The organism is Larkinella sp. C7 (genome assembly GCF_006149005.1).
Classification (GTDB): Bacteria; Bacteroidota; Bacteroidia; order Cytophagales; family Spirosomataceae; genus Larkinella.
This window is the reverse complement of the sequence record NZ_VBSL01000010.1, coordinates 1-57,671: the sequence shown is the minus strand read 5'-3', so window position 1 is coordinate 57,671 and position 57,671 is coordinate 1. Positions and strand designations below refer to the sequence as shown.

Below are 57,671 nucleotides of genomic sequence, written 5' to 3'. Positions count from 1 at the left end.
TCAGGGTTTTGATTTCATCCGTGTAGCGTTTCTCGACGGCAACGGACTCCTGCGCGTGGAGGGAAGAACAGGACGCGAAAGCCGTAACGAAACTAAAAGCAGCTAATTTGAGAAGTTGAGTCATGAATGTGGTGGTGATGAAGTCCAACGGCGAAGATGGTCTAAAAATAGGGATTTTACCCCAGAAATGGATACTTTGCTTCCAAACTACTCGCTCCGATCAGGATACCGCTATACGTCGCTATATACGTTTTTAGGGTGTTGTCCGAAAGCGAAGAATGGCCCGTCCGTTTGCGGACAGTTATGGTACTTTAATTAAAGTAGTATGTTGATTATGAACCGGATATGATTTTTGGTACATCCTTTGGACTCAATGCTGCATCCATTTTAAACCCCTAAACGGCCATGCTCAAAAACTACTTCAAAATTGCGTTCCGAAATCTTTGGAAAAACAAGGTTTTTTCGGGCGTCAACATGGCCGGACTAGCGCTCGGTATTGCCGCTTTTGTGCTGATTCTGGAATACATCAGTTTTGAGAAAAGCGTCAACGGATTCCATGCCAACCTGCCGACGCTCTACCGGATGTTGTGGCAGAACAAAACCGGCGAGGTCTGGCCGGATATGGCTCCGGCGGTGGCAACGCTGATGAAGCAGCAATTTCCCGAAGTGAAATCGTATTGCCGGGTGGTCGACAATTCGATTTCTGGTATTGTTTCGGCCTCTGAAGGAAAAAACCGCCTGTCGCCGAAAGCCTTTCGGGAAACCGACGTCGCCTATGCCGATGCCACTTTTTTTACCCTGTTCACGTTTCCGCTCGTTCAGGGCGATGCCGCCACGGCGCTGACCCGTCCCAACACGGTAGCCCTGTCCGAATCCTACGCCCGGAAGTATTTTGGCGATGCGAAGGCTGTGGGGCAGTTGGTGACGATGAACAACCAGTTTGGAACAACGCCTTTTACGGTTTCGGCGGTTTATGCCGACATGCCCCAAAATTCGGATATGCAGTTCGGTATGGTGTTTTCGCTCCAAACGCTGGCGAACCCGGCCAACCTCAACGGCAACGACTGGGCGCGGCTTGATAGTTTCGACGGGTCGTACCTGATGACGTATCTGCAACTGCCCGAAGGAACCGATTACCGGAAACTGGAGGATAAATTCGAGCTGTTGAAAAAGAAAATCCGACCGCAGGAGGAAAACCGGATGGTGTTGCAACCGGCCGCGAGCATCCACCTGGGCGCATCGCTCAGCGATCCGTATCCGACCACGGGCAAACTGGCTTTTGTCTATTTGCTCGGTGGTATTGCCGTGCTGATTCTGGCGATTGCCTGGTTCAACTACATCAACCTCTCGACGGCGGGAGCCTTGAAACGAGCCAAAGAGGTGGGCGTTCGGAAAGTGGTCGGGGCCGGACAGCGGCAATTGATCGGTCAGTTTCTGGGCGAATCGTTCCTGCTCAATCTCCTCGGTTTTGGTCTGGCAATTCTGCTGATCAGTGGGTTGCAAACCGTATTCAATGAACTGATCAAAAAAGAATTGTCACTCAGTATTCTGACTTCCAATAGTTTCTGGCTAATCGGATTGGGTATGCTGCTTTTCGGTGCGCTGGCATCGGGCGGATATACGGCTTTTGCGTTATCCTCTTTCCAGCCGCTTCAAACCTTGAAAGGCGCGTTTGGCAACCGAGCCAAAGGCGGTTCGTTGCGGAAATCGCTGGTGGTTTTTCAATTCAGCGTGTCGGTGGTGCTCATCATTTGCACGTTTGTGCTGTACCGGCAGTTGCAGTTTATGCAAAACCAGCGCCTTGGCGTCAGTTTGGAGCAACGCGTCGTGATTCACGGCCCGGAAGTCGGGAAAGATGCGTCGTTTCAATCGCGGACGGCGGCTTTTCAACACGAACTCGAGCAATTGCCTTCTATCAAAAATTTTTCCAGTTCGGGAACCGTACCGGGGAATTTTTACAATTTCTCGACCAGCGGTATTGTCAAACAAAACCCGCAGGCAGAGGCTGACAAAATCGTGTATTCGATGGGTTTCATCGACCACCGGTATCTGGCCACGTACGGAATCGCCCTGGCGGCCGGCCGGAATTTTCTGACCACTGAATGCGAGGCTGGTTACGTGAAAAGCAGCAAACTGATGGTGAATGAGACCGGGGCCCGGCGACTGGGTTTCCCATCGGCCGCCGACGCGGTAGGAAAAATCATCAACTGGGGGCAGGCCTTCGAAATTGTTGGCGTCGTGAAAGATTACCACCACCAGTCGCTTCGGGAGGCCATCGATCCGATTATTTTCATGCCCAGCCGCTACGGTAACTGGCTCACCATTCAGCTAAGTACCGATCAGATTCAGACGAAAATGGCGGCTCTGGAGCGGCTTTACAAAGCCACCTATCCCGGCAACCCGTTCGAGTTTTTCTTTGTGGACGAGAACTACAACAAGCAATACCAGACCGAACAGCAGTATGGCAAGATTTTCGTCACGGCTTCGCTGCTGGCCATTTTCATTGCCTGCCTGGGTCTGTTCGGACTGGCAACGTTTATGACCGAGCAACGGACGAAAGAAATTGGCGTCCGGAAAGTGCTGGGTGCTTCGGTGGGCAGCATCGTGACGCTGCTGTCGAAAGACTTCATGAAGCTGGTGCTGGTCGCGTTTCTGATTGCGTCGCCGATTGCCTGGTATGCCACCCGGCAGTGGTTGCAGAATTTCGAATACAAGATTGATCTGGAATGGTGGATCTTCGGGCTGGCGGGCGGAGCCGCCGTGCTGGTGGCGCTGGCAACCATTTCGTTCCAGAGCGTCAAAGCGGCTTTGATGAATCCGGTTTCCTCACTTCGTTCGGAATGAAGGAGTGAAGCGTAAATATCGAACATCGAATACTAAATATCGAATATCGAAAGCAACCGACGGCCCTTCGTTATTCGTTATTCAATATTTAGTATTCGATATTGAAACGAAACCGCTCGGCACGCTGTGATTGCAAAACACTTAACTTTTTTTAACGCCTTGGTTTTGCGGCTTGTCCGTACCTTGAATCGCCATCAAGGACGAACAACTCATGTTACAAAATTACTTCAAAATCGCCTGGCGCAGTCTGCGTAAAAACAAGGGGTTTAGCTTGATCAACATCCTGGGTTTGGCGGTCGGCATGGCGGTTGCCATGTTGATCGGCATCTGGGTCTGGGACGAACTGACCTTCGACCGGTTTTATAAAAACGAAGCGAATCTGTACCGGATTATGCTCAACCGGACCGCCAACGGCGAAACCACTACCCAGCCCAACGGTGCTCTGCCGCTGGGAAATGTGCTACGAACCGAAATTCCGGAGTTCAAGCGGGTTGTTGAATCGCTGAATACCAATTTGCGAGCCGAAGACGGCTTGAAAGTTGGGGATAAAAAACTGATTTGCAAAGGCCAGAATGTCGGAAATTCGTTTTTACAGCTGTTCGATCTGCCGATGAGGCAGGGCAGCCCGGCGACGGCATTGCAGGAACCGAATTCCATTGTGTTGACCGAACAAACCGCCGATGCCCTGTTTGGCCAGACGGACCCGATGGGAAAAACCGTCCGGCTCAACGACGCATTTGACCTGAAAGTGACCGGTGTCCTGAAAAAACTGCCGACCAATACCGCCTGGGATTTTCATTTTCTGGTCCCGTTCAGTCACCTGGAAGCCAATGCACCCTGGATTGAAAGCAGCCGGACCAACTGGAACAACAACGTCATCGAATACCTGGTCGAGCTGCATCCGAATGCGGACCCTGCAAAGGTTGACCAAAAACTGCGCGGTATTATCAAGCGGCATAACCCGGAATCGGTTTTTGAAGCGTTTCTGCATCCGGTTGAAAAATGGCATTTGTACGGCGAGTTCGAGAATGGCAAAAATACCGGCGGGTTCATTCGCTATGTGCGGCTTTTCGGCATCGTTGGTCTGGCGGTTTTGCTGATTGCCTGCATCAATTTCATGAACCTGGCCACCGCCCGGTCCGAAAAACGGGCGAAAGAAGTGGGCGTTCGGAAGGCCGTAGGCTCGTTTCGGTCGCAGCTCATCGGCCAGTTTCTGAGCGAATCGTTGCTGATTGCCGGTCTGGCGCTCATGCTGGCGTTGGTTTTGGCGTTGCTCTTTCTACCGGTATTCAACGGAATCACCCAGAAACAGCTTTGGTTTCCGTGGACCAAACCCGGTTTCTGGCTGCTGTCGCTGGGCTTTACGGTGCTGACGGGCGTTTTGGCGGGGAGTTATCCGGCTTTTTACCTGTCGTCGTTCAAGGCCGTGCGGGTGTTGAAAGGCAGCGTTCGCGTTGGACGAAACGCGAACTGGCCGCGCAAAGTGCTGGTGGTCGCTCAGTTTACGGGCTGTATTGCGTTCATCATCAGTGCCATCCTGGTCTACCAACAAATTCAATACGCGAAAAATCGCCCGGTTGGCTACAATCCCGATCGGTTACTAACGGTTTCGCTAACCAACGATCTGAACCGGAATTACGAGGCTGTTCGGAATGCATTGCTGGGTTCCGGCGCGGTGGAAAGCGTGACGAAAGCGTCGAGTCCGGCCACCACCATCACGGGCGACACGCGGGTTGACTGGGCAGGCAAAGCCCCCGACGAAATCATGCGGCTCAACCTGATTGCTGCTACCCCGGATTATCTGAAGACGATGGGAATTAAACTAAAAACCGGTCGCGATTTTTATGCCAACGGCGCAGATTCGGTGTCGGCCATTCTGAACGAAGCCGCCGTGAAGGCCATGCGGCTGAAAAATCCGCTGAATCAGGAGTTGAGCTTTGTCTGGGACCCCGGCACGAAGCTGCGGATCGTCGGCGTGGTCGAAAATTCGATCATCGAATCGCCGTATACGCCCGTCAATCCGCTGATTTTGATCAGCGGTCGTCCGTTTGAACGTTACGTGATTTTTCGGTTGGCTCCGAATCTCAACACGACCGAAGCCCTGGCGCGGATCGAACCGATTTTTCAGAAATTCAATCCGGCTTTTCCCTTCGATTACCAGTTTGTCGACGACGCCTACAACCGCAAGTTCAGGCAGGAGGAACTGATCGGCAAACTGGCGGGCGTCTTTGCGGTTCTGGCCGTTTTCATTGCCTGCCTCGGTTTGTTCGGTCTGGCAGCTTCCCTCGCTGAGCAGCGCACCAAAGAGGTCGGGATTCGCAAGGTGCTGGGAGCTAGCGTCGTGAGCCTTTGGGGGTTGTTGTCCCGCGAGTTTGTCGGGCTGGTGATCGTCGCCTGCCTGCTGGCGTCGCCCGTTGCGGCTTATTTCCTGAACGAGTGGCTCAGTCAATTTGATTACCGCATTAGCCTCAGTATCTGGGTGTTTGTGCTGGCGGGTGGGCTGGCGATTCTGATTGCGCTGCTGACGGTTTCGTTCCAGAGCATCAAAGCGGCTTTGATGAATCCGGTAACCTCGCTGCGGTCGGAATGAAAAGGCAAGATGGAAGCGCCTGTGCAGAATGGAAGGCGTTGTGTAGGTGAAGGACGGCAGGTGTCGTTCGGGTGAAGGCCGGAAGCCTTGCCTGTTAATAGTAAAAATGAACCCTGGATAGTCGGAGCTCCGGAGGAGCGGTCTGAGCGTGTCTTTAGGCCGCTCCTCCGGAGCTATCGGTAAATGGGCGACCCGCTTTCTACTGACAGGCAAGGCCTCCGGCCTTCACCCGAACGACACCTGCCATCCTTCACCTACACACGCCATCCATTCTGCACGGGCACTCCCGTTATACTTCTTTAAATGGGCAGCTTTCTATTGAAAGGCCTCCGGCTTCACCCGAACGACGCCTTCCATTCTGCACGGGCGCTCCTGTCATATCATACTTCTTCATCCTTTGATGGAATAAAAGCCGTCTGTACCAAAACGATACCATTAAAAACCGCTCGTATTTATCTTTAATACATCCGAAACTTAACTGCTGAAGCTATGGTCGCGAGGTGTTTGATTGGGGGAATGATCGGCCTGTTTGTGATGCAAAGTGCCAATGGTCAATCGAAAGCTACGGCAGGAAATGGATTAAAGGGAGACTATTTCGATGGTACGAACTTCGAACGAAAAGTGTTCACCCGGATGGATCCGCAGATCGATTTCAACTGGGAGGGTTCCCGACCGGGGCCGGGGCTTGGGCGCTCGTATTACTCCGTACGCTGGACCGGGAAATTATACGCACCCACAACCGGCGTGTATAAATTTACGGCCACGGTAGACGATGGAATCCGACTTTGGATCGGGGGTAAGAAGGTGATCGATGTGTGGCGATTGAATGATAATCAGACGTTTAGAGGTGATGTTTATCTGAAAGCAGGTCAGTACTACGACTTGCGGGTCGATTTTTTCAATGATCCGCTGGGGGGAAGCATCAGCCTGTTTTGGATACCGCCCAATCAAACCACTCCCAGCCCCGTTACAGGGAATTATCTGTTTCGCCCCGACTTTCAGCCGCCAAAACCCGTTGCGCCGAAGGTAGTCCCCAAAGTTGCGCCGAAGATGGTGCCAAAACCGGTCGTGGTAAAACCCAACGTTCGACCCGCAGTGGCCCGTAAACCGCCGGTTGTACGAACGACTCCGAAAGATACGGTCGCCCGCGTTACGATTCCGGTTAAAACGCCGGAGCGTTTTGAGGGCTTGAAAACGGGGGATAAACTGGTGCTGAATCAGGTGTTCTTTGCGCAAAGCGAATACCGTCTCTTGCCGGAATCGTACGCAGAACTGGATAAACTGGTGCGCACAATGACGCAGAGTCCAACCCTTCAAATTGAGATTAGCGGCCACACGGATAATGTGGGTGATCCGCGCCTGAACCTGGCATTGTCTGAAAACCGGGCCAAAGTCATTACGACGTACCTGGTTCGGAATGGCGTTGCCGACGGGCGCATTGCAACCAAAGGTTACGGCGGAACCCGGCCCATCGCCGACAATACGACGGAAGAGGGCCGGGCGAAAAACCGCCGGGTCGAGTTCAGTGTGAAATAATCCCTTGTCCGCAAATGGCCGGAAAACCGTCCGTTTGCGGACATTTTATTTTATTTACTTTTTAGTAAGAAATTGATTGTGAATAATTTACCGATTTTGGTATGCCATTTGGGAGTAAGCACAAATACGTCTTCCTATTCTGCTGAAACCGATGCTGACAAGCTACCTTAAAATTGCCTGGCGGAGCCTGCTGAAAAACAAGCTCTTTTCCTTTATCAACATTTTTGGCCTGGCCCTCGGCATGTCGTGCAGCCTGATAATTGGTCTTTGGGTCAACGACGAGTTGAGCTACGACCGGTTTTTACCCCATCTCGACAACATTTTCTTCGTACGGACCAATAGCACCGAGCAGGGTATCATCTATACCAATACCGTCACACCGGGCCCGCTGGCTGAGGTTTTGAAACGCGATGTGCCGGAAGTACGCTACGCGGCCAAAGTGCAGTTTCCGGAAGAAAAACTGCTGAAAGTGGGCGAGAAATCAGTGAAGCAACGAGGGTTTTATGCAACGAAAGACTTTTTTCTGCTTTTCGATTATCCCACCGTTGTCGGGAGTCCACTGGTGGCTCACTCGAAGCTGGATCAGATTATTATTACGCGGAGGGTGGCAGAGAAGTTTTTCGGCACGACCCAGGTGCTCGGAAAACGCCTGCAATTTGATAATAAAACGTATTATACCGTTGGCGCTGTTATTGAAAATTTGCCCGGCAACTCGACTTTTCAGTTCGACTGGATCATCAATTACGACGTGCAGGAGGAGGATTGGAAGAAAAAATGGGGCAACAGCTCGTTTTTGACCTACGTCCGGCTGGACCCAAAGGCCGATCCGGCCAAAGCGGAAGCCGGAATGAAGGGAATTTACCGGCGCAACACCGACTGGAAGGAAGTACCTGTGCCAACGCTTCAGCCCATGAAGGATGTGCATTTATACGCTAAGTATGAGAACGGAAAGGCCGTTGGGGGCAAGATCGAATATGTGCGGATTTTTGCATTGGTAGCCCTGTTTATTCTGCTCATTGCCTGCGTCAATTTCATGAACCTGGCCACGGCCCGCTCGGCCATGCGGGCGAAGGAAGTGGGCGTTCGGAAGGTGGTCGGCGCGTTGCGGTCTTCGCTGATCGGGCAGTTCATGAGCGAGTCGGTACTGACGAGCCTGCTGGCGGTTTTTCTGGCCCTGAGCATCGTGAGCGTCATTCTGCCGACCTTCAATGCCGTTTTCTCCAAACACTTCACGCTGCATCTGGCAGACCCGACGCTGTGGCTGGGCATTCTGATTCTGGTGCTGATCACCGGCTTTGTGTCGGGCAGTTATCCGGCTTTGTTCCTGTCGTCGTTGCAACCCATCCGCATTCTGAAAGGAACGCTCCGGTTTGGTTCCGGGGCGGTCTTGTTTCGCCGGACGCTGGTGGTTTTTCAGTTTACGTTATCGATTTTTCTGATCATCGGCATGCTGGCGGTAGCGCATCAGATGGAATACATCCGCACGAAGAATCTGGGTCTTGATCGCGAAAATGTCCTGTATGTACCGCTGGAAGGCGATACCTACAACAAGATGGAGGCCTTTCGGCAGGAACTGATTCGCACACCGTCGATTGCTTCGGCGTCGGTAACGATGAGCTTACCCGTGAATATTGAGGCCACCTCCGGCGATTTGACCTGGCCGGGTCAAAAACCGGATCAGAATTCGAATGCAGCGACCATGTCTGTGGGCTATGATTTTATCAAGACCATGAATATTAGGCTCGTGGAGGGTCGGGATTTTTCGAGTGCCCGCAAAGCCGATTCGGCGTCGTACATCATCAACGAAGCGGCCGCTAAAATGATGGGAATGAAGAACCCGGTGGGCCAGCAGGTCGGCTTCTGGATGGGCAAAGGCCCGATCATCGGACTGATGAAAGATTTCCACCTGCAATCGTTGCACAGTCCGATTACGCCCCTGATTTTAACCTTGATTCCGGGTAATACGAGCTATCTGCTGGTACGGACGGAGAAAGGAAAAACCACCGAAGCCATCGACGAACTGGAACGGGTTACGCGGAAATTTAATCCGAGTTATCCGTTTGAGTATCATTTTCTGGATGATGCCTACGAGAAGATGTATCGCGGTGAACAGCAGGTCAATACGCTCATCAATTACTTCGGAACACTCGCCATACTGATTTCCTGTCTGGGACTGTTTGCGCTGGCGGCTTTCACGGCGGAGCAGCGGATGAAAGAAATTGGCGTTCGGAAAGTGCTGGGTGCGTCGGTATCCAGCATTGTCTCACTGGTTTCAAAAGACTTCCTGAAACTGGTTCTGGTCGCGCTGCTGCTGGCCTCTCCGCTGGCGTGGTGGGCGATTTCACAATGGCTGGACACGTTTCAGTACCGGGTCGACCTCTCGTGGTGGCTGTTTGCGGTGGCCGGGGTGCTGGCGGTTTTCATCGCCTTCCTGACCGTGAGCTACCAGTCGATCAGAGCCGCCCGCATGAATCCTGTAACCTCACTTCGTTCGGAATGAAGAGTTATGAGTGAAGAGTTAAGGGTGCGTCAGCCAACTCTTCACTCATAACTCTTCATTCCGAACGCATAATTCAAACAACAATGCTAAAAAACTACCTCACCACCGCCATCCGCGCGTTCCGGCGCAACTGGAATTATTCCGTGATTAATGTTGTGGGCCTGACGCTCAGCCTGGCGTGTTGCCTGTTATTGTTTATCGTGATTCGGTATGAACTGAGTTTCGACCGGCACCACTCCCAGGCCGACCGTACCTATCGGTTGATCAGGCACTTCACCAAACCGGATGATGGGTATAACGTGGGCATACCGCTACCGGTTCTGGCTGCGATGCGCAATGATTTTCCGGACCTGGAACACCAACTGACGTTCATCCACGACGTTCGGAACCCCGTGATTGCTGCCGAAGACGGTCGGACGAAAGGAACGATGCGCCGGTTTCAGGAAACGGGTGGAGTGGCTGCTTTTGCTGAGCCGGAATATTTCCGATTGTTCGACTACCAGTGGATCAGCGGGAATCCGGCTACTGCCCTGAACCGCCCGGGTACGGTGGTGTTGTCGGAAGAACTGGCCCACAAATACTTCGGCGATGCTGATCCGATGGGCCGAACGTTGAAAATCAATAATAAACTGGACGTATTGGTGTCGGGTGTGGTGCAAAACCCGCCGGTTACGAGCAGTATTCCGTTTAAAATGCTGATCTCGTTTGCTTCGCTGAAAGAATACGGGGCCAACACCAACTGGGACGACTGGGGTTCGTCGTACACCGGGGCGCAACTGTATCTGAGGTTGCCCGAAAACACACCGGCATCGAAAATGGAGCAGCAACTGGTTCCCTTTCTGCGCAAATACGTAAATGCCGAGGACGCAAAGGATCAGAAATACGAGCTTCAGCCGCTGACGGAGATCCACTACAACACCGAATTGAGTAACTACAGCGAACGGAGCATCAGCAAAGCCATGATCTGGGCAATGGCGCTGATCGGCCTTTTTCTGCTGGTAACCGCCTGTGTCAACTTCGTCAATCTGGCCACGGCGCAAGCCATCCGGCGGTCGAAGGAAGTGGGTGTGCGGAAAGTTTTGGGCAGTTCGCGGATGCAGTTGGTGCGGCAGTTTCTGGGCGAAACCGGTTTTCTGACTGGCCTGGCCGTTCTGCTGGCGTTGCTGATTGCCAATTTCTCGCTGGCTCCGGTTGCCGAATTGCTGAATGTGAAACTCCAGCCGACCTTGTTTGCTGATCCGGTGGTGCTGGGCTTTTTGCTGGTGCTGGCGGTCTTTACCACGGTTTTGGCGGGTTTCTATCCGGCCCTGGTTTTGTCGGGTTATCAGCCGGTTCTGGCCCTGAAAGGCAAAATTCGGGGGGCGGGCAGCGGGCAGTTGACGCTTCGCCGGACGCTGATCGTGCTCCAGTTCACAATTTCGCAAACGCTCATCATCGGTACCGTAATCGTTTACAACCAGATGGATTATTTCCGGAATGCCGATCTGGGTTTTCGGAAAGACGCCATCGTGATGATTCCGATTCCGGAGAAAAAACCGGGGAAAATGGAATCGTTGCGGGCTAAACTGACGGGTTTGCCGGGCATCAGCTCAATGAGCTTCGGGATTTCATCGCCTTCGGCCCGGGGCAACTGGTGGACCGGTTTTCGCTATGAAAACCGGGAAAAAGAAGAGGATTACGGCGTGGTGATGCGCCCTTCCGACACGTCATACGTCCGGACGTATGGGCTGAAACTGCTGGCCGGACGGATCAACCTGCCCGCCGACACGATGCGGGAAGTGCTGGTCAACGAACGGTTTATGACGAAGCTGGGCATGAAGAGTCCCAACGAGATTCTGGGAAAAACGGTTCTGCTGAACGGTCGGCGGCTGCCGATTGTGGGCGTAGTTAAAAATTTCAACACCTTTTCGCTACACCAGGAAACCGAGCCGTGTATTCTGACGACGCACCGGGATGCCTATTCGAGTCTGGGTATCAAAGTGTCTGGTAATTCGGCGCAGGTGAGCAAAACGCTGGCGGAAGTGGAAGCGGCCTGGACGGCTACTTTTCCGGATTTTCTGTTTAAATACGATTACCTGGACAAAACCATCGCCGATTTCTACGCGGCCGAGGAACGCCTGTATGCCCTGTTCCGGTTGCTGGCCGGTATCGCCATTTTTATCGGCTGTCTGGGTTTATACGGCGTTGTGGCTTTCATGGCGGAGTCGCGGACGAAGGAGGTTGGCATTCGGAAAGCGTTGGGGGCATCGACTTCGCACATTTTTGGGCTGTTCTCGTTTCAGTTCCTGAAACTGGTGCTGATCGCCCTGCTGATTGCCGCGCCCATTGCCTGGTATTTCACAAACCAGTGGCTTCAGGATTTTGCGTATAAAATTGACATCGAGTGGTGGATGTTCGCATTGGCGGGTGTGATGGCAACTGCGATTGCGTTGGTGACGGTCAGTTTCCAGAGCATCCGGGCGGCTTTGATGAATCCGGTGAAAAGCCTGCGGGCAGAATGAAAATGAAAGGAATAAAGAATAATGAATATTGAATAACGAATATCGAAATGGGCGTCCGCAGAGCTACTTCGAAGTTCGCTATTCAATATTCGTTATTATAAAAAGCTATTCAAATCGAGTTGGAGAATTTCGGAGAAGGAGGAGTTTTCGGTCAGGCCACCGTCGCCTTTGCGGTAGCGGAACCATTGGCCGGTTCGGTAATCGTAAATGAATCCTTCGCAGATACCGTAAAAACCCTGATCGATTAACTGAAAGACTTTATGCAGATCACCTTGCAGTCCGTTGGTATGACATACTTCGATAATGATTGGCGTTTGAGCCGTTTCATTGTCGCGTAGTAAAAGATCCGGTACGAGGCTGGCTTTGCCTTCATCGAGCATCGTTTCGGGCAGGGGTTCCAGATGGATGGTTTTTTCGCGGTGAAAAAGCACGCCCAGCCCCATCAGCAGCTTGGCAATAACGCGTTGGTGATCGACAGGCGCCCAAACACCCTGATCTTCATGAACGATGGATAGAGGATTGGTGGATGGAAAATACATACTATTACGGTTTTAAGGAATCACGATGGGAAAGTCATAAAAAACTATTCAAATCGAGTTGCAGGATTTCGGAGAAGGAAGCATTTTCGGTCAGGCCACCGTCGCCTTTGCGATAGCGGAACCATTCGCTGGTTTTGTACTTGTAAACGAAGCCTTCGAGGATGCCGTAAAGCGCTTCGTCGATGAGTTTTATGATTTTGGTAAGGTCGCGTTTCTGACCGCTGGTTTGGCATATTTCGATAATGACCCGGGTTTGTTCCGTTTCATAATCGTACAGTAAAACATCAGGAACGGGCGTTGCGTACTCCTCCATCATTTCAGGAAGTGGCTCAAGCGGGATTTTCCCTGAGCGATACAAGGGATAGAGACCGGCCGTTAGCTGAGCAATGGTCCGTTGATGGATGAACGGGGCGTTGACATCCATTTCATCCTCGTGAGCCATCGATGCCAGTGGATAGTTGGATTTGTACATGGCAACCCGGAGAAGATAGACTGATTTGATTAAGCAAACATACCGAAAAAGCACATGCTTCGCAATTACCTCAAAACCACCTGGCGCAGCCTGATTCGCAACCGGAATTACGCCTTTATCAACCTCACCGGGCTGACCCTGGGGCTGGGCGTTGCCATCGTTTTGTTCTGGATTGTGCGGTTTGAATACAGCTTCGATACGTACCACGCGAAAGCCGACCGGCTATACCGGCTGATTGCGGTCGATAAGTACGGCGAAAAGGGCACCTCCGTTCCGCACGGCCTCATCAAGGCACTTAACGAACAGATTCCGGGGGTCGAGAATGCGGCCAATGCCTACGGCTACTCTTCCAACGGATTGCGGGTCGGGCAACAGCTTTTTAACGTCAAACACCTCTTTTTCGCGCCACCCCGGTTTCTGGACATGATCGATGTGGAGTGGGTGAAAGGCTCTCCGCAGCAGTCGCTCAGCCAGCCCTATCAGGTGGTGCTGGACGAACCGACGGCCCGGCGATTTTTTAACGAAAGCGACCCGATGGGCAAAACCATCCGGTTCAACAGCCAGGTTGATCTGGTGGTGTCGGGCATCATTCGTAAAGCACCGGTCAACTCGGAATTTCAGTTTCAGGTGCTGGCTTCCCGCGAGACGCTGAAACGCATTGCGCACGAGTATACCAATGAAGAATACTGGGGCGGGGGCGATTCGATGCACCACGGCTACGTTGTTCTGAAACCGGGCGTTTCGCCTTCTGCCATCGAAGCAACCCTCAAAAAACTGGCTACTCAACACCAGAAATACTCCGCCCTGACCGGGTTTGAGCTTTTGCCGATTACGGAGGTGCATCGCAACACGGAAACCGACCCCGACCCGTTCAATTACGTCATTCCGCAGTGGATGCTCAACACGCTGGCTGCTATCGGACTGTTTCTGGTGATCATCGCCTGCATCAACTTCGTCAATCTGGCCACGGTGCAGGCGGTTCAGCGGAGCCGCGAAATTGCCGTCCGGAAAGTGCTGGGTAGCAGCCGGAAACAGTTGATGATCCAGTTTTTCGGGGAAACCGCATTCCTGGTTTTTGCCGCCATCGCTCTGGGCGGTTTGCTGGCTACGCAGTTGATTCGCTATGCCGACCAGTTGCTCAACACGCAGGTTGCGCAGTCGAACGTTTGGGACGCCGGAGCCATTGCATTTCTGCTGGGCTTGGGTGTTGCCGTCACGTTTCTGGCGGGTTTGTATCCGGCATTGGTGCTGTCCGGTTTTCAGCCGGTGAAGGTGTTGCGGGGGCGGTTTTATGCCGCCAATCCCAAAGGATTTTCGTTGCGCTCGTCGCTGGTCGTTGCGCAGTTTGTCATCGCGCAGGTGCTGGTGATCTGCACGTTGATCGGCAGCAAGCAAATCCGGTATTTCTACGAAACCGATCTGGGTTTTGATAAAAAAGCGATTGTAACGGTTACCATGCCGGAGCGGGGCAACGGAGTTCTGCGGGAACGGTTTCGGCAGCAATTGCTGGAACATCCCGAAGTGAAGGATGTGGCATTTGCCCTGACCACGCCGTCGAGCAACCGCAACTGGTGGTGGCGAACTGTGCAGCATCACAACTTGCCCGATGGCGAGCAGACGTTCCGCTTTCAGTACGTCGATACCAACTACTTCCATTTTTTCAAAATACCGCTGGTCGCCGGTCGGTCGTGGACCCGTGCCGATACGAACACGGTCGCGATGATCAACGAAAAAGCCGCCCGGGATTTGGGGTATGCGAATCCTGAAAAAGCGATTGGCGAACGGATTAATCTGGATGGAAACCAGCCGTTTACGGTGATGGGCGTCGTCAAGGATTACCATTCGCAAAGCCTGCGGTCGTCCATTGTCCCCCACGTTTTCCTGTATGCCGACTGGAATTTCCAGGAAGCCAGTATTCGGATCGATCCGAAACAGCAGTCTCAGGCGTTGCAACACATTGAACAACACTGGAAAGCGGTTTTTCCGAACTATTATTTTGAAGCCAAATTCCTCGATCAGAACATTCAGGCTTTCTACGACGACGAACGCAAACTGACCAACTTCCTGACGCTCTTTGCCGCCGTCGGCATTCTGATCGGCTGTCTGGGACTGTTCGGTCTGGTCTCATTTGTCGTGACGCAGCGGACGAAGGAGATCGGCGTCCGGAAGGTGCTGGGCGCGACGGTTGCGAGCATCGTTTCGCTGTTGTCGAAAGACTTTCTGAAATTGGTTCTGGTGGCTTTTGCGATTGCTGCGCCCATTGGCTGGTACGCCATGAGCCGGTTTCTGGAGGAATACCAATACAAAATCGACATCGACTGGTGGGTGTTTGCGCTGGCCGGCGGTCTGGCCGGACTGATTGCCCTGTTGACGGTGTCGGTTCAGTCGGTGAAAGCTGCTTTGACCAACCCGGTTACGTCACTACGCTCGGAATAAAGAGTTAGAAATGAAGAGTTAAGAGTGCGTCAGCCAACTCTTAACTCTTCATTCTTAACTCCTAACTCACAACTAAAAATGCTACAGAACTACTTAAAAATCGCCTGGCGGAATTTGTGGAAAAACAAGGTTTTTTCAGCCATCAACATCATTGGACTGGCCATCGGCATGGCGGCCTGTATTCTGATTATGCTCTTCGTGACGTACGAAACGAGTTTCGACGGGATTCATAAAAAGAACATCTACCGGCTCGATGAAGTGCAGAAATTTCCGGGCATGGTGGACCCGCAAAATGTGGCGTTGTCGATGTTTCCGATGGGACCGACCTTGACCCAAGAGTATCCGGAAATCCGCAGTTTCGTCCGGGTTCGTCCCAATAAGGAGGTCCGGCTGACCTATGGTGATAAAAAGATCGTGATGCCCCAAATGCTGTGGGCGGATTCGTCCTTTTTGCAATTGTTCGATTATAAACTGCTTCAGGGTGACGCGAAAACCATTCTGAAGAGCCCTAATAGTGTGGTGCTGACGGAAGAAAGCGCGGTTAAATTCTTTGGCAATGCGAATCCGATCGGCAAAACGCTCGTGCGGTATGATTCGGATACGATCAGTTTTAAAGTGACCGGTATTCTTGAAAATGCCCCCAAAAACTCACACCTGCAGTTCGACGGAATCTTCTCCTTCAATTCGTTTGTCAAAGCCGACGCCATGAACAACTGGGGCGGCAACTGGCTGGTGACGTATCTGGAATTAGCGGACAATGCCGACGTTGCGGCCCTGGAGAAAAAATTCCCGGCTTTCCTCAAACGGCACATGAGTGGCGAGAATTGGAAATTCTACGAATTGTTTCTCCAGCCGCTGCATGAGGTCCACGACAACTCGATGGCGATCACACATGATTACCTTAATTTTCAAAAATTCGACAAGAACTATACGTACATCTTTCTGGTCATTGCGGTGATCGTGCTGCTGATTGCCTGCATCAATTTCATGAATCTCTCGACGGCCAAATCGTCGGGCCGGGCGAAAGAAGTCGGGATTCGGAAGTCGGTGGGAGCGGAGCGAACGCAACTGGCGGCTCAGTTTATCGGCGAATCCATTTTACTGTCGTTTATCGCTCTGGTTTTTGCGGTTCTGCTGGTAAAACTCTGTCTGCCCTTTGTAACCGAACTCAGTCAGCGGGAATTGGATCTGGCCCTGTTCAGTAACCCATCGGTTTTGATTTTATTCATCGCCTTTGCCATTTTAATCGGCGTCATTTCCGGCAGTTATCCTGCCTTTTTCCTGTCGTCGTATCAGCCCACAAAAGTGCTGAAAGGCAGCTTGGAAATTGGCAAAAACAAAGGGTCGTTTCGCAACATACTGGTGATCGGCCAGTTTACGGGGGCGGTTTTTCTGATCATTGCCACGGCTTTTGTGGTGAAGCAACTGCGGTTTATGCAGCAACAGGACCCCGGTTTTTCCCGCGATCAGGTGATGGTTGTTCCGCTCAATTCATTTACGAATCCAAAATATGATGCCATCAAGCAGGAATTGTTATCAAATTCCCTGATCACAGGGGTAACGGCTTCACAGCAACGCCTGGGGAATAACCTGCACCAAACCGGGGTCAAGTTTCACGGCGACGGGCCGGTGCGCGAAATGGCAACCTCGCAGGTCATTGTCGATCCCGATTACCTAACACTCTATAAAATTCCCATAATCGCTGGGCGGAATTTTTTAAAAGACAGCAAAACGGATAACGCCAGAGCGTATATCATCAACGAAACGCTGGCGAAAGAACTGCTGAAGGAACAGCCGAAAGCCACGATGCAATCGCTGATCGGCCGGAATTTCGGTTTCGGCGGGATGGATTCGCTGGGCCGGATTGTCGGGATTTCGAAGGATTTCAATTTTAACTCGCTTCACCACAAAATCGAAACGCTCTGCATTTTCAACCAGAAGGACTGGGGCTATAACGAAATGTCGGTTCGGATCAGTGGTAAAAACGCCCCGGAAGCCATTGCCTACGCCAAATCCGTCTGGGCCAAACTCGCGCCCGATCAGCCGTTTGATTACTCATTTCTGGATGAACATTTTGCCGAACTCTACCGCGCCGATGGTCAGGTGAGCGAAATTGTCGGCATTCTGGCGTCGCTGGCGATCATCATTTCCTGTCTCGGTCTGTTCGGGCTGGCGTCGTTTTCGGCCGAACGGCGCGTCAAGGAGATCGGCATTCGCAAGGTGCTGGGTGCTTCGGTGGCGGGGATCATTGCGCTGCTTTCCCGGGATTTCCTGAAGCTGGTGTTCATCGCCATCCTGATTGCTTCGCCCATCGCCTGGTATGCGATTCATCAGTGGTTGCAGGATTTCGCCTACCGGATCGACCTCTCCTGGTGGGTGTTTGTGCTGGCGGGAGCACTGGCGGTTTTGATCGCCCTGCTGACGGTTTCGTTCCAGTCGGTGAAAGCCGCTTTGACGAATCCGGTGAAGAGTTTGAAGAGTGAGTAACGTCCGTGGGGACACCATGCAACGAAGGCCCGTCGCCCTGCATCTTTAGATCGCTTTCCTGTTTTTCTGCGCTAATCATCCCCGTTTATGTTTCGCAACTACCTCAAAATCGCCTGGCGTAATCTCAAACGCAACAAAACGTTCTCGCTGATCAACATCCTCGGTCTGGCGCTCGGCATGGCCTGCAGTCTGGTTATTCTGCTGTGGGTGCAGGACGAACGCGCAATGGACCGGTTTCATGCGAATGACGACCGGATTTACCGGGTCATGGAAAACCAGGCCTGGGCGGGTCAGGACGTCAGTACAACGCCCTCGACCCCCGGTATTCTGGCCGAAAACCTGAAAAAGGATTTCCCGGAAGTCGAGAAAGCCGCCATGATGACGTGGGAACAGAACATTCTGCTGACGGTCGGCAACACGTTCGGCAAAGAAAAGGGGCGGTTTGCCAGTGGCGATTTCCTGACCATTTTCTCGTTTCCGCTCACACAGGGCGACGCCCGAACCGCCCTGGCACGTCCGGACGGCATTGTGATCTCCGAAAAGCTGGCGCAGAAATACTTCCCCCATCAGGATGCGCTCGGAAAAGTGATCCGGGTGGACAATACCGACGACATGATGGTGACGGGGGTGATGGCGGAAGTGCCGGAAAACAGCTCGCTGAAATTCGATTACCTGATTTCGTGGGAGCGGTTTGTGAAATACAACACCTGGGTGAAAGAATGGAGTAACAACGGCCCCCGGGCGTTCGTGCTGCTGAGTGCAAAGGCCGATCCGGATAAAGTGTCGGCCAAAATCAGGGATTACATCAAGCAGAAAACCAACAAGCAGACCAATAACATCGAGTTGTTCCTGCAAAAAAACAGCGAGGCTTATCTGCATTCCAATTTCAAAAACGGCCAGCCCGATGGGGGGCGGATCGAATACGTGCGGTTGTTCATCATCGTGGCGGTTTTTATTCTCGTCATTGCCTGCATCAACTTCATGAACCTGGCCACGGCACGTTCGGTCAAACGGGCGAAGGAAGTGGGCGTTCGGAAAGTGGTGGGCGCCGAGCGGGGGTCGTTGATGGGGCAGTTTGTGGGCGAATCGCTGCTCATCTCATTTCTGTCGCTGTTCGTAGCGGTTTTGGTGGTGGCGCTGATGCTGCCCATCTTTAATGAGCTGACGGAAAAACACCTGACGTTTCAGTTTGCCGATCCGTTTTTCTGGCTGGTTTTGCTGGGACTGACGCTCATAACCGGGTTGGTTTCGGGCAGTTACCCAGCCTTGTTCCTGTCGTCGCTGAAACCGGTGGTGGTCTTGAAAGGCGTGTTGAAATTCAAACCGAGTGCAACCATTTTCCGCAAGGGGCTGGTGGTGTTTCAGTTTTCGCTGTCGATCATTCTCATTGTCGGGATGATCATCATTTACCGGCAGATTCAGTACATCCAAACCAAAAACCTGGGGTTCGACAAGGGGAATCTGTTGTATATGCCGCTGGAAGGTGATCTGAAAAAGAACTACCAGACGTTCCGCAGTGAATTGCTGACCCAGCCGGGTATCCAGGCGGTTTCGGCCTCCTGGGCCGACCCGCTGGAAGTTGGTAGTTCGACCATCGGCGTCGGCTGGCGGGGCAAAGACACCACGCAGCGGATTTTGTTCAACCAGACCGCCGTGCATTACGACTACCTCAAGGCGATGGGCGTCCGGCTGAAAGAGGGGCGCGAGTTCTCACCCGATTACGGCACCGATACCACCAACTACCTCATCAACGAAGCGTCGGCCCGGAAGATTGGCTACAAAAATCCGGTGGGGCAGGAACTGACGTTCTGGGGGCGAAAGGGCATTATCGTGGGCGTGGTGAAAGATTACCACATCAACTCGCTGCACGTGGCTATCGAACCGCTCATTCTGCACATGCAGCGCAACGAATTCGACGGAGTTGTGCTGGTGCGCACCGAAGGGGGCCGCACCAAAGAGGCCATTGCCAATCTGGAAAGAACCTTCCGGAAGTTCAATCCGCGCTATCCGTTCGAGTACAAATTCACGGATCAGGAGTTTGGCAACAACTACAAGAGCGAAAACATCATCAGCAAGCTCTCGAACTACTTCGCGTTTCTGGCCATTTTCATCTCCTGTCTCGGCCTGTTCGGGCTGGCGGCTTTCACGGCGGAGCAGCGCACGAAAGAAATCGGCATCCGGAAAGTGCTGGGGGCCAGCATTGTCAACATCGTGCTGATGCTTTCCAGAGATTTTCTGCTGCTGGTGTTGCTGTCGTCGGTGGTGGCGCTTCCGGTGGCCTGGTGGGCGATGAATAGCTGGCTGGAAAAGTACGCCAATCGCATCGAAATCGAGTGGTGGATGTTTGTGGTCGCCGTTCTGGCTTCGCTCGCCATCGCCCTCTTTACCATCAGTTTCCAGAGCATCAAAGCGGCTTTGATGAATCCGGTGAAGAGCCTTAAGACCGAATGATGAGTTATGAATGATGAACGATGAATTGTGTCAGCCCATTCATCGTTCATCATTCATAACTCATCATTCGGTGTATAGGTAAATAACAGGCGTGGTTTTCTTTCGCTTACATGGAAACTTCACGTCGCGACTTTCTCAAAAAAAGCACCTCCCTGGCCGCCCTGACAGTCGGTGGAATCACATCGGCTCAGGCATCTGAACAACGGGTCGGGGCAAAACCGATTGTTGACAAGGCGGTGCTCAAGGATGCCGGGATGCAGCTCTGCGAAGCGTATTTCAGCGGGATGAACGAACAGAAAATCGCCCTGACAAAGCAGATGGCGGTGCTGGGAGCGGTGGGCGGCATCAATCCCGGCATGGTCGGCCTGAAGGACGTGAAACCCTGGGAATCCAAGGCGGTGTTGGCGGTAAAGGAAGCCTGGGACAAGGTGGGTCTACAACTGCGCGTCATTGAAGGGCCGCCCGCGCTGGGCGAAAAAACCAAGCTGGGACTGGCCGGTCGGGATGAGGAAATTGCCAATTTTATTACCCTGATGAAAAACCTGACGCAGGTCGGGATCGATACGATTTGCTACAACTGGATGCCGGTGATTGGCTGGTATCGCACGCAGAACGACCGGCCGGGTCGGGGCGGAGCGCTGGTCACGGCATTCGATTACGAAGCCATCAAGAATCTGCCACTGACCCAGTACGGCGAAGTGTCGAAGGAAACACTCTGGAAAAACCTGGCTTATTTTCTGAAAGCCGTCGTGCCGGAAGCGGAGAAAGTCGGCATGAAACTGGCCATGCATCCCGATGATCCGCAGGTAGACAGCGTTCGGGGCATCGCCCGCATCATGAATACCGTCGATTCGTTCAAACGACTGCTGGAACTCTACCCCAGTCCGAGCAACGGCATTACGATGTGCCAGGGCAACTTTGCGCTGATGGGCGATGCTAGCGGGATTCCAGCGCTCATCGACTACTTCGGGAAACGGAAGAAAATCCATTTTGTGCATTTCCGGAACGTGCGGGGCGACAAGTTTGCCTTCGAAGAAACCTTTCACGATGAGGGCATCATCGACATGTATCAGGCCATGAAAGCGTACTATACGATCGGTTTCAAAGGCCCGATTCGCCCCGATCACGTACCGACCATGTACGGCGACAGCAACCAGAACCCCGGTTACAGCACCATCGGCACCTTGTATGCGCTGGGCTACACGCGGGGATTGATGGAAGCCGTGAGTAAACGGAAAATGTAATGATGGGTTATGGCTGATGAAGGATGAATGGGCTAACGCAGGGCATTCATCGTTGATCATCCATAACCCATCATTACGTTCTAAAAACCAAAAGCGTGCCGATTTCGGCGATGAGCAGGCTGAAATGGGTGGCGGATAAACCGCTCATCTCGTAGGCCAGAAAGAACTCATCGGCGAGGATGAAAGCAGCCCACAAACCGATCGTGACGGTGAGTGCCCGGTAGGCGGCCAGCGGGTAGTCTTGCGTTTGCCGGACGGTGACTGCAAACGCGCTCCAGAGCAGCACCGCGCCAACGGCTTGCCAGACGAGAACGCCGGTGTAAAACAGGCCCGCGAGCCAGACCGGTGAATGATAAATCCCGACCACTTTTTGAACCAAGGCGTAGTTTCCTGAAGCAAAAACCCAGTTGGCTGGCAGCAAGCCGAGGGCTTTGAGGGCGTCAGTGCTGTTGCTGCACAGCACGAGGGAGAAATAGAGTGCCCAGAAGAGGAGCAAAACCGCCTGAATGGTCTTGCCGGATTGTGGGGAATTGGTCCACATAACGATTTTTCTGACTGGTTGAACAAGTAAAGGTATAGGAGAAAACAGAGGGCTTATTCCGGGAATTCGTGAACCAACCCTGTGGTGTTGGGTTTACTACTAAACGCAATTTGATTTTATGGCAGATACGAATCCCCAACTTCCCCCCCAAATATACAGCGTAGTACCGGCCATATTACCTCCCGACCAACTATTTGGCCCTTTGTTTCACGATGTGCAGATGCAGCCGGTATTTGCCGATTCCATCACCTTTGCCGACTGCTATCCCCGGCGGGCGCCGGAAGAAATTCTGAGCCAGTATGAAATTGAGAAACACCGGGAGGGATTTCGGCTGGAGGACTTTGTTCATGCCTATTTTCACCTGCCGAAAACCCTGGAAACCAACCACGTCAGTGACCAGTCGCTGCCGACAGCCGTGCATCTGAACCGGATGTGGCCGCTTTTTGAGCGCCGGTCAGAATCGTTCTGTTCCATGCTGCCGGTTCCGAAGCCCTATATCGTCCCTGGCGGGCGTTTTCGGGGACTCTATTACTGGGATAGTTATTTCACCATGCTGGGGTTGCGGGTGTCGGGCGAAAACGAAATGATCCGGCACATGGTCGCTAATTTCGCCCACCTGATCGATACCTACGGCCACATTCCGAACGCCAACCGAAGCTATTACCTGACCCGGTCGCAACCGCCGTTTTTTGCCCTGATGGTCCGGCTGCTTTCCGAAATCGACGGTCCGGACGTCCTCGTTCGCTATCTGCCCCACATGCAGAAAGAATACAATTACTGGATGGATGGCTACTTTCGGCTCGACGATCACGAAGGCGCTTTCCGGCGCGTGGTGGTGTTGCCCGACGGCAGTATTTTAAACCGCTATTGGGATGACCTCTCCGCCCCTCGGCCCGAATCCTACCGGGAGGATGTGGAACTGGCTCGTGAAGCGGCTCCCTACGGCGTTGCACCCGGAACGCTGTACCGACACATCCGGGCCGCTTGCGAATCCGGCTGGGATTTCAGTTGCCGCTGGTTTGGCGATCCGGAACAGCTGGCCACCATTCACACCACGGATATCATTCCGGTGGATCTGAACTGCCTGATGTATGATCTGGAAATAACCCTGTCGGACGCTTACCGCCAAAGTTCATTCCAGGAACCGTATGAGCATTTCAGGCAAAAAGCCGAGACCCGGCGAAAAGCCATCATGACGTATCTCTGGGACGAGAAGAGTCAGTTTTTCATGGATTACAACGTCGTTTTGCACAAGACCACGCCGGTCTGGTCACTGGCGGCTCTGTTTCCGTTGTTCTTCGGGCTGGCGACCGACGAACAGGCAGCTCAGGTTCACGAACATATCCGGAAAAGCTTTCTGAAAGAAGGCGGAGTGGTTTCAACGCTTCAGCGAAGCGGGCAGCAATGGGATTCTCCGAATGGCTGGGCACCGCTGCAATGGATCACCTACCAGGGGCTGTTGCGATACGGGTTTACGGAGACAGCCGCTGAAATCCGGAAACGCTGGACGGCGCTCAATGACAAGGTATTCCGGAATACCGGCAAAATGATGGAAAAATACAACGTCGTGGACATCGATTTGCCGGCGGGTGGGGGAGAATATCCCAACCAGGACGGTTTTGGCTGGACCAACGGAATTTATTTAGCCCTGCAAGCCAGCGACGGCACGGGACCGGCGAACGGAAAATCCTAGTTCCCTTTCAGCAGGAACGGGCTCGAAACCGAAACGTTCCGGTGGTCTTTCAGATAGAAAAAGCCGTATTGAAAACCTTCTTTCGGCACGGGGCTGGTCACGGTTCGGGTGTTGCGATCGAGGGTCGCTTTCTGCTTCGACCAGATCCGGTTCTCATTCACCGAGGTCGTGTCATTGGAATAATAAAACTCGGCGGTATAGACCGTGACCGGTGATTGGTAGGACAAACGAAGGGTCGAGTCCTGTACGGAAACCGGCGCAACGGCTGCCAGCGGAACGCCGTCGTTGAGGATGCTCTCGAAGAAATACCGGATTTCGTGCGGTTCCCAACCCGCTTCGTGGCCGTGCTTCATGTCCGGGATCAGGCACATCGTCCGCCGGCTGGGCGCAATCAGGCTGTAGGTTTTGTGGTAGGGAATGACGTTATAAAACCGGTCTTTGTTGCCATTGACGAACAGAAACTGCGGTTTGGCAAACGGCAAATACACCGACGGATCGAAATACCGCATCCACTTCCGCTGCCCGTCCGGCGAAAGCTTGCGGATGGAGGTTTTGAAAACATCGGATTCGTCGTAATACGCGCAGCCATACACCGGTGCGGCTGCCTTGAACCGGTTGTCGAGACTGGCGACCAGGCAGGTCAGATAACCGCCCCAGCTGATGCCGGTGACCGCCGTTCTGGTGGCATCGACTTCGGAAAAACTCAGCAGCAGCGAATGCGCCAGAATGGCACCCGAAACGGCTTGGTACGTCCACAGATCGCGGAGATCGGCTTTTTCCAGTTTCGAGAATTTATCGACTTCGCCCTGATCGGGTCCGGCCTGCGCGAGTCGTTTTCCGTCTTCCCCCTTTCCCGCCAGATCCATCGCGATGGCTGCGTAGCCATCAGCGGCCCATTTTTCCACCCATTCTTTGAACGCTTTTCCGCCCCCGCCGTGAATCAGGACAACGCCCGGAAACGTCCGCTTGCCGACCGGTTTTCCCCGGATCAAATCCGGATTGGAGTAATACGCAAAAACCTGCGTCGGTTTTCCTTCGTAATCGACGCTTTTATACAGAAGCGAGTGAACGGTTCCGGTTTGATTCAGCCACTCCACCGCCGGGGCCTTGCTCAGCGCCTTCAAATCCCACAGCAGCGAGTAGACTTTGATCACGCGGGGGTCGATGACCGGTGCGGTTTTCTTTTGGGCAAACCCGGTGGTTGTGCTGAGGAGCAGCAGAAAAAGGAAGCGTTTCATGGGTGAAGTCGGATTCAGGAACCGGAAACCAACGTAAGACATTCGGGAGCGGTTTTTACCCGTCCGGGCTGGTCTATCTCGCTGTACACTAGCGGACAGGAATTGTCCGAAATCGTACAGCTTCCCCGTTTACAATCCGCCTAAAACCGCTTCTAAGGCCGGTTTGGGAAGTTGGCAAGGCATTTGATCAGCAAAGATAGAACTAATTGACAGCGATGAAACGCAGCTACTTGGGCGAGTTTGAAGAAATCGTATTACTAACCGTGGCCGTCATGGAAGGCGGGGCGTATGGCGTTGCGATCACCCACGAAATCAGCGAGCAGACCGGTCGTGCGGTGCGGCTGAATCAGGTCCACGCGGCTCTGGAACGACTGGAAGACAAAGGCATGCTGAAATCGGAGATGGGCGAACCTACCGCCGAGCGCGGGGGCCGACGGAAACGGCTGTTTACGGTGACGGCCTATGGCCGACGGACGTTGCAGGAAATCCAGGAAGTCCGTGTCAGCTTCTGGGCGCGTTTGCTGAATCCGTTCAAACCGGCCACGAGTCTTTAAATGAAAGAACAAAATGAACAATGATAAAATATCGAATACTGAATAACGAATAATGAACACCGGGCGCTGGCGAAGCCACTTCATAATTCGGTGTTCACTATTCAGTATTCGATATTAAAAAAATATATGAAACCGCCCCGCCTAGCCGACCAACTACTCGAATTCTTCTGCGCTCCCCACCGGCTGGAGGAGGTGCAGGGCGACTTGCACGAGGAGTTTGATTATCAGGTGAAACGGATCGGTGAACGACGGGCCAGAATACGGTATTGGCGGGATGTACTGGGCTTTCTGAAACCCCCGGCTGGATGGCCGTTCGCCATCAAACGAAAAGCAACTGCGTATTCAACAACTCATACGATGAACCCAACCATGATTAGCAATTATTTCAAAACCGCCCGGCGGAATTTGATTAAAAACCAGACCTATGCCTTGATCAATGTCACGGGCCTGGCTATGGGCATTGGCGCTGCGCTGCTGATTTTTTCGCTCGTTCGCTACCATCATACTATCGATACACACCACCAGAAATACGCTTCCATTTACCGGGTAACCACCGAGTTTGTTACGCCTGAAGGCAATTTTAACGTAACCGGCGTTCCTTACGAACTGGGGAAAGCCCTTCGGAATGACCATCCGGATATCGAAAATCTGGCGATGATCGAGCTCTACCGGGACCCTTTGGTAGCCATTCCCGTAGCCAATGAACCTGACCGAAAGTTTAAAGACGCTCACAAAATGGGAGCCTTTGTGCAGCCTTCCTATTTTAAGATCTTCGATTACGAGTGGCTGGCTGGCGGACCAGCGGGACTGGCTCAGCCCAATACGGTGGTTCTCAGTGCTGAAAATGCCACCAGGTACTTTGGGACGACGGAGGTACTTGGCAAAATCATTAAGATCAATGCAACGCTGAATGCCCGAATTGTCGGGGTGTTTAAAGATTACCGGGATAACACCGATTTTGCCTATTCCCTGATGGCATCCTGGGCCAGTTTGCCCGAATTTCATGACCGCCCGCTGAACGTAGATTTTGACAATATCGACAGTGGTACGCAGTGCTTTGTGAGCCTGAACAGCCACTTTACGAAAGCCGACTGGGATCGGCAGATGCTGGCTTTTGTGAAAAAGTACAAACCGCACGGTCTTAAGGATACCCGGTTTCCGATGCAGCCCCTGCGGGATATTCACTTCTCGACCGAAACCGGTGGTGTGAGCTCGGGCTTGATCTGGTCATTGTTTGCCATCGGCATTTTTCTGCTCATCACGGCCTGCATCAATTTTGTCAATCTGGCCACGGCGCAGGCCCTGAACCGATCCCGGGAAGTGGGTGTCCGGAAAGTGCTGGGCAGTACGCGGCCCCAATTGTTCTGGCAATTCATGGGCGAAACCGCCTTGTTAACCCTCACGGCCACGGCCATTGCACTCCTCTTTTTTCAGTTTGGTCAGCAGTTGGCTCAGGAATATTTACACGGGGTCTTCCGGTTTACTTTTTATTACGATCCATCCGTCATTGGCTGGTTGGTACTGATCGTGACTGGGGTCATTTTCTTGTCCGGTTTTTATCCCGCTCTGGTGCTGACGGGCTTCAAACCGGCCTTGGCGCTGGCCGGACGGATCACCTCCCGGCAGGTGGGTGGTTTTTCCATACGCCGGAGTCTGGTGATCACCCAGTTTGCCATTTCACAGATGCTGATTGTGGGTATGGTCGTGGTGGCCAATCAGTTGCAGTACATCCAGACGAAAGACCTCGGTTTCCGGCAAAAGGCTATTCTTACGGTTCGGTTGCCTTCGTCACCCCAACAGGATGTCGGCAAAATGGAGAATTTTCGCCACCGGGCTATGGCCATTCCCGAGGTTGAGAAATTGAGTTATTCCATGAGCGGCCCACCCCAAACGGGCTGGATCAGCCAGACGGTTATCAAATTTGACACCCGCCCCGAACCGGAAAAATTTACCCCCCAGCAAAAGTTTATCGATGCCGCTTATGTCGATGTGTATGGGTTGAAACTGGTGGCCGGGCGAAATCTTCAGCCCGCGGATACGTCCCGGGAAGCGCTGGTCAATGAAACCTTCGTCAAGCAGTTGGGCATTCATAATCCGGCCCAGGTGCTGGGAAAAATCCTGCATACGGCCCGAAAACTGGAAATCGTGGGCGTTGTAAAAGACTTCAATGAGCGCGATCTGAAAAGTGGGATTTTTCCGCTCCTCATGACCACCCGGGCGACCAAATATTATTATGCCAGTCTGCAGTTACACAACGGCAATTTTGAGCGGGTCATCCACCAACTGGAAAAAGAGTATAACCAGCTCTATCCTGACAGTTATTTCACTGCGCAATTCGTCGATGAGCAATTGCAGGAATACTACGTTCAGGAACAAACGATGGCCAAGCTGATCAATTTCTTCGCCGGAATCGCCGTGGTGATCGGTTGTCTGGGGCTGTATGGACTGGTATTGTTTATGGCGAATCAAAAAACGAAGGAAATCGGCGTCCGGAAGGTGCTGGGCGCCAGCATCAGTAACATCCTGTGGCTGTTTGGCAAGGAGTTCGCCCGGCTGATTGCCGTCGCCTTCGTGGTCGCGACGCCCGTGGCGTGGTGGGTGATGACGCACTGGTTGCAGGATTTTGCCTATAAGATCGACATCGGTCCCGGTATTTTTGGAATAGCCCTGCTGGCAACTGTGATCGTAGCCGCACTGACCGTGAGTTTTCAGAGTGTCAAAGCTGCTTTGATGAATCCGGTGAAAAGCCTGAAAAGTGAATGAAATAAGGGGAATGATAAATAGTAAATTTCAAATGAAGAATGTAAAAGTTTGATAATCGAGGAGACGGTGACGTGCTGAGATATTTTATCATTCATCATTTGAAATTTACCATTTGAAATTATAAAACCTATGAAACCGCCCCAACTCGCCGACCGCCTTTTGGAATTCTTCTGCGCTCCCCACCGGCTGGAGGAGGTGCAGGGGGATTTGCACGAGGAGTTTCAATACCAGCTTCGGCGGGTGGGGAAACAGAGAGCGAGGAGATGGTATTGGTGGGGTGTGCTAGGCTTTCTGAAGCCCCCGGCTGGATGGCCGTTCGACATCAAACGAAAAAAGACTGACGATTCAACAACGCATCTCATGAACCCAACGATGATCAGCAATTATTTCAAAATCGCCCGGCGGAATCTGGTTCGCAACAAAGCGTTTTCGGCCATCAACATCCTCGGTCTGGCCCTCGGCATGGCGTGCAGCCTGCTCATTCTGCTGTGGGTGCAGGACGAACGCAGCGTCGACGGTTTTCACGCCAACGGCGACCGGCTTTTTCAGATCTACGAACGCGGTTTTTATGATGGCAAGGTGGAAGCCTCCTATTATACGCAGGGCCTGCTGGCAGAAGAATTAAAACGGGTCGTTCCCGAAGTGGAACGGGCCAGCGGTCTGGAACAGAGCCGAACCGCCACGTTTGAAGCGGCCGGGAAAATCAACAAGGCCGATGGATCGTTTGCGGGTGCCGACTTTTTCAGCATGTTCAGCTATCCGCTGGTGCAGGGAACGCCCGAAACCGCCTTGAACACGCCGGAAGGTATCGCCATTTCGCGAAAGATGGCCGAACTGTTTTTTGGAAAACCGGAACAGGCCGTTGGCCAGACGATTCGCTACGAGAACCGGGACGACCTGATGGTGACGGCGGTTTTCGAGAACCTGCCCGCCAACTCGTCGCAGCATTTTGATTTTTTGCGGAGCTGGAAAGCGTATGTGAAAGAAAACCAGTGGGTTCATAACTGGAGCAACACGAGTCCATTGACGTTCGTGCAGCTTCGTCCGGGAGCCGATCCGGCGAAAGTCGAGGCCAAAATCAAGGAGTTCATCTACCAGTATACCACGAAAACTGCCGGATCACATACCGAACTCGCCTTGCAACCCTACCCCGAAAAGTACCTGAATGCGACCTTCAAAAACGGTCAGGTCGATGGCGGGCGGATCGACTACGTGCGGCTGTTTAGTGTCGTGGCGGTTTTTATTCTGCTCATTGCCTGCATCAATTTCATGAACCTGGCCACGGCCCGCTCCACCAAACGGGCGAAGGAAGTGGGCGTTCGGAAGGTGGTGGGAGCGGTTCGTTCCGCCTTGATCGGGCAGTTTATGGGCGAGGCTATTCTGCTCACGTTTGTCGCAGTGGTGCTGGCGGTGATGCTGGTGCTCATCCTCCTGCCCGCCTTTAATGAGCTGACCGGAAAGCGCCTGTTTTTGCCGTTCGGACAACCGGTTTTCTGGGCGAGTCTTGTCGGACTTCTGCTCCTGACGGGCCTGGTGTCGGGGAGTTACCCGGCCCTGTTTCTGTCTTCCATGAATCCGATCCTGGCTTTGAAAGGGCGGATGCTGTCGGCGCGTCTGGGATTTGGCGCAACGTTTTTCCGGAAAAGTCTGGTGGTTTTTCAGTTTTCGCTTTCTATGATTCTCATCGTGGGCATGATCGTGATCTACCGCCAAATGGGCTATATCCAGTCGAAAAACATTGGGTATGACCGCGAAAATCTGCTTTACATTCCCATCGAGGGAGATTTGGTTCAGAAATATAATCTGTTCAAAGACGAAGCGGAGAAACAGCCGGGCATCCTGACCATTTCGAGGATGAAGGAATCCCCCACCCTGATTGGCCACCACCGGAGCGACATCGAATGGGTTGGCAAAGATCCGGGCCTGTTGGTGCCGTTTGCCGACGCCGTGGTGGGCTTCGATTTTCTGAAAACCATGAACCTGAAACTGGCCGAAGGGCGCGATTTCTCCCGCGAATTCGGCACCGATTCGGCCAGCTACCTCGTCAATGAAGCGGCTGTTCGGAAAATTGGCTACAAAAACCCGATCGGAAAGTCGATGTGGTGGGGAAACCGGGAGGGCAAGATCATCGGCGTTTTGAAAGATTTCCACTTCAATTCCATGCACCAGGCCATTGAACCGCTGATTGTCCGGCTCGACGAACAGCAAAAATGGGGCAGTATTCTGGTTCGGGCCGAAGCCGGCAAAACCCGGGAAGCGCTGGCCAGTCTGGAAAAAATCTGCAAAGAACTGAATCCCAATTTTCCGTTTACCTACCAGTTTTCGGACCTGGAATACGCCAAATTATACCACAGCGAACAGGTGGTCAGCCAACTCGCCAATGCCTTTGCTTTTCTGGCCATTTTCATTTCCTGTCTGGGTTTGTTTGGGCTGGCGGCTTTCATGGCCGAGCAGCGCACGAAAGAAATCGGCGTTCGCAAGGTGCTGGGTGCATCGGTTCCGAACATTGTGGTTCTGCTGTCGGCCAACTTCCTGAAACCCGTCGCCATCGCCATGCTGATCGCGTTTCCCATTGCCTGGTATGCCATGAACCGCTGGCTGCAGGGGTTTGCGTATCAGGTTGATCTCGCGTGGTGGGTGTTTGCCGTTGCGGGTTTGCTGACGGTGGTGATCGCGCTGCTGACCGTCAGTTTTCAAAGCGTCAAAGCCGCTTTGATGAATCCGGTGAAAAGCCTGAAAAGTGAATAAGATGAATAGCGAATATTGAATAAAGAATAGCGAAGGTAGAATTGTCATCCGCAGAGCACTTCGATATTCGTTGTTCATTATTCAGTATTCGATAGCTAAACAACATGAAACCGCCCCAACTCGCCGACCGACTCCTGAAATTTTGCTGCGCTCCCCACCGGCTGGAGGAGGTACAGGGCGATTTGCACGAGGAGATTCAATACCAGCTTCGGCGGGTGGGGAAACCGAGAGCGAGGAGACAGTATTGGTGGAATGTGCTGGGGTTTATTCTGTCGTTTGCGCTTAAAAGAAAGTCAATTGAGTATTCAACAACGCATCTAACAAACCCGATAATGATCCAAAATTACTTCAAAATTGCCTGGCGGAATCTCTGGCGGAAAAAAGTGTTTTCGGCCATCAACATCGCCGGTCTGGCCGTTGGTCTGGCCACCTGTCTGCTCATTGTCCTGTTTGTACAGGACGAGCTGAGTTACGACCGCTACAATACGAAAGCCGACCGGCTGTTCCGCATGACGATGCACATCCGCCTGGGCGGCAAGGAAATGAACATGGCGTATGCCCCCGCGCTGGCGGGGGCCGCTATGTTGCGCGATTATCCGGGCGTAGAAGCTTTCACGCGGCTGGAAAGTGAAGGAACGTTTGTGATCAAATCCGGCAACGAGCGGTTTAAGGAAGAACGGGTGGTGTTTGCCGATTCCAATTTCTTCGCGGTTTTTTCGATTCCGCTGTTGAAAGGGAACGTAAAGACGGCGTTGACCGAACCCAATACCGTCGTCCTCACCGAATCGACCGCCCGGAAGTATTTTGGCGATCAGAATCCGGTGGGCAAAAGCCTGACGATGGGCACCAAGGGCCTTTTTCGGGTCACGGGCGTTTGCCGGGATGTGCCTTCCAATAGTCACTTTCATTACGACTTCTTCGGCTCGTATCGCTCGATTCGGCAGGGAGAAAAATGGCTGGCCAGCGGGTCGCATACGTACCTATTGCTGCGGGAAGGCTATTCGGTGGCGCAACTGGCGGCCCAAAGCCCAAACATTGTCCGCAAATACATGGGGCCGGAGGTGCCGGAGTTTCTGGGCATGACCTACGACGAATACCTCCGGAAAGGCGACCGGATGGGGTTCCGGTTTCAGCCCGTCACGGACATTCACCTGGGACCCAATTGGGAGAACGAACTCGAAGCGAACAGCGATCCCAAATACGTCTATATTTTTTCGGCCATTGCGGTTTTTATTCTGCTGCTGGCCTGCATCAATTTCATGAACCTGTCGACGGCCGGGTCGGCCAATCGGGCCAAGGAGGTCGGCATTCGCAAAGTGCTGGGGTCGGTACAGCAGCAGTTGATTCGCCAATTCCTGTCCGAATCGGTTTTGATCACGTTTCTGGCGCTCGTGGTGGCTGGGGTTTTGGTGGCCGTTGCGCTGCCGACGTTCAATCAACTGGCTAATAAAGCGTTCGATCTGGGGACGCTGTTGAATGTCCGCCTGATGGGCTACACCCTGATGGGCAGTTTGCTGGTTGGGCTGTTGGCGGGCAGCTATCCGGCTTTTTTCCTGTCATCGTTCAAACCGGTTAGTGTGCTGAAAGGCAAACTCTTATCCGGGGTGCGCAGCGGCTGGTTACGGAATACCCTCGTTACGGTGCAGTTCGTCGTTTCCATCGGCATGATCATCGGAACGCTGGTCGTCTATCAGCAACTGCGGTTCATTCAGAACAAAAAAGTCGGTTTTGACAAAGAGCAGGTGCTGATTCTGCACGACACTTACGTGCTGGGCGATAAACTGAAGACGTTCAGAAGCGAACTGGCGAAGCAATCACAAATCGTCAGTGCCAGTCTGGCGGGTTACCTGCCGGCGGGCCGTTCCAACCAGGGCGTCGACGGTTTTCGGGATGTGAACGCACCCACGGAAACAGTGCCTTTCCGGCTGAAAACCTACCGGATCGACGAGCAGTATCTGCCCACGCTGGGTATCGGGGTGGCATTGGGCCGGAACTTCTCCAAAGCGTTTTCGGGCGACAGTGCTGCGGTACTGGTCAACGAAGCTGCCGTCCGGCAGTTTGGCTGGAAAAACCCGGTTGGACAGCGCATCACTACCGTGGGCGACGGTAGTCCGGGCGACCGGCAAACCTACACGGTGGTCGGGGTAACGAAGGATTTTCACTTTGAATCCATGCACCAGCACATTGCGCCCCTGATCATGTTTTACGGCGGAGACTGGTACCAGATGGCCCTGCGCATCCGCACCGACAACGTCCCCGCTTTGCTCAAAATGCTGGAGCAAAACTGGAAAGCCGAAACCGATATGCCTTTCTCGTATTCATTTCTGGATGAGCGGTTTAACAAGATGTATCAGGCTGAGCAGCGGATTGGACAACTGTTTGGCATTTTCGCGGGGCTGGCGGTTTTCATTGCTTGTCTGGGCCTGTTCGGTCTGGCGGCTTTTACTACGCTCCAGCGTACCAAGGAAATCGGCGTTCGCAAGGTGCTGGGTGCATCCGTTGCCAGCATCGTAGCGCTGCTTTCCAAAGACTTTCTGCGGTTGGTTTTCGTCGCCATTCTGATTGCCACGCCGATGGGCTGGTATGCCATGAAGGAGTGGCTGGCCGATTTTGCCTACCGGATCGATCTGGAATGGTGGGTTTTCGGGCTGGCCGGTTTTCTGGCCGTTGCCGTTGCTCTTCTGACGGTCAGTTTCCAGAGTATCAAAGCGGCTTTGGTGAATCCTGTTCGCTCGCTGCGCTCGGAATGAAGAATTAAGAGTTAAGAATTATGAGTTAAGTGCGTCAGCCAACTCATAATTCTTAACTCTTCACTCATAACTCTATGCAACCACCCCAACTCGCCGACCATCTCCTGAAATTTTGCTGCGCTCCCCACCGCCTGGAGGAGATTCAGGGCGATTTGCACGAGGAGTTTCAGTACCAGCTTCGGCGGGTGGGCGAACGGCGGGCGAGGGTGCGGTATTGGTGGGATGTGCTGGGATTTGTGCTGTCGTTTGCGAGTAAAAAAAGGTCAAAAGAAGATTCAAAAACGCATCTAGCGAACCCGATTATGTTCCGGAATCATTTCAAAATTGCCTGGCGAAATTTGACGAAAGACCGTCAGTTTACGGCACTTAACCTGGTCGGTTTGTCTACCGGTTTAGCCTGTACCTTGTTGATTTATCTGTGGGTAAAGGATGAATTACAAATGGATACATACAACGAAAAAGACGAGCAGCTTTTTCAGGTCATGGCCAATCATTTTCACGAAGATGACGTGAACACCATCAATCATACGCCCGGTCTTCTGGCGGATGCGCTGGCGACCGAAATGCCCGAAGTCGAGCATGCTGTAACGGTGGTTCCGGCGTCCTGGTTTTCCAGCAAAGGGATCATTTCTGTAGGCGAAACCCGGCTAAAATCGGGTGGGCAGTTTGTCGGGAAGGATTATTTTAATGTCTTTACCTGCCCATTTCTTCAGGGAGATAAAAACAGCATTTTTTCGGATAACCATACCGTTGCACTTTCCGAGGAACTGGCTATAAAACTGTTTGGTACTACGACAGATGTGCTTGGCAAGGCCGTCAAATGGGATCACGAGGAATTCAGCGGGACTTACCGCGTGGGGGGTGTTTTCGCCAATAGCCCGGCCAATTCGACCGAACCGTTTGATCTTCTGTTCAGTTTTAACGTCTTTTTTGTCAGACGACCCGGTATGGAAAACTGGGGGAACAGCGACCCGAGTACGTTTCTGGTTTTGCGGGAAGGTGCCGATTTAGACCGATTTAACGCAAAAATCAGGGATTTTTTGCAGACAAAAGATAAAACAAAGACGCAATTATTCGCAATCCGGTATTCCGATAAATACCTCCACGGACAGTTTGAAAATGGCAAACCAGTTGGCGGACGGATTACGTATGTAAAACTGTTTTCGATCATCGCGGTCTTCATTCTGCTCATTGCCTGCATCAATTTTATGAATTTGTCGACGGCAAAAGCATCAGGGCGAATCAAAGAAGTGGGCATCAAAAAAGTGGTGGGAGCCCTGCGCAGTTCGCTGGTTTTTCAATACCTGGGCGAATCTCTTTTGATGGCTTTTCTGTCGCTCATTATAGCGGTTTTTCTCCTGATTCTGTTGCTTCCACAATTCAATTTGATTACGGGCAAGCACATCAGTCTGGAGTTTGACGGCACGCTGCTGCTGTCGATTGTCGGCATCACGGTATTGACCGGTTTAATCGCCGGCAGTTACCCGGCTTTGTATCTTTCCGGTTTCAATCCAACGGCGGTATTGAAAGGCAAACTCAAAACGTCGGTTGGCGAGTTGATGGTCAGAAAAGGCCTGGTGGTGTTTCAATTCACGGTTTCCATCCTGTTTATCGTCTCGGTTCTGGTAGTGTATCGGCAAATTAAGTATATCCAGACCAAAAATCTGGGCTACAACCGGGAGAACATTATTCATTTCGAAATTCCGCTGGAAATGGATTCTGTCAAGCTGAAATCGGCAGAGGGCTTTCTGGCCGAAATCAAAACGATTCCGGGCGTGGTCAATGCGTCGAGTTATTACCACAACCTGACGGGTGGCCACGGGGCGATTTCCGGGTTTCAATGGCCGGGAAAACCGCCGGGCAAAGACATCGAGTTTGCTAATCTGGAAGTGGGATATAACTTCATCGAAACCCTCGGCATGGAACTGAAAGAAGGCCGCGGTTTTTCCAACAGCCCGGGTTCGTACAACGAAATTATTTTCAACGAAGCGGCTATTAAAAGCATGGGATTGAAAGATCCGATTGGCAAAACCGTCAAATTTTGGGATCGGGAGCGGCAGATTGTGGGCGTGGTCAGAAACTTCAACTTCGAATCGCTGTACGAAACCGTGAAACCGTGCTTTTTCCAGGTCTATCCGGTCATGCCCAACATCATGGTGAAGATGCAGGGCGGCACGGAACAACAGACGATTGCGCGCATTCAGAAGGTATTCGAAGCCCATCACCAGGGCCTCGTTTTTGACTACCAGTTTCTGGACGAAAACTACCAGGCGCTCTATGCCGCCGAGCGTCGAATCGGTGTCCTGTCACGGTATTTTGCCGGACTCACCATCCTCATTTCCTGTCTGGGCCTGTTCGGTTTAGCGGCTTTTACGGCCCAACGGCGGCAGAAGGAAATCGGCATTCGAAAAGTGGTGGGTGCCACAGTCGGCAATGTCGCCCTGATGCTGTCGGTGGATTTCCTGAAGCTGTTGCTGATTGCGCTCCTGATCGCTTTTCCGGTCATCGGCTGGGCACTCAATCAATGGCTGCACAACTTTGCCTACCATGTCGATTTAGGCTGGGGTGTGTTCATTATCGCCGGATTGTCGATTACAGTAATTACTTTATTGACAGTCGGTTACCAGGCCGTGAAAGCGGCTTTGATGAATCCGGTGAAGAGTTTGAGAAGTGAATGAAATAAGGGAAATGATAAATAGTAAATTTCAAATGATGAATGTCAAAGGAGTTAGGCGGTACTTACNTTACAGTAATTACTTTATTGACAGTCGGTTACCAGGCCGTGAAAGCGGCTTTGATGAATCCGGTGAAGAGTTTGAGAAGTGAATGAAATAAGGGAAATGATAAATAGTAAATTTCAAATGATGAATGTCAAAGGAGTTAGGCGGTACTTACCCTTTTATATTTAACATTCATCATTTAACATTTTAAATTAAAAAGGTTGAAGTGATACCTGCTCCCCCAAAACTCGCCGATCGACTGCTCAAATTCTTTTGTTCTCCCCACCGCTTGGAGGAGATTCAGGGCGATTTGCACGAGGAGTTTGCCTTTCAGGTGAAACGCATCGGCGAACGACGGGCCAGATGGCGGTATTGGCGGGATGTGCTGGGATTTTTGACCCTGTTTGCCATTCGAAGAAAATCAACGGAGTATTCAACAACCTCATTAACGAACCCAAGCATGATCCGGAATTATTTTAAAATCGCCTGGCGGAATCTCCTGAGCAACAAGGGCTATTCGGCCATTAATATTGTTGGTTTATCGGTGGGCATGGCCGTTGCCATGCTCATTGGCTTATGGATTTATGATGAGCTATCGTTTAATCAATCCCATCAAAATCACGACCGGATTGCGCAGGTGCTCGAAAACCAGACACTCGAACAGGGCATCCAAACCTATGGCGCGTTGCCGTTTCCGTTGAGTCGGGAACTGCGAACAAAATACCCGGACGATTTCAAATCCGTTGTGGCGTATTCCTGGGCGGAACAGATTCTGGCGTTTCAGGATCAGAAACTTACCCGGGCCGGCAGTTTTGCCGAACCGGATTTCCCGGAGATGATGACGCTGAAAATGCGCAGTGGCACACGGCTTGGTCTGAAAGAGCCGGCTTCGATATTACTTTCTGAATCAACTGCCAAAGCCCTTTTTGGTGCCGTTGACCCGCTCCATAAAGCCATTAAAGTCGGCAATAAACACACGGTACAGGTGACGGGCGTTTACGAAGATTTGCCGCACAATACCTTGCTGAAAGACCTGGCTTTCGTGGCACCCATCGAACTGATTTTCTCCGAAGATACCGAACGCTCGTATCTGAATAACTGGCGCAGCAGTTCGTTCGAGATTTTTGCGCAACTGAATCCGAACAGCCGTTTTGACGATGTTTCCCGGAAAATCGAGAACGTCTTTCGCCAGCATACGGATAGTAAAGCGCAGCCCGCTCTTTTTTTGCATCCCATGAACCGCTGGCATTTGTATTCGGAGTTTAAAAACGGCGTGAATAGCGGTGGACGCATCCAGTTTGTCTGGCTTTTTGGCGTCATTGGCGTTTTTGTGCTGTTGCTGGCGTGCATTAACTTCATGAATCTCAGCACCGCACGGTCGCAGAAACGGGCGAAAGAAGTTGGCATTCGGAAAGCGATTGGGTCGCAGCGAAGCCAGATTATCGGTCAGTTTTTTAGCGAATCGTTTCTGGTCGTTGCCTTGTCCTTTGTGCTGTCCTTGGCGTTGGTCCAACTTGTTCTGCCGATTTTTAACGACGTGGCCGACAAGCAGATGACGATGCTGTGGTCGGATGCCTGGTTCTGGTTGTTGAGCATCGGCTTTAGTCTCTTTACGGGCATCGTTGCGGGTAGCTATCCGGCCCTCTATCTGTCTTCTTTTCAGCCCATTAAAGTGCTCAAGGGAACTTTTAATATCGGTCGTCTGGCGTCGATTCCCCGCCAAGTGCTGGTTGTGGTTCAGTTTACGGTTTCGGTGACACTCATCATCGGAACGATCATTGTTTTCCGGCAGATTCAATTCGCCAAAAACCGTCCGATTGGCTATAACCGCGAAGGATTGATCAACATCACCATGAATACGCCCGAGCTTCAGGGGCGTTATGATGCGCTCCGAAACGAATTGCTGGCCACCGGAGCCGTTGCCAACATGGCCGAAGCGTCGAGCCCGGCCACCAACATCTGGTCGTCGGCCAATAACCTGGAATGGCGGGGCAAGAATCCGAATCAGACCTCGGCTTTCGGTACCATCTGTGTGACACCAGAATTTGGCGATGTGGTAGGGTGGAAAATAAAAGAAGGGCGTGGTTTTTCCCGCCAATTTTCGACGGATTCGATGACGTTTGTCCTGAACGAAGCGGCCGTTAAACAGATTGGTCTCCAAAAACCGGTTGGCGAAATCATCCGCTGGCACGATCAGAACTGGAAAGTAATCGGGGTTGTGAAAGACATGGTTATGAAATCGCCTTTCGAGCCGGTGATGCCGACGGTTTTTATGATGAACACCCACGAACGGACGCTAAATTTCATCCACATCAAGCTAAATCCGGCGATGAGCGCCGGGCTGGCGCTGGAAAAACTGGAGACGGTTTTCAAAAAGATCAATCCCGACGCCCCATTCGAGTACAAGTTTGCCGACCAGGAGTTTGCGGCCAAATTCGCGGCTGAGGAACGCATCGGCAAACTGGCAAGCTTCTTTGCGGGCCTGGCCATTTTCATCAGTTGTCTGGGCATCTTCGGTCTGGCGTCTTTCGTCGCGGAGCAGCGTACGAAGGAAATCGGGGTTCGAAAGGTGCTGGGGGCTTCGGTCGCCAATCTCTGGGGATTGTTGTCGAAAGATTTCGTGCTGCTGGTCATTATTTCGTGCCTGCTTTCGTCGCCGATTGCGTGGTATTTCCTGAACGACTGGCTCCAGAAATACGAATACCGGACTGAAATTTCCTGGTGGATTTTCGCAACCGCCAGCTTTGGCGCGTTGGCCATTACGGTATTGACGGTCAGTTTTCAGGCGATAAAAGCGGCTTTGATGAATCCGGTGAAGAGTCTGCGAAGCGAATGAAATAAGGGAAATGATAAATAGTAAATTTCAAATGATGAATGTCAAAGGAGTTAGGCGATGCTCATCCTTTTATATTTAACATTCATCATTTAACATTTTAAATTAAAAAGGTTGAAGTGATACCTGCTCCCCCAAAACTCGCCGACCAGCTCCTCCGATTCTTTTGTTCTCCCCACCGGCTGGAGGAGATTCAGGGCGATTTGCACGAGGAGTTTGCCTTTCAGGTAAAACGCATCGGCGAACGGCGGGCCAGATGGCGGTATTGGCGGGATGTGCTGGGATTTGTAACCCTGTTTGCCATTCGAAGAAAATCGAGCGACGATTCAACAACCTCATTAACGAACCCCAGTATGATCCGGAATTACTTCAAAATTGCCTGGCGGAACCTGCTTCGCTATCGACTGAATAGCACACTTACGATCACCGGACTGGCGCTGGGGCTGGCGTGCGGTTTGCTCATCATTCTCCACGTCAAGGAGGAACTGAGTTACGACAAAGGCTTTACGAAAGCCGACCGCATTTTCCGGATTACCACGGAGAATATTGGTGAGAAAAGCCGGATCTGGGCCGCTACGTCGCCCATCATCGGCGTGGAAATGAAGCAGCAAATCCCCGCTATTCAGACCCTGGCGCGTTTCCATCGTCCTTATCCCGATCGGGTGTTCAGTTATGCACCGTCGGGCGGTGAACTTCGGCAGTTTGAAGAGAAACGCGGTTTTTATGCCGACTCGACGGCGGTCGAGGTGTTTGATCTGGTGTTTGTCAAAGGAGATCCGCAAACGGCTTTGAAACAGGTCGATGGCATTGTGCTGACCGAAGCAACGGCCAAAAAATACTTCGGCGACGACGAACCGCTGGGCCAAGTGATTCAGGATGATCTGGACAAACGCCCGTTGACCGTGACGGGGGTGATCAGCGACTTTTCGTTTCCGACTCACCTGCAATTTGACTACCTGATTTCCATGTCCACCTACTATCGCTTTGCCGATAAAAGGTCGCTGGAAAACCGGAGCTGGTCGGGATTTTACAACTACGTGCTGCTGAACCGCAATGCCTCGCTGTCGGAAGTGGAAGCGCGACTACCGGCGTTTATGGTGAAATTCTACGAGGTAGCGGGCGAAAACCGGAAAGACATTCTGGCGACCCGGAAGACGCACCTTCAGCCCATCACGGCCATTCACCTGCATTCGAAGCTGGAAAAGGAAATGGGTCCGAACAGCGACATTCTGTACGTATATGTGTTTGCGTTGGCGGCTCTGTTTATCTTGCTGGTGGCGTCGGTCAACTTCATCAACATGGCAACGGCGCAGGCCTTTAACCGGATGAAGGAGGTGGGTGTACGGAAAGTGCTGGGTGCCCGGAAAGAACAGTTGGTGAAACAATTTCTGGGCGAATCGTTCCTGCTGACGCTGACGGCCGCGGTTCTGGCGCTCCTGCTGTTCCGGCTGGCGATTCCGTTTTACAACGCGCTCACGGCTAAAAACCTTCAGTTTGGGCAGTTTTTCAACACGGCAAATGTTGTCATTATGCTGCTGCTGGCCGGATTGATCAGCCTGGTTGCTGGCCTGTATCCCGCGTGGTTCATCTCCAATTTCGAGCCGGTTACTTCCCTGAAAGGCAGGAAGAATTCGGTTTCGTCGGTGACACTGGTGCGCAAAGGGTTGATTGTTTTCCAGTTTGCGGTCTCGGTTTTCATGATTTTCAGTACCATCGTGGTGTACCGGCAAATGCAGTTTTTCCAGAACAAGAAGCTGGGCTTCGATCAGGAACAGGTCGTGGCCGTAAAACTTTATGGTCAGGAAATGCACGAAAAAGTGTCTACGATTCAGAATGAATGGCTGAAAAATTCCGCGATCACGGATGTGGCCCTGATTTCAGTTCTGCCCGGCGACCGGTTTAGTACCGATATGCTCACCCCGTTAGAAAAAGCCGACGATGCCAGTCAGATGCGGTTTATGTGGGCCGATGAACACATGCTTCCGGTGCTGAAAATTGGACTGAAAACCGGGAGCAATTTCGGGCGGAAAACCGAAGGTGCTCACTTCCCTTATATTCTGAACGAAGCGGCTGTGAAAGCGCTTAAATTACAGTCGCCGATTGGCCAGAAAATGGTTTCACTGGGTGATACGGGCGAGATTGTGGGCGTTGTCAATGATTTTCATTTTGCTTCCCTGCATAGTGCCGTCGAACCGCTGGTGATTGTTCAGCATCCCGGTCAGGCCAACTACTTTTTGCTGAAAATCAAAGGCAATAAGCTACCCGAAACGTTGCAATTTACCCGGTCAACCCTGGCTCGTTTATCGCCCCAAAGCCTGTTTAGGTACACCTTTCTGGACGAAAAACTGGCCCGGCTCTACGATTCAGAACAACGCGTAGGCAATGTGCTGACGGTTTTTGCGGTTTTTGCGATTTTCATTTCCTGTCTGGGCTTGTTTGGTTTATCGGCTTACGCGGCTCAACTGCGCATCAAGGAAGTCGGGATTCGCAAGGTGTTGGGGGCAACGGTTTCGGCCGTGGTTCTTTTGCTGTCCCGAGACTTTCTCCGTCTGGTGATCATCGCGACGCTGCTGGCTTCACCACTGGCCTGGTGGGCGATGAGCCGCTGGCTGGAAGGGTTCGCTTACGCCATTGAGATGGAGTGGTGGATGCTCGTTTTGACGGCTGGTTTGGCAGTTTCGGTGGCCGTGCTGACGATCAGTTTCCAGAGTATCAAAGCGGCTTTGATGAATCCGGTGAAGAGTTTGAAAGCGGAATGAAAAGAATTTTAAACGATAAATTTCAAATGATGAATGTCAAAGGAATTAGGCTCCGCGCATCCTTTTATATTTAACATTCATCATTTAACATTTTACATTAAAAAGGTTGAAGTGATACCTGCTCCCCCAAAACTCGCCGACCAGTTCCTCCGATTCTTTTGTTCTCCCCACCGGCTGGAGGAGGTACAGGGCGATTTGCACGAGGAGTTTGCCTTTCAGGTAAAACGCATTGGCGAACGGCGGGCCAGATGGCGGTATTGGCGGGATGTGCTGGGATTTTTAAAACCCCGGCCGGGCCGACGTTCGGCCGGATGGCCGTTTAAATCGGATGATTCTTCTTTAATGTTTATTCTTAACCCAACTATGCTCAGCAATTACCTTTTGATTTCCCTGCGGAACCTTTGGCGCAACCGGCTTTCGAGCGCCATCAGTACGGTTGGATTGGCCGTCGGTCTGGCGAGTGGCCTGATGATTTTTCTGCTGGTTGACTGGCTGTTCAGTTTCGACCGGTATCACGCCAAGGCCGACCGGACCTACTGGGTCGTGACGGACATCCGTCATGATAACGTGGTTCCAAGCGATGCAACGCCCCGGCCGCTGGGCGATGTGCTGCGCCGGGATTATCCGTTCGTAGAAACCGCCGTCCGCCTGGAACTGGCGTTTCGGAAAATCATCGGGATACCGGACGGAAAAGGCGGTTTGGCAAAGAAGTTCGAAGAGTCACGCAACATCGGTTTTGTCGAACCGCAGTATTTTGAGGTGTTTGGGGTGGAATGGGTGAAGGGAAGTCCGAAAACCGCCCTGAACGCGCCCAATACGGTTGTTTTATCGGAACGATACGCCCAAAAATACTTCGACAATGCCGACCCGGTTGGCCGTACACTGCGGTTTGATAACCAGACGAATCTAACCGTTACAGGCGTCATTAAAAACCCGCCGTCCAATACCAAGCTGCCTCTGGAGATGCTGGTTTCCTACGCGACTTTTCCCGTGTTGACGGGCGATTTACAGGCCATGCAACGCTGGAATGCGCCCGCTGCCCTGTGCTTTGTAACGCTTCGGGAAGGGGCCTCCGTTGCTCAGTTGACCGGGGCCTTTCCGGCCATTCGCCGGAAGTACCTGGCCGGGCCGGAAGCGAAACGGCTTGATTTTCGAGCCCTGCCCCTGAGCGACCTGAACCACAATCCCCAATACGGCGGCCATGCCCCGCGTCCCATTCTGTATGCGCTGATCATCCTGGGCGTGTTTCTGGTCGGGGCTGCCTGCATCAATTTCATCAACGTCGCCACGGCCCGTGCCATCAAACGGTCGAAAGAAGTGGGCGTTCGGAAAGCCATCGGAAGCACGCGCGGGCAGTTGATCGGCCAGTTTATGACCGAGACCACCCTGGTGGTGCTGGCGGCAGTCGGGCTGGCCCTGCTGTTGACCCAACTCAATCTGCCCCTGTTGAACTCGGCTTTGGACAAACTAAACGCGGATCTCTCGGTGCTGCATGTGTTTCGGCCCGACGCGTTGTGGTGGTTTGGCGGTCTGATTCTGGGGGTCATTCTGTTGGCGGGATTCTACCCGGCCCTGATTTTGTCGCGGTTCAATCCGGTGATGGCGTTGCGCGGGCGGCTGACGACGCAGCAGGTCGGTGGCGTTTCGGTTCGGCGCGGTCTGGTGGTCGTGCAGTTTTTTATTACGCAACTTTTCGTGATTGGGGCCATTGTCATGACGAGGCAGGTGCAGCACATGCAGCAGGCCGATCTGGGTTTCACGAAAGAATCGGTGCTGACGGTTCCGGTGCCGACTACCAACCCGTTGAAGCAACAGACCCTGCGCGAACAACTGGCTCAACTCCCCGGCGTTGCACAGGTGGCGCTGGCGGGCGATCCCCCCGCTTCATACCGTCGGCCGCCGGTTTCGTTTACCTACGACAGCCATCCGGAACCGGAGAAATTTCCGGTCAATGTGAAAGTGGGCGACAAAGACTACGTTCCGCTGTTTGACCTGAAGCTGGTAGTGGGGCGGAATTTTCGGACCAACGATTCGACGAACAACGAAGCGCTGGTGAATCAGGCCATGATCAAACAACTGGGCCTGCCAACCCCTGCGGCCATCCTGGGCAAACGGCTCACGGTTTTTGGGAGAACCCAAACCGTGGTGGGCGTGGTGAATGATTTTCAGATCGGCAAAGTCCACGGCAGTGTGCCGCCCACGGTCCTGCTCAATTCGCACGCAGATTTTGCCATAGCGGCCTTGAAAGTGGCTCCGAACAACCGGTCCGCTACAGTGCAGGCGGTTGAGAAAGCCTGGAATGGGCAGTTTCCCGAAAACGTTTTCAAAGCGGTTTTTGTGGACGATCTGGTGAATGAATTTTACCTGACCGAACGGGTTCTGCTGGGGCTGATCCAAGCCTTTTCGCTGGTGGCCATTCTGATTGGTTGTCTGGGCGTCTACGGTTTGGTGGCTTTCATGGCCGAATCGAAAACGAAGGAAATTGGTGTTCGGAAAGTGCTCGGGGCTACTCAGGCTCAGCTTTTGTGGCTGTTTGGCCGGGAGTTCGGCAAGCTGGTTTTGCTGGGCTTTCTGGTGGCCGCTCCGCTGGGCTGGTGGCTCATGACCCACTGGCTCCGGAGCTACGAATACCGGATCGAATTGAGTTGGTGGATTTTTGCAGGGGCCGCGTTGCTGACCGCGGGCATCACCCTGCTCACGGTAGCCTATGAGTCCGTCAAAGCCGCTTTGATGAACCCCGTGAAGTCGTTGCGTTCCGAATAAAATGAGCACGCAAGGATTCCGGAAAGGGTCTGCGATCTGGCTCAATTTTTGCCCTACTCAGGTACTTACCCTTTTGTAGGCAAAGCTCCTGTTGACCTATATACGGGGTACTCAGCGTGTATGATTTTTCAGAATGAAACCTTTCGGGCTCAACAACTGGAGAGCTTTCAGGAGGTTATTCCGGTTGCGGTGCTGTATTGCCAGCCTGTTGTTCACAACAACCAGGTCGCGGACTTTCGCTACATCTGGGGAAATCGTGCCGCTCTGAACATGGCAGCACTGAGTCCCGGTGAGTTTAGCCAGATGACCATGCTTCAGGTTTTTCCCAGTTTCGTCGATACGGGCGTTTTCAGCCGGTACGTTCAGGCCTGGGAAACCGGCATTACCCAGCGCTTTGAACGGCAACACCCGATCGGCAACACCATTAATTGGGTGGATGTTACGGTGAGCAGAAAATACGAAGGGATCGTTATCACCGCCCTCGATATTACCGAGTCCAAACAAGCCCAACTGGCGCTAGCGCAACAAACTCAGTTGCTGCAAAATATTGTCGAGCATTTACCGGCTGGTCTGGCATTGTTCCACCCGGTTCGGAACGAGGCTGGTGACGCCACAGACTTTCGGTATGCCTTAACCAATCCCGTCAACGCCCGGACGGTGGGCCTATCCGTTGAGCAACTGATCAATCGCAACCTACTTGATATTTTCCCTTCGGCCCGTGAACAGGGTTCCTTCGGGCGACTCGTGGACGTGTTACAAACCGGGATTCCCAAACACTACGAAACGCATTACCAGGCCGATGGGCTGGATTTGTGGGTAGAAGGCCATCTAACCCGGATCGGCGACGGGGTGTTGCTGACGTATCTGGACACTACACCCCTGCAAAAACAGCAGCAGGCATTGCGGGAGCAGGCCGATCTACTGCACCAGAAAAATGAACAACTGCGCCGGATCAACCAGACATTGATCCGGACGAACCAGCGTCTTCAGGGGTTTCAGGCCATTGAACGGGCCTTGCTCAACCAGAGTTTGACCGAACAGGGACCCGAAGCAGCCGCCCTTCTGCACGTCCGGGAATTGGTGCCGTGCGAGCAACTGGTGGTTTTCCGGTTTAACGAGGCAACGGGCCTGGCGCAGGCCGAAAGCTGGCTGGTGGGTAACGAAATGGCCACCCGGACGGCTCCCGGGTTACCCATCCACCCGTTTAAAGTCGAACCGTTGCTGAGTGGGCAATCCTGGCTGCTGGATCACCTGCAACCGGATTCCGTGGGCATTCCACCAGAACTGAACCTGTATAAACGGGGGTTTCGGTCGCTGCTCGTTATCCCACTCTTCAGCCAGCAGCAATACATCGGTGCTTTTGTGCTGCTGTCGCACACGCCCCGGTTTTTTACGGAAGAATACCGTCAGATTGCCGGCGAGGTGGCCAGTCAGCTGGCCATCGTTATCTACCAGCAATACCTGAATGAACGGCTGCAGCAGCATACCGAACAACTTGAACAGCGGGTGGCGGAACGAACCCGGGAACTCGGCCAACTCCTGGCATTGCAAAATGCCATTCTCAAAAATGCCGGGCAGGCCATCATCTCAACCGATACGCAGGGCGTGGTGCTGACGGCGAATCCGGCCGTTGAACAGGTGTCGGGCTACCGGGCCGACGAACTCATTGGAAGACATCCCCAGACGCGTTTTGACACTTCCGAAGCCCCGGTTCCCATTCTGACCTACCAGGCCGAACTGCCCACGGCCCCGCCTGCTTTTCTGATCCAGCCGATCCTGCAGGAACAGGGTTTTTTTCAGACCGAATGCCTGATTGAAGGCAAAGGAGGAAAGCGGTTTCCGGTTTTGTTGACCACCAGCACGCTGCAGAATGAGCAGGGGGAGATTACGGGGTATGTGGGTATGGCGACGGATATTTCGTTGCTCAAGGCGGCTGAAGAAAAACTGAAACAGAAAAACCGGGAGCTGAATACCTTCTTCGTGGGGGCGCTGGACATGCACTGCATCTCCGATAGCCAGGGAAATATATCGAAAATCAATCAGGCTTTTCAGGCTGCGCTGGGATATACGGAAGCCGAACTGATGGCCATTCCGTTTTTGCATTTGCTGCATCCCGACGAACAGAAATTCGTTTTTCAACACCTGCTGACGGGCATTCTGCACCGGCCGGTTCGCAACCAGATTAACCGGTTTCGCAAAAAAGACGGGACCTACCGGATCATTGAGTGGAATGCCATCGGAATCGACAAGCTGGTGTATGGGTCGGCCCGGGACATTACCCAGCGAAAACTGGCCGAAGATGCCCTGCGGGAGAGCGAACAGCGGTTTCGCGAGATTGCCGAAAACGTAGATGAGGTCTTCTGGATTCACTCGGTGGAGCCGTTCAGGTTGCTGTACATCAATCCGGCGTATGAACGCGTGTTTGGGATTGTACGCCAGCAGGTACCTGGCGATGAGCACTCTTTTCTAAACACGATTCTGGAAGAAGACCGGGCTACAACGCTGGCTGAATTTGAAAAATACCGGCAGGGGCAGGAAGTGACGGTTCAATGCCGGGTGAAAGGCATACACCAGGGAATCCGGTGGCTTCTGATTCGGACGTTCGTCATGAAAGACAACCAGGGCGTGCCGGTTCGGTATATCGGGATTGCCAACGACATTACCAGCCAGAAAGAGAAAGAACTGGTGTTGCAGCAATCGCTGGCCCGCGAACAGGAACTCAGCAAGCTAAAATCGCAGGTCGTTTCGACGGCATCGCACGAGTTCCGGACGCCCCTGGCCACCATCCAGACCAGTGTCGATCTGATTCGTCTGTATCTGGAACAACCGCCGGAAACCGCCAGACCAGCCATCAAAAATTATTTGGAAGTCATTCAGCAGCAGGTTCAGAATTATACCGGCCTGCTCTCGGACATGCTCACCATCGGCAAGATTGAATCGGGCAAAGTGGCTTTCAATCCCCAATGGGTCGATGTGCTGACGTTGTGTCGGCAGATCATCGGCAGTCATTTTAGCCACCAGCCTGACGCGCGAACCGTCCGTGTTTCGTTGGTCGGGCCGTCGTCCCGGGCGTATCTGGATGAAAAGCTGATGACCCACGTTTTGGTCAATTTACTGTCCAATGCTTTTAAATTTTCAAAAGCCAATCCCGGCCTGGTGATCCGGTTTGAGCAGCAGACGTTGGTCATTGAAGTCATCGATGAAGGCATCGGCATCCCGGCCAACGAACTGTCCTCGCTCTTCCAAACCTTTTTCCGGGCCAGCAATACGGCCAGCATTCAGGGCACCGGACTCGGTCTGGTGATTGCCCGCCAGTTTGTGGAGCTTCACGGGGGAACGCTCACCGTCGAAAGCCAGGAAACGGCAGGATCAACATTTGCCATTAGGTTGCCCATCGAACCCACCAGCCCTTCCAGCCCGTCGGCGTAATCACGGTCTGTTCACCTCTTAAAAATCCACCCCTTATGGCTACGCGAATCGTACTGATTGAAGACGAAACCCCGATTCGGGACAATGTAACCACCTTACTGAGTCTGAAAGGCTACGACGTGGAATCGGCACCCAATGGGCGGGAAGGCATTAGTCTGGCGATGGTATCGCAGCCTGACCTCATCCTGTGCGACATTATGATGCCGGAGATGGATGGATACCAGGTGCTGGAAGCCATCCGGAGCAACCGGTCACTGGCAACGGTTCCCTTCATTTTTCTGACGGCCAAAACGGAGGAAGCCGACGTGCGCCGGGGTATGATTTCGGGGGCGGATGATTACCTGACCAAACCATTCACGCTGGAGAGTCTGTTGCTGGCCATCGAAAGCCGTCTTCAGCGCGAGGCACTGCGGGAATCCGATCTGCAGAGCCGGTTGGGAGAACTCCGCCGGACCATCACCCGGATGTCCAATCATGAATACAACACGCCCCTGAGCGGCATTCTCGGTTTCGTTACATTGCTGATGGAGCATTACAACGAATTCGATCAGGAAGATAGCCTGTCGATGCTGGGCATGATTAAAACCTGTGGTCTGCGGCTGAAACGTTCGCTGGACAACCTGCGGCTCATGGAGGATCTTCAGGAAAATCCGGCGTCCATCCAGTTTATCAACGGCGTTTCACGACTGGATTCTGATGTGGTAAATCATCACATCCGCACGGTTAATGAGCGGCACGATCAGCCTATTCAATGTCAGATTGAGATGGCAGGGGCTTCGGTCTGTATTTCGGAAACCGGTCTGCGGATTGTGCTGGATGAGCTGATCGACAATGCACACAAGTTTTCGGATGGATCAAACCCCATTCGGATTACGGGCCGCCGGGAAGGTGATTCCTATCGGTTAACGATTGTAAACCGTGGACAACCGTTCAAACCGGAAGACATCGCCCGCATTGCACCGTACGTCCAGTTCGACCGCAAAAGCTACGAGCAGCAAGGCTCCGGATTGGGGCTGGCTATCGTCAAAAAACTGCTGGAAGAAACGGGAAATACCCTCGAAATCGAAAGCCTGCCAACGGGAGAGACGTCAGTAATGGCGGTTTTTCAGGGGGGTAGTATTGAGCAATGAATACTGAATAACGAATACTGAATACTGAATAACGAATAATGAAGGCTGGACGTCTGCGAAGCCTCTTCGTTATTCAGTATTCGTTATTTAGTGTTCGTTATTTAACTTATTCACTTCGCAGACTTTTCACCGGATTCATCAAAGCGGCTTTGATGCTCTGGAAACTGACGGTCAGCAGGGCAATGCCCACCGACAACAGACCCGCCAGCGCAAATACCCACCATTCGATAGCAATTTTATAGGCAAAACCCGCTAACCAGCGGTTCATAGCCACCCAGGCCAGGGGCGACGCAATGACGATGGCAATCAGAACCAGTTTCAGAAAATCCTGCGAGAGCAGGGTTATAAGGCTGGCAACCGATGCGCCCAACACTTTGCGAACGCCAATTTCCTTCGTGCGTTGCTCAGCCATAAAGGCGGCTAAACCAAACAGACCGAGGCAGGCAATGAAAATGGCCAGCATCGCAAAGAACGTAGACAGCGTTCCCACGACGGTTTCGCTGGTATAGAGCTTTGCATAGTCGGTATCGACAAAGGAATACGTAAACGGAAATGTCGGGTTCAGTTTCTGGCAAAGGGCTTCGATGCTGGCCAACGCCTGTCGGGTCTGGCCGGGCTGGGTTCGAATCAGGATGTTGCCATAATGGTTGTTGGCCAGGCGGATGATCAGCGGTTTGATCGGATCGTGCAGGGAGTTGAAATGAAAGTCTTCAATGAGGCCGATAATCTTGCCCGGTTTTTGCCAGAACGTCAGCGGCTGCCCGACGGGGTCTTTGTAACCCATCCGTTTGGCCGCAGCTTCGTTGATGAGGTAATTGGTTGAATCGGTACCGAAACCGGGGGAGAAATCGCGTCCCCGAACGAATTTTACGTTCATCGTTCTGGCAAAATCATAGCCGACTGCGGTGTTGTTGAACGAGATGGCCGCACTGGGGTCTTTCCCGGTCCAGCTTACGCCTTCGGTTGTATTGCCGTTGTAAAGCGGATTGGTTTGCATGGTCGAAACCGCCTGAATGCCGGGCAGTTGCTGCAATTCCTGCTTAAAGAGCGGAAATTTTTGCGCAATTTCGCCTTCACTGGGAATCCGGATCAGGTTCGCGCGTTCATACCCCAGGTTTTTGGTTTGGATGTACTGAAGTTGCCGGTAAATGACTACGGTTCCGATGATGAGCAGCATCGACAGCACAAACTGAAACACCACCAGTCCGCGCCGGAACAACTGCGCTCCGGCCCCAAACCGTAGTGCTCCTTTCAGCACACGTACCGGATGGAGCGACGACAGAAACAGGGCGGGATAACTTCCTGCCAAACCGCCCGTTCCGATCAGGAGGCCACACAACACCGCCCAGAATACTGGCTGGCCGAGCGGCAGGCCAAGGTGTTTTCCAGTCAACTGGTTAAAAACCGGCAAGGTCAACAGCACCAGGCCAAGGGCCAGCCCGAGTGAGAGCGTGGTCAGGAGCAGGGCTTCACCCATAAACTGCCCGATCAGCGATGACCGTTCGGCTCCGACCACTTTCCGGACACCCACCTCCCGCGCCCGCTTCACCGACCGCGCCGTGGCTAAGTTCATGAAGTTGATGCAGGCAATGAACAGGAGAAAAACCGCTACGATGCTGAAAAGCCGCACGTATTCGATTCGGCCGCCGTCGCGCTGGCCGTTTTTGAAGTGGGAATACAGGTACGCTTCGGTCTCCGGTTGCAGAAACAGTTCAATATTGAAATTCGGTCCAATGTCTTTGTTACGGCCTTTCAGAAACGTTTTGAGTTTGGCATTAAACTGATCCGGATTCGCATCGGCGCGGAGTAACAGACGGGTTCTGGGCCCGGCATTTTCCCATTCCTGAAGCCAGGGTTCCCGTTTCAGATAGCCTTCCCAATTCAGCAGAAAATCGTACTGATCGAGGGAATGAACGGGTAAATTGTCGAAAACCGCCGTTACCTGATAGTCGGTTCGGTTATCGAATCGGATGGATTTCCCCAGAGCAGTCTTTGGATCACCAAAATAGATTTCGGCCAGTTTCTTCGAGATGACCAGGCTGGTGGGCGAGCGAAGAGCGGTATTGGCCGAACCGGCTACGAGTGGCAGGCTGTACATCGTGAGCCAGTCGTTGCCAACAAAGTGCCCTGCCTGTCGGGCAACCTTGTCGCCAACCGTCAGGACGTGTTCTTCTTTTCCGGACAAACCGGCGGCATACACCACCTCGGGAAACTCCTTCTTGAGTGCATCGGCCAGAATTCCGGGCGTGTCTTCATCCGTCACCACCTGGCCGTCGGTGGTTTCGTGTTCCATCACCCGGTAGAGGGTGGCCGCATTGACGTTCTGCCTGCCGATGCGCAGTTCATCCTGAATCCAGAGCAGAATGAGCAGGCTGGAAGCCATGCCGAGCGCCAGTCCGGCGATGTTGATCAACGAGAAGGTTTTGTTGCGAATGAGGTTCCGCCAGGCAATGGTGAGGTAATTCCGGATCATAGCAGGATGCAGAAAAAAGGGGGGGTGATTGGCTTTGTTTCGTTTGGCCAGTGGCCGCAACAACTTCAAAACACTCAGGCCATACCGCCAGCGGGCTTTCCGCACCCCCACGGTTTTGACCCAATACGCGTAGAGTTCCAGCAAGTCACCCTGCACTTCCTCCACGGTGCTGGGATCGCCCAGCCAATCGAGCAGGGTGGTGGCCCAGCGGGGCGGTTTTGGATGATCTGGCCGTTTGATGGGCTTCATATTTTTTCAATATCAAATGTAAAATGATGAATGTTAAATAATAAAGAAGCCGCCCGCGCGGTGACGAATGATGAAGTATCCCGGCGGCATCTGCCCTTTATCATTTTACATTCATCATTTTACATTTGATATTTAGCATTCATTAACTTTTCATTCCGAACGCAATGACTTCACCGGATTCATCAAAGCCGCTTTGATGCTTTGGAAACTGACCGTCAGCAGGGCGATTCCCGCCATCAGCAGACCCGTTAGCGCAAATACCCACCACCTGATCTCAATCTTGAACTCGAAATTCTGTAGCCATTGATTCATGGCATACCAGGCAATCGGTGACGCCAGGACGATGGCAATCAGAATCAGTTTCAGGAAGTCTCTGGAGAGCAGCGTAATAATGCTGGTTACGGATGCGCCCAATACTTTACGAACGCCGATTTCTTTGGTGCGCTGCTCGGCGGTAAACGTAGCCAGACCGAACAAACCGAGACAGGCAATCAAAACCGCTAGAAACGTCGATGCGTCAATGAGTTGCGCTGTCCGGGTTTCCGACTTGTAGGCCTGCGCCAGCGTTTCGTCCAGAAAACTATACTCAAATACCTGGTTCGGGAACGTGGCTGTCCAGACCTTTTCAATGTGTGCCAAAGCCGCCTGTATCGTTTCGGCCGTTGGATTCTCCGTTTGCAGTTTGATGCCTGCCTGGTAAAAATTCTTTGGTACGACCATGATCAGTGTCGGGTCGATTTTCTGGTGCAGTGAGTTGACATTGAAGTTCCGGGCCACGCCAGTGATCGTTGCAAACTCCTGACTGTCTCCGAAATATACTTTCTGGCCAATGGCCTCGGCGGGTCGGCTGATGCCCGATCGGTTCAGGAATATTTCATTGACAATGACTTTGAGCGCTGCAGAAGCGGTATCGGTATCCCTGAGTTTTTCCCCGGCCAGCAATGGGATGCCGTAGGTATCCAGATAACGGGAATCGCCCATTTTCGTCTGGGTCCTGATGTCGATGGCTTTGGTACCTTTTCGGTATTGCATGCTCTGCATCCAGTTGCTTTCTGCCGATGCGCTGTTGAACGAAAAACTGACGTCCCTGATCTGCGAAGACCCGGCCAGTTGATTGCGCAGGGCTTGCAGTTTTTCGGGTTTGTTGTCGGGTAATCCGACGGTAATAATGGCCGCTTTGTTAAAGCCCAGATCTGCATTTCGGAAGAAAGTAAGCTGCTGGTTGATCAACATCGCACTGCTGATGAGAATCAGCGAAACCGTAAACTGAACGACGACCAAACCCTGCCGCAACGAAAACCCCTGCTTTCCCTGCGTTAATGTATTGTTTTTCAACGCCCAGATCGGTGCCATGCCTGACAGCCGGAACGCCGGATAAACGCCCGCCAGCAAAGTAGTCAGGCCCGCCAGGATGAAAGCAAACAAACCGGTTTGCCACGAGAACAAATCCGACGTGGTGAGGGGAACCGCCAGCATACCAGCGACGGTCGAGAGGGTAATTTGGGCGAGCAGGATGGCCAGCAAAACCGCCAGAAACGTAATCAGCCCGGCCTCTGTCAGAAACTGATAGACCAGCGACCAACGGTTACTGCCCACGGCTTTGCGAATGCCGACCTCTTTTGCCCGTTTGAATGCCTGGGCGGTGCTGAGGTTAATGAAGTTGAAGCAGGCAATCAGCAGCACCAGCACGCTAACGAATGACAGGGTCTTGAGTAAACTGAGGTTGGCCGTCCGACCACTCAGGTTGCTGCTGTAATGGAGTTGGGATAAGGGGTTCAGCAAAAAGTTTTTGGTGGATAGCGCTTCTTTATCCATGTATTTGAGTCTGATCGACCGAAACCGTTTGTTCAGTTGCGCGGGGTCAATGCCTTTTTTTAGCAACACAAACACCTGGAAATTGTCGCCCCATCCGTTCCACGCATTTAAATCGAAATCCGGGCTGGTGTTTTTGAGGGTGGAAAACGAAACCAGCATATCGAACGGGAAACTGGTTGTGGACGGCTGATTTTCCAGCACACCGGCCACCATCAAATCCTGTTTGTTGTCGAGCTGAATGATTTTGCTGAGGACATCCGTGGTACCAAAGTATTTTTCGGCATACGCCCGGCTTAAGACAACGGTGTTGGGTTGCGAGAGCGCCGTTCGGGCATTGCCCGCGAGCCACTGATAGTTCAGTAAATGAAATAGCCTGTTGTCGGCGAATACGAACGATTCTTTAAACCGTTTGTCGGTCGAGGGAACGGCAAAGATGCTGCCCTTAACTTTGAACATCGGAACGACGAGCTCTGCTTCGGGGACATCCGTCTGCAAAGCGTTCGCCATGCCGGTAAAGGTGCCCGGATAGGTGTGTTTTTCTTTGGTATTTTCGGTTTCAACGCGGTAAATCCGGCTTCCGTTGGCGTGGTTCCGGTCGTAGCTGGTTTCGTGCCTGATCACCAGGAAAATCACGACCGTACACGCCAGGCCCGCAGCCAGACCCGTGATGTTGATAAACGAATACCCCTTGCTTTTGGCGAGGTTTCGGGGGGCGATTTTCAAATAATTCCGGATCATATCAGGACTTAGTAAAAAAGGTGAAGGATATTCGGGAGATGATTTTCGTTTGGCCAACGGTCGTAACAACTTTAAAACACTCAGGACATACCGCCAACGCGCTTTTCGTTCGCCTACGTTTTTAACCCAGTAATCGTAGAGTTCCAGCAAATCACCCTGGACTTCCTCCACGGTATTGGGATCACCCAGCCAGTCGAGCAGGGTGGTGGCCCAGCGGGGCGGATGATGGTGCGATGGCTGGGTTGGCTTCATAGTTTTTGATATCGAACACTGAATAACGACGGAGCCGCCCGCGCGGTAGTGAATAAGGAAGTGAGTGATCAGGTTATCGGTGTTTGACTTCGATATTCAGTGTTCGTTATTCGATATTCATTATTCACTTTTTCATTCACTCCGCAAACTCTTCACCGGATTCATCAAAGCGGCTTTGATACTTTGGAAGCTGACGGTTAATAAGGCGATGCCAATCGCCAGCAAACCCGCCAGGGCAAATACCCACCATTCCAGGTCGATTTTGTAGGCAAAGTCCTGGAGCCAGCGGTTCATGCCATACCAGGCAATGGGCGACGCGATCAGGATCGAAATGCCCACCAGTTTCAGGAAGTCTTTCGACAGCAGGCCAACGATGCTGGCCACCGATGCCCCCAGCACTTTCCGAACGCCAATTTCTTTGGTGCGCTGCTCGGCGGTAAACGTTGCGAGCCCGAACAGACCGAGGCAGGCAATGAAGATGGCCATGCCCGAAAAGCCCAGGAAGAGCCCACCTTTCTGCTCGTCGGAGCGGTATTGCTCGGCGAAAGTCTGGTCCAGAAACGTGTATTCGAACGGCTGATTGGGATTGACCTCCTCATAAACCGTCTTCACATACGCCAGCGCAGCCGGGATGTTCCGGGGCATCACGCGAACCAGCAGGTTATCACCCCGGTCCGGGTGTAAAACCAGCACCAATGGTTCGATTTTGTTGTGCAGGGAGCGCAGATGAAAATCCCGGATGACGCCGGCAATCGGAATTTTCCGGGTATCAAACTCAATGAGTCCGGCCGTGCGGTTTTTCCAGCCCAATCGCCGGAGCATCGCTTCATTGACCAGCACCGCTCCAGCCGAATCGCTGGCCAGATCCGGCGAAAAGTTGCGGCCTTCTTTTAACTTGATTTGCAGAACGCTGAGGAAATCGTGATCCACGGAGAAGTACTCTGCACTGACCGGCAGTTCGGTTCCTTTCGCATAAAAACTGAAGGTGGTTTTGTCGTTCATTCCGCCCCCCACCGTACCGTTGGTCAGGCTGGCTCCTTTGATCAGGGAACTCTGCTGTAATTTGGTTTTAAGAACCGCAGCCGTTTGCTGAACCGCCGGTGCTTTGAGCGGGATGGTAAGCACCTGCTCCTGCTGGAAGCCCAACTGCGTATGACGCATGTACTGTAACTGGCGGTAGACGATGATGGTCCCCACCATCATCACCATGGAAATCGTAAACTGAACCACCACCAGCGACTTCCGCAATAAAGCGCCCTGACCCCGGGCTGTAAAGGCTCCTTTCAATACGGCGGCTGGCTTGAAGCGGGAGAGAATGAAAGCCGGGTAAAGGCCACTAACCAAACCGATGGCGAACCCAAAACCAGCGAGTCGAACCCCCGTCTGCACCGTCCACAGGTTGAGCGTCAGCGTCTTGGCAGTCAGGAAGTTGAAAGCCGGAAGCAGGGCATACAGCAACCCCAAGCTGATAAACAGGGCCAGATACGACAGCAAGATGGATTCAGCCAGAAACTGCCCCAGAAGCTGGAGCGGAAGGGAGCCGACGGCTTTCCGGATGCCAATTTCCTTCGCGCGCCCGGCGGAGCGGGCCGTTGCCAGATTGATGTAATTCACCACCGCAATCAGCAGAATGAATAAAGCGATGGCCGAAAACGTGTAGACATAGGCCAGATTACCGCCGTTTTCTTCGCCCATCAACTCCCTCGACCGCAGGTGCATATCGGCTAAGGGTTGAAACGTAAGCTGGAAGCTGACCTGTTTGCCGCCATCGTCACCTATGCTTGGTGCGATGTACTTTTTATAAAAGGCCGGCATTTTCGCTTCCAGCTTCGGGCGGTCGTCGGGCTGGTTCAGCAAAATGTAGGTCATCGAGTTGAAACTGTCCCATTTGTCCGGGTTAACCCCACTCATTTTCTGGTTCGAATACGGCAATATGGCCTCAAATTTCAAGTGGTGGTTGGCCGGAACATCCCGGATCACCCCCGCGACCGTAACCGGCAAATTGTCTTTCACCAGAACGGTTTTCCCCAGCACGTTGTCCGTTGTGCCAAAGAGATTGACCGCCAGTTTTTCCGTCAGAACCACCTCATTGGGTTGTAGAAAGGCCGTTTGCGGACTACCCTGGATAAATTCGTAGTCGAAAAACGAGAACAGCGTCGAGTCGGCGTAAATACTATTCCTTGCATACAGGACTTTTTCGCCCGCCCGGAACAGGGTTTCCGAGCCCGTTTTTACCCGCAGAACCTTCCGGATTTCCGGGTATTCCCGTTGCAGGGCAGGCCCCATCGGTGCCGAGGCAATGCCCAGCTTGTATTCATTTTCCGCCCATTTGATGTGCAGGTTGATCCGGCTGATCCGGTCGGCGTGGGTGTGATACCGGTCGTAGTTCCATTCGTCGTGAACGTACAAACCCAGCAGGATGGCGCAGGTCATTCCGACGGCTAAACCCAGCAGGGTCAGCGTGCTGTACACCTTGTTTTTAACCAGATTTCGAAAGGCAATTTTCAGGTAATTCCGGATCATGTCAGGATGCAAAAAAAAGGGTGTCTGATTGGTTTCTTTTCGTTGAGCCAACGGTCGCAACAACTTCAAAACACTCAGGGCATACCGCCAGCGCGCTTTT

Annotated in this window: 28 protein-coding genes (1 of these 28 running past the window's edge); 20 read left to right on the top strand and 8 right to left on the bottom strand. The window is 52.8% G+C overall.

Annotation, left to right across the window (positions count from 1 at the left end):
- A protein-coding gene (locus FH871_RS22340) for a M20/M25/M40 family metallo-hydrolase (protein ID WP_138993655.1) crosses the window boundary here: on the bottom strand, positions 1 to 124 show its 5' portion. Its footprint begins 1,178 nt before the window's first position; only the first 124 of its 1,302 coding nucleotides appear in the window; the start codon lies at positions 122 to 124; the stop codon falls past the left edge of the window.
- A gap of 281 nt (positions 125 to 405) precedes the next feature.
- Here FH871_RS22340 and FH871_RS22335 point away from each other — a divergent pair, with 281 nt between their 5' ends.
- The 5 genes from FH871_RS22335 (at position 406) to FH871_RS22315 (ending at position 11,971) form a co-directional block, all read left to right on the top strand.
- Positions 406 to 2,844 (top strand): ABC transporter permease, encoded by a 2,439-nt coding sequence (locus FH871_RS22335; RefSeq protein WP_138993654.1) that lies wholly within the window; start codon positions 406 to 408, stop codon positions 2,842 to 2,844.
- Positions 2,845 to 3,055: 211 nt separating this feature from the next.
- Positions 3,056 to 5,434 (top strand): ABC transporter permease, encoded by a 2,379-nt coding sequence (locus FH871_RS22330; RefSeq protein WP_138993653.1) that lies wholly within the window; start codon positions 3,056 to 3,058, stop codon positions 5,432 to 5,434.
- Between the two features lie 489 nt (positions 5,435 to 5,923).
- Positions 5,924 to 6,970 carry an OmpA family protein gene (locus FH871_RS22325; protein ID WP_229317487.1) on the top strand — a complete coding sequence of 349 codons (1,047 nt, stop codon included), beginning with the start codon at positions 5,924 to 5,926 and terminating at the stop codon, positions 6,968 to 6,970.
- A gap of 151 nt (positions 6,971 to 7,121) precedes the next feature.
- Positions 7,122 to 9,470 carry an ABC transporter permease gene (locus FH871_RS22320; RefSeq protein WP_138993652.1) on the top strand — a complete coding sequence of 783 codons (2,349 nt, stop codon included), beginning with the start codon at positions 7,122 to 7,124 and terminating at the stop codon, positions 9,468 to 9,470.
- Positions 9,471 to 9,553: 83 nt separating this feature from the next.
- Positions 9,554 to 11,971, top strand: a complete 2,418-nt coding sequence (locus FH871_RS22315) for an ABC transporter permease (protein ID WP_138993651.1) — start codon at positions 9,554 to 9,556, stop codon at positions 11,969 to 11,971.
- 95 nt (positions 11,972 to 12,066) lie between these two features.
- Here the strand turns inward: FH871_RS22315 and FH871_RS22310 are convergent, their stop codons facing one another.
- Positions 12,067 to 12,510: a hypothetical protein gene (locus FH871_RS22310; protein ID WP_138993650.1), complete on the bottom strand. Its 444-nt coding sequence runs from the start codon at positions 12,508 to 12,510 to the stop codon at positions 12,067 to 12,069.
- Positions 12,511 to 12,544: 34 nt separating this feature from the next.
- The gene (locus tag FH871_RS22305; protein WP_138993649.1) at positions 12,545 to 12,982 is read right to left on the bottom strand and encodes a hypothetical protein; all 438 of its coding nucleotides are present in this window, start codon (positions 12,980 to 12,982) and stop codon (positions 12,545 to 12,547) included.
- A gap of 54 nt (positions 12,983 to 13,036) precedes the next feature.
- Here FH871_RS22305 and FH871_RS22300 point away from each other — a divergent pair, with 54 nt between their 5' ends.
- From FH871_RS22300 to FH871_RS22285, 4 genes are all read left to right on the top strand, one after another.
- Positions 13,037 to 15,418, top strand: a complete 2,382-nt coding sequence (locus FH871_RS22300) for an ABC transporter permease (protein WP_138993648.1) — start codon at positions 13,037 to 13,039, stop codon at positions 15,416 to 15,418.
- Between the two features lie 78 nt (positions 15,419 to 15,496).
- Positions 15,497 to 17,905 (top strand): ABC transporter permease, encoded by a 2,409-nt coding sequence (locus tag FH871_RS22295; protein ID WP_138993647.1) that lies wholly within the window; start codon positions 15,497 to 15,499, stop codon positions 17,903 to 17,905.
- 87 nt (positions 17,906 to 17,992) lie between these two features.
- Complete coding sequence (locus tag FH871_RS22290; protein ID WP_138993646.1) at positions 17,993 to 20,356, top strand: ABC transporter permease; 2,364 nt, start codon at positions 17,993 to 17,995, stop codon at positions 20,354 to 20,356.
- 110 nt (positions 20,357 to 20,466) lie between these two features.
- Positions 20,467 to 21,600 (top strand): mannonate dehydratase, encoded by a 1,134-nt coding sequence (locus tag FH871_RS22285; RefSeq protein ID WP_138993645.1) that lies wholly within the window; start codon positions 20,467 to 20,469, stop codon positions 21,598 to 21,600.
- Positions 21,601 to 21,673: 73 nt separating this feature from the next.
- Here the strand turns inward: FH871_RS22285 and FH871_RS22280 are convergent, their stop codons facing one another.
- The gene (locus FH871_RS22280) at positions 21,674 to 22,141 is read right to left on the bottom strand and encodes a hypothetical protein (RefSeq protein ID WP_138993644.1); all 468 of its coding nucleotides are present in this window, start codon (positions 22,139 to 22,141) and stop codon (positions 21,674 to 21,676) included.
- Between the two features lie 118 nt (positions 22,142 to 22,259).
- Between FH871_RS22280 and treF the strand changes: the two genes are divergently transcribed.
- A complete protein-coding gene (gene treF, locus FH871_RS22275; protein ID WP_138993643.1) occupies positions 22,260 to 23,834 on the top strand; it encodes an alpha,alpha-trehalase TreF in 1,575 nt (524 codons plus the stop codon).
- Here the strand turns inward: treF and FH871_RS22270 are convergent.
- Complete coding sequence (locus FH871_RS22270) at positions 23,831 to 25,072, bottom strand: S9 family peptidase (protein ID WP_171062916.1); 1,242 nt, start codon at positions 25,070 to 25,072, stop codon at positions 23,831 to 23,833. The two genes, treF and FH871_RS22270, sit on opposite strands and share 4 nt — an antisense overlap.
- Before the next feature lie 215 nt (positions 25,073 to 25,287).
- Between FH871_RS22270 and FH871_RS22265 the strand changes: the two genes are divergently transcribed.
- The 10 genes from FH871_RS22265 (at position 25,288) to FH871_RS22220 (ending at position 49,521) form a co-directional block, all read left to right on the top strand.
- Positions 25,288 to 25,626, top strand: a complete 339-nt coding sequence (locus tag FH871_RS22265) for a PadR family transcriptional regulator (protein ID WP_138993641.1) — start codon at positions 25,288 to 25,290, stop codon at positions 25,624 to 25,626.
- Between the two features lie 126 nt (positions 25,627 to 25,752).
- Complete coding sequence (locus tag FH871_RS22260; protein ID WP_229317485.1) at positions 25,753 to 28,389, top strand: permease prefix domain 2-containing transporter; 2,637 nt, start codon at positions 25,753 to 25,755, stop codon at positions 28,387 to 28,389.
- 129 nt (positions 28,390 to 28,518) lie between these two features.
- Positions 28,519 to 31,137 carry an ABC transporter permease gene (locus tag FH871_RS22255; protein ID WP_229317483.1) on the top strand — a complete coding sequence of 873 codons (2,619 nt, stop codon included), beginning with the start codon at positions 28,519 to 28,521 and terminating at the stop codon, positions 31,135 to 31,137.
- 104 nt (positions 31,138 to 31,241) lie between these two features.
- Positions 31,242 to 33,887: an ABC transporter permease gene (locus FH871_RS22250; protein ID WP_138993640.1), complete on the top strand. Its 2,646-nt coding sequence runs from the start codon at positions 31,242 to 31,244 to the stop codon at positions 33,885 to 33,887.
- Between the two features lie 74 nt (positions 33,888 to 33,961).
- On the top strand, positions 33,962 to 36,565 hold the full coding sequence (locus FH871_RS22245; protein WP_229317481.1) for a permease prefix domain 2-containing transporter: 2,604 nt from the start codon (positions 33,962 to 33,964) through the stop codon (positions 36,563 to 36,565).
- A 268-nt stretch (positions 36,566 to 36,833) separates the two neighbouring features.
- Positions 36,834 to 39,443: an ABC transporter permease gene (locus FH871_RS22240; RefSeq protein ID WP_138993639.1), complete on the top strand. Its 2,610-nt coding sequence runs from the start codon at positions 36,834 to 36,836 to the stop codon at positions 39,441 to 39,443.
- A gap of 116 nt (positions 39,444 to 39,559) precedes the next feature.
- A complete protein-coding gene (locus tag FH871_RS22235; protein ID WP_229317479.1) occupies positions 39,560 to 42,199 on the top strand; it encodes an FtsX-like permease family protein in 2,640 nt (879 codons plus the stop codon).
- A gap of 111 nt (positions 42,200 to 42,310) precedes the next feature.
- Positions 42,311 to 44,962: an ABC transporter permease gene (locus FH871_RS22230; protein ID WP_229317477.1), complete on the top strand. Its 2,652-nt coding sequence runs from the start codon at positions 42,311 to 42,313 to the stop codon at positions 44,960 to 44,962.
- Between the two features lie 120 nt (positions 44,963 to 45,082).
- Entirely contained in the window at positions 45,083 to 48,391 is a 3,309-nt protein-coding gene (locus FH871_RS22225; protein WP_138993638.1) for a PAS domain S-box protein, read from the top strand.
- A 35-nt stretch (positions 48,392 to 48,426) separates the two neighbouring features.
- Positions 48,427 to 49,521, top strand: coding sequence for a response regulator (locus FH871_RS22220; protein WP_138993637.1), 1,095 nt, complete (start codon positions 48,427 to 48,429; stop codon positions 49,519 to 49,521).
- Between the two features lie 106 nt (positions 49,522 to 49,627).
- On the opposite strand, the gene FH871_RS22215 is transcribed toward FH871_RS22220, so the two are convergent.
- From FH871_RS22215 to FH871_RS22205, 3 genes are all read right to left on the bottom strand, one after another.
- The gene (locus FH871_RS22215) at positions 49,628 to 52,243 is read right to left on the bottom strand and encodes an ABC transporter permease (protein ID WP_229317475.1); all 2,616 of its coding nucleotides are present in this window, start codon (positions 52,241 to 52,243) and stop codon (positions 49,628 to 49,630) included.
- Between the two features lie 150 nt (positions 52,244 to 52,393).
- Positions 52,394 to 55,048: an ABC transporter permease gene (locus FH871_RS22210; RefSeq protein WP_138993636.1), complete on the bottom strand. Its 2,655-nt coding sequence runs from the start codon at positions 55,046 to 55,048 to the stop codon at positions 52,394 to 52,396.
- A gap of 132 nt (positions 55,049 to 55,180) precedes the next feature.
- Positions 55,181 to 57,671: ABC transporter permease (locus FH871_RS22205; RefSeq protein WP_138993635.1), on the bottom strand; the 2,491-nt coding region annotated here is incomplete at its 5' end.

Excerpts from the sequence above, each read along its gene's own strand:
- FH871_RS22245 (WP_229317481.1), top strand. The coding sequence starts at position 33,962 with ATGCAACCACCCCAACTCGCCGACCATCTCCTGAAATTTTGCTGCGCT.
- FH871_RS22260 (WP_229317485.1), top strand. The coding sequence starts at position 25,753 with ATGAAACCGCCCCGCCTAGCCGACCAACTACTCGAATTCTTCTGCGCT.
- FH871_RS22295 (WP_138993647.1), top strand. The coding sequence starts at position 15,497 with ATGCTACAGAACTACTTAAAAATCGCCTGGCGGAATTTGTGGAAAAAC.
- FH871_RS22225 (WP_138993638.1), top strand. The coding sequence starts at position 45,083 with ATGATTTTTCAGAATGAAACCTTTCGGGCTCAACAACTGGAGAGCTTT.
- FH871_RS22255 (WP_229317483.1), top strand. The coding sequence starts at position 28,519 with ATGAAACCGCCCCAACTCGCCGACCGCCTTTTGGAATTCTTCTGCGCT.
- FH871_RS22210 (WP_138993636.1), bottom strand. The coding sequence starts at position 55,048 with ATGAAGCCAACCCAGCCATCGCACCATCATCCGCCCCGCTGGGCCACC.
- FH871_RS22290 (WP_138993646.1), top strand. The coding sequence starts at position 17,993 with ATGTTTCGCAACTACCTCAAAATCGCCTGGCGTAATCTCAAACGCAAC.
- FH871_RS22325 (WP_229317487.1), top strand. The coding sequence starts at position 5,924 with ATGGTCGCGAGGTGTTTGATTGGGGGAATGATCGGCCTGTTTGTGATG.
- FH871_RS22215 (WP_229317475.1), bottom strand. The coding sequence starts at position 52,243 with ATGAAGCCCATCAAACGGCCAGATCATCCAAAACCGCCCCGCTGGGCC.
- FH871_RS22320 (WP_138993652.1), top strand. The coding sequence starts at position 7,122 with ATGCTGACAAGCTACCTTAAAATTGCCTGGCGGAGCCTGCTGAAAAAC.
- FH871_RS22305 (WP_138993649.1), bottom strand. The coding sequence starts at position 12,982 with ATGTACAAATCCAACTATCCACTGGCATCGATGGCTCACGAGGATGAA.
- FH871_RS22330 (WP_138993653.1), top strand. The coding sequence starts at position 3,056 with ATGTTACAAAATTACTTCAAAATCGCCTGGCGCAGTCTGCGTAAAAAC.
- FH871_RS22265 (WP_138993641.1), top strand. The coding sequence starts at position 25,288 with ATGAAACGCAGCTACTTGGGCGAGTTTGAAGAAATCGTATTACTAACC.
- FH871_RS22335 (WP_138993654.1), top strand. The coding sequence starts at position 406 with ATGCTCAAAAACTACTTCAAAATTGCGTTCCGAAATCTTTGGAAAAAC.
- FH871_RS22220 (WP_138993637.1), top strand. The coding sequence starts at position 48,427 with ATGGCTACGCGAATCGTACTGATTGAAGACGAAACCCCGATTCGGGAC.
- FH871_RS22310 (WP_138993650.1), bottom strand. The coding sequence starts at position 12,510 with ATGTATTTTCCATCCACCAATCCTCTATCCATCGTTCATGAAGATCAG.
- FH871_RS22285 (WP_138993645.1), top strand. The coding sequence starts at position 20,467 with ATGGAAACTTCACGTCGCGACTTTCTCAAAAAAAGCACCTCCCTGGCC.
- FH871_RS22250 (WP_138993640.1), top strand. The coding sequence starts at position 31,242 with ATGAAACCGCCCCAACTCGCCGACCGACTCCTGAAATTTTGCTGCGCT.
- treF (WP_138993643.1), top strand. The coding sequence starts at position 22,260 with ATGGCAGATACGAATCCCCAACTTCCCCCCCAAATATACAGCGTAGTA.
- FH871_RS22300 (WP_138993648.1), top strand. The coding sequence starts at position 13,037 with ATGCTTCGCAATTACCTCAAAACCACCTGGCGCAGCCTGATTCGCAAC.
- FH871_RS22280 (WP_138993644.1), bottom strand. The coding sequence starts at position 22,141 with ATGTGGACCAATTCCCCACAATCCGGCAAGACCATTCAGGCGGTTTTG.
- FH871_RS22315 (WP_138993651.1), top strand. The coding sequence starts at position 9,554 with ATGCTAAAAAACTACCTCACCACCGCCATCCGCGCGTTCCGGCGCAAC.
- FH871_RS22270 (WP_171062916.1), bottom strand. The coding sequence starts at position 25,072 with ATGAAACGCTTCCTTTTTCTGCTGCTCCTCAGCACAACCACCGGGTTT.